The organism is Algibacillus agarilyticus, assembly GCF_003286125.1.
GTDB classification, from domain to species: domain Bacteria; phylum Pseudomonadota; class Gammaproteobacteria; order Enterobacterales; family Alteromonadaceae; genus Algibacillus; species Algibacillus agarilyticus.
Map to the genome: position 1 here is coordinate 1 of NZ_QMED01000015.1, position 57,671 is coordinate 57,671.

The 57,671-nt window shown below is 40.1% G+C and carries 54 protein-coding genes (1 of these 54 running past the window's edge); 26 read left to right on the forward strand and 28 right to left on the reverse strand.

Annotated features, from left to right (window positions below):
• Positions 1 to 160: 160 nt before the first annotated feature.
• The 4 genes from DPX34_RS12465 (at position 161) to DPX34_RS12480 (ending at position 2,922) form a co-directional block, all read left to right on the forward strand.
• The gene (locus tag DPX34_RS12465; protein ID WP_111978761.1) at positions 161 to 1,336 is read left to right on the forward strand and encodes a retropepsin-like aspartic protease; all 1,176 of its coding nucleotides are present in this window, start codon (positions 161 to 163) and stop codon (positions 1,334 to 1,336) included.
• 17 nt (positions 1,337 to 1,353) lie between these two features.
• Positions 1,354 to 1,824 carry a GNAT family N-acetyltransferase gene (locus DPX34_RS12470; protein ID WP_111978762.1) on the forward strand — a complete coding sequence of 157 codons (471 nt, stop codon included), beginning with the start codon at positions 1,354 to 1,356 and terminating at the stop codon, positions 1,822 to 1,824.
• Between the two features lie 131 nt (positions 1,825 to 1,955).
• Positions 1,956 to 2,291: a ribonuclease E inhibitor RraB gene (locus tag DPX34_RS12475; protein ID WP_157964714.1), complete on the forward strand. Its 336-nt coding sequence runs from the start codon at positions 1,956 to 1,958 to the stop codon at positions 2,289 to 2,291.
• A 166-nt stretch (positions 2,292 to 2,457) separates the two neighbouring features.
• Positions 2,458 to 2,922 carry a tRNA (cytidine(34)-2'-O)-methyltransferase gene (locus DPX34_RS12480; RefSeq protein ID WP_111978764.1) on the forward strand — a complete coding sequence of 155 codons (465 nt, stop codon included), beginning with the start codon at positions 2,458 to 2,460 and terminating at the stop codon, positions 2,920 to 2,922.
• A gap of 97 nt (positions 2,923 to 3,019) precedes the next feature.
• On the opposite strand, the gene DPX34_RS12485 is transcribed toward DPX34_RS12480, so the two are convergent.
• The 5 genes from DPX34_RS12485 to glnA form a co-directional block, all read right to left on the reverse strand.
• The gene (locus DPX34_RS12485) at positions 3,020 to 3,985 is read right to left on the reverse strand and encodes an alpha/beta fold hydrolase (RefSeq protein WP_111978765.1); all 966 of its coding nucleotides are present in this window, start codon (positions 3,983 to 3,985) and stop codon (positions 3,020 to 3,022) included.
• A 95-nt stretch (positions 3,986 to 4,080) separates the two neighbouring features.
• On the reverse strand, positions 4,081 to 5,487 hold the full coding sequence (glnG, locus tag DPX34_RS12490) for a nitrogen regulation protein NR(I) (protein WP_111978766.1): 1,407 nt from the start codon (positions 5,485 to 5,487) through the stop codon (positions 4,081 to 4,083).
• 11 nt (positions 5,488 to 5,498) lie between these two features.
• Positions 5,499 to 6,536 (reverse strand): nitrogen regulation protein NR(II), encoded by a 1,038-nt coding sequence (glnL, locus tag DPX34_RS12495; protein ID WP_111978767.1) that lies wholly within the window; start codon positions 6,534 to 6,536, stop codon positions 5,499 to 5,501.
• Between the two features lie 90 nt (positions 6,537 to 6,626).
• On the reverse strand, positions 6,627 to 7,142 hold the full coding sequence (locus tag DPX34_RS12500; RefSeq protein WP_111978768.1) for a DUF4124 domain-containing protein: 516 nt from the start codon (positions 7,140 to 7,142) through the stop codon (positions 6,627 to 6,629).
• Positions 7,143 to 7,304: 162 nt separating this feature from the next.
• On the reverse strand, positions 7,305 to 8,714 hold the full coding sequence (glnA, locus tag DPX34_RS12505) for a glutamate--ammonia ligase (protein WP_111978769.1): 1,410 nt from the start codon (positions 8,712 to 8,714) through the stop codon (positions 7,305 to 7,307).
• 612 nt (positions 8,715 to 9,326) lie between these two features.
• On the opposite strand from glnA, the gene typA reads away from it, so the two are divergent.
• Together typA and DPX34_RS12515 are read left to right on the forward strand one after the other, a co-directional pair.
• Complete coding sequence (typA, locus tag DPX34_RS12510) at positions 9,327 to 11,147, forward strand: translational GTPase TypA (protein ID WP_111978770.1); 1,821 nt, start codon at positions 9,327 to 9,329, stop codon at positions 11,145 to 11,147.
• 532 nt (positions 11,148 to 11,679) lie between these two features.
• Positions 11,680 to 11,895 (forward strand): hypothetical protein, encoded by a 216-nt coding sequence (locus tag DPX34_RS12515; RefSeq protein ID WP_111978771.1) that lies wholly within the window; start codon positions 11,680 to 11,682, stop codon positions 11,893 to 11,895.
• A gap of 84 nt (positions 11,896 to 11,979) precedes the next feature.
• On the opposite strand, the gene DPX34_RS12520 is transcribed toward DPX34_RS12515, so the two are convergent.
• The 5 genes from DPX34_RS12520 to DPX34_RS12540 form a co-directional block, all read right to left on the reverse strand.
• The gene (locus tag DPX34_RS12520; RefSeq protein ID WP_111978772.1) at positions 11,980 to 12,255 is read right to left on the reverse strand and encodes a hypothetical protein; all 276 of its coding nucleotides are present in this window, start codon (positions 12,253 to 12,255) and stop codon (positions 11,980 to 11,982) included.
• An 83-nt stretch (positions 12,256 to 12,338) separates the two neighbouring features.
• A complete protein-coding gene (locus DPX34_RS12525; RefSeq protein WP_111978773.1) occupies positions 12,339 to 12,542 on the reverse strand; it encodes a hypothetical protein in 204 nt (67 codons plus the stop codon).
• Between the two features lie 146 nt (positions 12,543 to 12,688).
• On the reverse strand, positions 12,689 to 15,487 hold the full coding sequence (gene polA, locus DPX34_RS12530; protein WP_111978872.1) for a DNA polymerase I: 2,799 nt from the start codon (positions 15,485 to 15,487) through the stop codon (positions 12,689 to 12,691).
• A gap of 810 nt (positions 15,488 to 16,297) precedes the next feature.
• Positions 16,298 to 18,019 (reverse strand): sensor histidine kinase, encoded by a 1,722-nt coding sequence (locus tag DPX34_RS12535; RefSeq protein WP_111978774.1) that lies wholly within the window; start codon positions 18,017 to 18,019, stop codon positions 16,298 to 16,300.
• A gap of 15 nt (positions 18,020 to 18,034) precedes the next feature.
• Positions 18,035 to 18,592, reverse strand: a complete 558-nt coding sequence (locus DPX34_RS12540) for a YfiR family protein (protein WP_157964715.1) — start codon at positions 18,590 to 18,592, stop codon at positions 18,035 to 18,037.
• A gap of 181 nt (positions 18,593 to 18,773) precedes the next feature.
• On the opposite strand from DPX34_RS12540, the gene DPX34_RS12545 reads away from it, so the two are divergent.
• Together DPX34_RS12545 and DPX34_RS12550 are read left to right on the forward strand one after the other, a co-directional pair.
• Complete coding sequence (locus DPX34_RS12545) at positions 18,774 to 19,454, forward strand: DNA-3-methyladenine glycosylase I (protein ID WP_111978776.1); 681 nt, start codon at positions 18,774 to 18,776, stop codon at positions 19,452 to 19,454.
• 22 nt (positions 19,455 to 19,476) lie between these two features.
• Positions 19,477 to 20,259: a class I SAM-dependent methyltransferase gene (locus DPX34_RS12550; protein ID WP_111978777.1), complete on the forward strand. Its 783-nt coding sequence runs from the start codon at positions 19,477 to 19,479 to the stop codon at positions 20,257 to 20,259.
• Between the two features lie 12 nt (positions 20,260 to 20,271).
• On the opposite strand, the gene rsmD is transcribed toward DPX34_RS12550, so the two are convergent.
• Positions 20,272 to 20,859: a 16S rRNA (guanine(966)-N(2))-methyltransferase RsmD gene (rsmD, locus tag DPX34_RS12555; protein WP_111978778.1), complete on the reverse strand. Its 588-nt coding sequence runs from the start codon at positions 20,857 to 20,859 to the stop codon at positions 20,272 to 20,274.
• A 335-nt stretch (positions 20,860 to 21,194) separates the two neighbouring features.
• On the opposite strand from rsmD, the gene ftsY reads away from it, so the two are divergent.
• The 3 genes from ftsY (at position 21,195) to ftsX (ending at position 24,173) form a co-directional block, all read left to right on the forward strand.
• Positions 21,195 to 22,415 carry a signal recognition particle-docking protein FtsY gene (gene ftsY / locus DPX34_RS12560; RefSeq protein ID WP_111978779.1) on the forward strand — a complete coding sequence of 407 codons (1,221 nt, stop codon included), beginning with the start codon at positions 21,195 to 21,197 and terminating at the stop codon, positions 22,413 to 22,415.
• 79 nt (positions 22,416 to 22,494) lie between these two features.
• Positions 22,495 to 23,187 carry a cell division ATP-binding protein FtsE gene (gene ftsE, locus DPX34_RS12565; protein ID WP_111978780.1) on the forward strand — a complete coding sequence of 231 codons (693 nt, stop codon included), beginning with the start codon at positions 22,495 to 22,497 and terminating at the stop codon, positions 23,185 to 23,187.
• Entirely contained in the window at positions 23,184 to 24,173 is a 990-nt protein-coding gene (gene ftsX / locus DPX34_RS12570) for a permease-like cell division protein FtsX (protein ID WP_111978781.1), read from the forward strand. The genes ftsE and ftsX overlap by 4 nt, the downstream gene beginning before the upstream one ends.
• Before the next feature lie 85 nt (positions 24,174 to 24,258).
• Here ftsX and DPX34_RS12575 read toward each other — a convergent pair whose 3' ends face one another.
• Positions 24,259 to 25,494, reverse strand: a complete 1,236-nt coding sequence (locus DPX34_RS12575) for an EAL and HDOD domain-containing protein (RefSeq protein ID WP_111978782.1) — start codon at positions 25,492 to 25,494, stop codon at positions 24,259 to 24,261.
• 416 nt (positions 25,495 to 25,910) lie between these two features.
• Here DPX34_RS12575 and rpoH point away from each other — a divergent pair, with 416 nt between their 5' ends.
• Positions 25,911 to 26,777: an RNA polymerase sigma factor RpoH gene (gene rpoH, locus DPX34_RS12580; protein ID WP_111978783.1), complete on the forward strand. Its 867-nt coding sequence runs from the start codon at positions 25,911 to 25,913 to the stop codon at positions 26,775 to 26,777.
• Positions 26,778 to 26,870: 93 nt separating this feature from the next.
• Positions 26,871 to 27,131, forward strand: coding sequence for a YkgJ family cysteine cluster protein (locus tag DPX34_RS12585; RefSeq protein WP_111978784.1), 261 nt, complete (start codon positions 26,871 to 26,873; stop codon positions 27,129 to 27,131).
• Positions 27,132 to 27,240: 109 nt separating this feature from the next.
• Here DPX34_RS12585 and DPX34_RS12590 read toward each other — a convergent pair whose 3' ends face one another.
• The 10 genes from DPX34_RS12590 to DPX34_RS12635 all read right to left on the reverse strand — a co-directional run bounded on the left by DPX34_RS12590 (position 27,241) and on the right by DPX34_RS12635 (position 38,159).
• Positions 27,241 to 29,328: an alpha-amylase family glycosyl hydrolase gene (locus DPX34_RS12590; RefSeq protein WP_232824727.1), complete on the reverse strand. Its 2,088-nt coding sequence runs from the start codon at positions 29,326 to 29,328 to the stop codon at positions 27,241 to 27,243.
• A gap of 100 nt (positions 29,329 to 29,428) precedes the next feature.
• On the reverse strand, positions 29,429 to 30,376 hold the full coding sequence (locus DPX34_RS12595; protein ID WP_198673702.1) for an alpha/beta hydrolase: 948 nt from the start codon (positions 30,374 to 30,376) through the stop codon (positions 29,429 to 29,431).
• Between the two features lie 135 nt (positions 30,377 to 30,511).
• Positions 30,512 to 31,228, reverse strand: a complete 717-nt coding sequence (locus tag DPX34_RS12600) for a TetR/AcrR family transcriptional regulator (RefSeq protein ID WP_111978786.1) — start codon at positions 31,226 to 31,228, stop codon at positions 30,512 to 30,514.
• 286 nt (positions 31,229 to 31,514) lie between these two features.
• The gene (gene nagA, locus DPX34_RS12605; protein ID WP_111978787.1) at positions 31,515 to 32,636 is read right to left on the reverse strand and encodes an N-acetylglucosamine-6-phosphate deacetylase; all 1,122 of its coding nucleotides are present in this window, start codon (positions 32,634 to 32,636) and stop codon (positions 31,515 to 31,517) included.
• 131 nt (positions 32,637 to 32,767) lie between these two features.
• Positions 32,768 to 33,766, reverse strand: a complete 999-nt coding sequence (nagB-II, locus tag DPX34_RS12610; RefSeq protein ID WP_111978788.1) for a glucosamine-6-phosphate deaminase NagB-II — start codon at positions 33,764 to 33,766, stop codon at positions 32,768 to 32,770.
• Positions 33,767 to 33,830: 64 nt separating this feature from the next.
• A complete protein-coding gene (nagK, locus tag DPX34_RS12615; RefSeq protein WP_111978789.1) occupies positions 33,831 to 34,715 on the reverse strand; it encodes an N-acetylglucosamine kinase in 885 nt (294 codons plus the stop codon).
• Positions 34,716 to 34,785: 70 nt separating this feature from the next.
• Positions 34,786 to 35,361 (reverse strand): BON domain-containing protein, encoded by a 576-nt coding sequence (locus DPX34_RS12620; protein ID WP_198673703.1) that lies wholly within the window; start codon positions 35,359 to 35,361, stop codon positions 34,786 to 34,788.
• A 1-nt stretch (position 35,362) separates the two neighbouring features.
• On the reverse strand, positions 35,363 to 35,947 hold the full coding sequence (locus tag DPX34_RS12625; protein WP_111978791.1) for an SIS domain-containing protein: 585 nt from the start codon (positions 35,945 to 35,947) through the stop codon (positions 35,363 to 35,365).
• Between the two features lie 12 nt (positions 35,948 to 35,959).
• The gene (locus DPX34_RS12630; RefSeq protein ID WP_111978792.1) at positions 35,960 to 36,358 is read right to left on the reverse strand and encodes a YraN family protein; all 399 of its coding nucleotides are present in this window, start codon (positions 36,356 to 36,358) and stop codon (positions 35,960 to 35,962) included.
• Positions 36,324 to 38,159 carry a penicillin-binding protein activator gene (locus tag DPX34_RS12635; RefSeq protein ID WP_111978793.1) on the reverse strand — a complete coding sequence of 612 codons (1,836 nt, stop codon included), beginning with the start codon at positions 38,157 to 38,159 and terminating at the stop codon, positions 36,324 to 36,326. Before DPX34_RS12635 ends, DPX34_RS12630 begins: the two co-directional genes overlap by 35 nt.
• Before the next feature lie 525 nt (positions 38,160 to 38,684).
• On the opposite strand from DPX34_RS12635, the gene rsmI reads away from it, so the two are divergent.
• The 9 genes from rsmI (at position 38,685) to DPX34_RS12680 (ending at position 47,918) form a co-directional block, all read left to right on the forward strand.
• On the forward strand, positions 38,685 to 39,518 hold the full coding sequence (gene rsmI, locus DPX34_RS12640; protein ID WP_111978794.1) for a 16S rRNA (cytidine(1402)-2'-O)-methyltransferase: 834 nt from the start codon (positions 38,685 to 38,687) through the stop codon (positions 39,516 to 39,518).
• 446 nt (positions 39,519 to 39,964) lie between these two features.
• On the forward strand, positions 39,965 to 41,122 hold the full coding sequence (locus tag DPX34_RS12645; protein WP_111978795.1) for a 3-dehydroquinate synthase: 1,158 nt from the start codon (positions 39,965 to 39,967) through the stop codon (positions 41,120 to 41,122).
• A gap of 92 nt (positions 41,123 to 41,214) precedes the next feature.
• A complete protein-coding gene (locus DPX34_RS12650; RefSeq protein WP_111978796.1) occupies positions 41,215 to 42,087 on the forward strand; it encodes a UbiA family prenyltransferase in 873 nt (290 codons plus the stop codon).
• A gap of 25 nt (positions 42,088 to 42,112) precedes the next feature.
• On the forward strand, positions 42,113 to 42,952 hold the full coding sequence (locus DPX34_RS12655) for an EboA domain-containing protein (protein ID WP_157964716.1): 840 nt from the start codon (positions 42,113 to 42,115) through the stop codon (positions 42,950 to 42,952).
• A 1-nt stretch (position 42,953) separates the two neighbouring features.
• On the forward strand, positions 42,954 to 43,835 hold the full coding sequence (locus DPX34_RS12660; protein WP_111978798.1) for a TatD family hydrolase: 882 nt from the start codon (positions 42,954 to 42,956) through the stop codon (positions 43,833 to 43,835).
• Positions 43,835 to 45,070 carry a metabolite traffic protein EboE gene (gene eboE, locus DPX34_RS12665; protein WP_111978799.1) on the forward strand — a complete coding sequence of 412 codons (1,236 nt, stop codon included), beginning with the start codon at positions 43,835 to 43,837 and terminating at the stop codon, positions 45,068 to 45,070. Before DPX34_RS12660 ends, eboE begins: the two co-directional genes overlap by 1 nt.
• Positions 45,071 to 45,103: 33 nt before the next feature.
• The gene (locus DPX34_RS12670; RefSeq protein WP_111978800.1) at positions 45,104 to 46,477 is read left to right on the forward strand and encodes an alkaline phosphatase family protein; all 1,374 of its coding nucleotides are present in this window, start codon (positions 45,104 to 45,106) and stop codon (positions 46,475 to 46,477) included.
• A 130-nt stretch (positions 46,478 to 46,607) separates the two neighbouring features.
• On the forward strand, positions 46,608 to 47,438 hold the full coding sequence (locus DPX34_RS12675; protein ID WP_232824728.1) for a polyphosphate kinase 2 family protein: 831 nt from the start codon (positions 46,608 to 46,610) through the stop codon (positions 47,436 to 47,438).
• A gap of 150 nt (positions 47,439 to 47,588) precedes the next feature.
• Positions 47,589 to 47,918, forward strand: coding sequence for a Fis family transcriptional regulator (locus DPX34_RS12680; protein ID WP_157964717.1), 330 nt, complete (start codon positions 47,589 to 47,591; stop codon positions 47,916 to 47,918).
• 133 nt (positions 47,919 to 48,051) lie between these two features.
• Here DPX34_RS12680 and DPX34_RS12685 read toward each other — a convergent pair whose 3' ends face one another.
• Positions 48,052 to 48,795, reverse strand: coding sequence for an AraC family transcriptional regulator (locus DPX34_RS12685; RefSeq protein ID WP_111978803.1), 744 nt, complete (start codon positions 48,793 to 48,795; stop codon positions 48,052 to 48,054).
• A gap of 160 nt (positions 48,796 to 48,955) precedes the next feature.
• Between DPX34_RS12685 and DPX34_RS12690 the strand changes: the two genes are divergently transcribed.
• The 4 genes from DPX34_RS12690 to DPX34_RS12705 are packed head-to-tail and all read left to right on the forward strand — an operon-like array spanning position 48,956 to position 53,101.
• Positions 48,956 to 50,146 carry a Gfo/Idh/MocA family protein gene (locus DPX34_RS12690; RefSeq protein ID WP_111978804.1) on the forward strand — a complete coding sequence of 397 codons (1,191 nt, stop codon included), beginning with the start codon at positions 48,956 to 48,958 and terminating at the stop codon, positions 50,144 to 50,146.
• Positions 50,147 to 50,148: 2 nt separating this feature from the next.
• The gene (locus DPX34_RS12695; RefSeq protein WP_111978805.1) at positions 50,149 to 51,201 is read left to right on the forward strand and encodes a sugar phosphate isomerase/epimerase family protein; all 1,053 of its coding nucleotides are present in this window, start codon (positions 50,149 to 50,151) and stop codon (positions 51,199 to 51,201) included.
• Positions 51,202 to 51,212: 11 nt separating this feature from the next.
• Positions 51,213 to 52,478: an MFS transporter gene (locus DPX34_RS12700; protein ID WP_111978806.1), complete on the forward strand. Its 1,266-nt coding sequence runs from the start codon at positions 51,213 to 51,215 to the stop codon at positions 52,476 to 52,478.
• Between the two features lie 5 nt (positions 52,479 to 52,483).
• Positions 52,484 to 53,101 carry a gluconate 2-dehydrogenase subunit 3 family protein gene (locus DPX34_RS12705; protein WP_111978807.1) on the forward strand — a complete coding sequence of 206 codons (618 nt, stop codon included), beginning with the start codon at positions 52,484 to 52,486 and terminating at the stop codon, positions 53,099 to 53,101.
• A gap of 68 nt (positions 53,102 to 53,169) precedes the next feature.
• On the opposite strand, the gene DPX34_RS12710 is transcribed toward DPX34_RS12705, so the two are convergent.
• From DPX34_RS12710 to DPX34_RS12725, 5 genes are all read right to left on the reverse strand, one after another.
• Positions 53,170 to 54,189 (reverse strand): PAS domain-containing protein, encoded by a 1,020-nt coding sequence (locus DPX34_RS12710; RefSeq protein ID WP_111978808.1) that lies wholly within the window; start codon positions 54,187 to 54,189, stop codon positions 53,170 to 53,172.
• Positions 54,190 to 54,193: 4 nt separating this feature from the next.
• A complete protein-coding gene (locus DPX34_RS22030) occupies positions 54,194 to 55,105 on the reverse strand; it encodes a PAS domain-containing protein (RefSeq protein WP_232824729.1) in 912 nt (303 codons plus the stop codon).
• A 31-nt stretch (positions 55,106 to 55,136) separates the two neighbouring features.
• Complete coding sequence (locus tag DPX34_RS22035) at positions 55,137 to 56,750, reverse strand: chemotaxis protein CheB (protein WP_232824730.1); 1,614 nt, start codon at positions 56,748 to 56,750, stop codon at positions 55,137 to 55,139.
• Positions 56,740 to 57,582 (reverse strand): EAL domain-containing protein, encoded by an 843-nt coding sequence (locus tag DPX34_RS12720; RefSeq protein WP_111978809.1) that lies wholly within the window; start codon positions 57,580 to 57,582, stop codon positions 56,740 to 56,742. Before DPX34_RS12720 ends, DPX34_RS22035 begins: the two co-directional genes overlap by 11 nt.
• A 71-nt stretch (positions 57,583 to 57,653) precedes the next feature.
• Positions 57,654 to 57,671: the end of a sensor domain-containing protein gene (locus DPX34_RS12725; protein WP_111978810.1), read on the reverse strand. It continues 1,107 nt past the right edge of the window; 18 of the gene's 1,125 nt are visible here — the last part of the coding sequence; the start codon falls outside the window, past its right edge; its stop codon occupies positions 57,654 to 57,656.

The following is a 57,671-nucleotide window of genomic DNA, read 5'->3' on the forward strand; positions in this document are numbered from 1 at the left end:
ACTGAATGAGAATGTTGAATATTAAATCTTATCCCGCTTTTTTAAGTGGGATTTTTTTTGCCTAAATATAAAACTCCACTTTGGTTTTCAAACCTAACAAAAAGGTTTAATTTATCGTCAGGCGAATAAAATAGACTTGATGATCAAATAAGGCTCTACGATGACACGCATATTATTGTTATTACTGACGATCTCACTTGCATTGAACATCTATTGGTATCAACGATTTTCATCCGGTGATACTCATCCAGCTGAAAAATCAATTGTCGTCATTAGTTCCCAACCTGCTGGCTCGTCTTCACCTCAAGCTGTGGTTTCGCACGCTATTGATACAAAACCCTCTCTACTTTTAGTTAATGAAGCACAACAGGCTTTTGAAATGCAAGATTTTTATATTGCTGTTGATTTATTACACGATTTAGAGCATGAAGACGAAAAACAAGCACAGCGGTTAAAATATGAATGGTTAAAACAGTTACATTTATTAATCGCTAGCCAGCAATATCAGCAGGCGCATTTATTTTTAGATGCGTTATTAAATTTTTATCCTGATGATCCTATGTTTAAACCTGTGCGAGCTGAATTGTTTCAAAAAGCGGGGAAAATACACGATGCGATAACAATTTATTATGATTTATTACTGACTACACAGGACGATATTCAAGCTGCCACTTGGCGGCAGTTCGCCCGTGATCTCTCTGTGCATTATATTGGGCAATTGAAAGTTCGCGCGGATTGGCAACATTTGTTGCATTTTATTGATGACGTTGAACAAAGTGACCCCGATTTCACAACTTATGCGCTTGCTCGTATTCAAGCTTATTTAGCATTGCAGCAATTGGATGATGCCGATTTTGAATTGAAAAAATTAGCATACGATCCGAGCTTATCGTCTGTTATCGCTGAATTTCAACAACAGTTATTGTTAGCCCAGAGCGAGCGAAAAGCGATTCAGTTACAACAATTCGCAAATCAATTTTTTGTTTCAGCGCTGATTAACCGAGCCGATCATGTACAGCTCATGATCGACACTGGGGCGGCTTTAACCGTGATTAGTCGCGATGTTTTTAATCGGTTAAGTAGTGAATATGAATTTACCTTTGTTCGTGAAGCTGAAATGAATACGGCGGGTGGTTTAGCAATGGCGCAAATATACAACGCCAATGCATTTTCTATTGATGAATTTGAAATAAAAGATTTACGGATCGCCGTTATGCCATTATCGTTATCGCACCATGCAGACGGGTTGCTTGGTATGAATTTTTTACGCTATTTTCAATTCGAGATTGATCAACAAAATACGCAGCTATGGTTAAAACCGAATACCCCTAAATAATGTTAAATGGAGCTTGAATGCAGTTTTTACCTATTGATTTAACACAAACCACGCATTGCGATGCACTTTTATATTTAATGTCGCAGTATGCGTTAGATCCCAAAGGGGGCGGAGTCGATTTAAAATCAGACGTGAAACAAAATTTGATCCCACAATTAAAAAAACAGCCTAATTATTTAGGGTTTATTATCTGGGATGATGCCAAGCCGATCGCCATGGCGAATTGTTTTACAGCATTTTCTACGTTTGCCGCTAAGCCCTTAATTAATATTCATGATTTTGCTGTATTGCCTGCTTACCGAGGGCAAGGTATTGGTAAACGACTCATGAGCGAAATTACGGCGTATGCAAGCACGCATGATTTTTGCAAAATTACATTAGAGGTTTTGTCTAATAATACAGTTGCTAAAGCCGTATATGACAAAGCGGGCTTCAAACCCTATGAATTAGCCGGTGATGTTGCTTTATTTTGGCAGAAACCTTGTTAATTGACATGGGAACTTAGATCAAGCATTGGTACAATGCAGGTAATTAAATCTGAGTAATCAGATAATCCCAAAGATTACACGATCTCTTAATTAGAGTTCAGCTTGATCAATAAAATATGCGAGAACAGAATATGAATTTTCCAGATGATGAAAACGGTGAAGTGCTAAAAGAGATGTTTGAAGCCGGTATCGATTTTAGTCAAACATACAATGTCGATTTTTATGCTGCGTTCGAGTTTGAAGAGCGTGGACAAGAAGCTATAGATGCGTTACAGAAAATGACTTTTTCTGAGCAGTCGTTTGCTGATGTAAAACTTCAAAAACCAGAACAAGGTGGCGGTGTAGAGCTCGTCGCTACTATACCATTACAGCTTGAATATCAAACTATCACCGATATTGATAATGCATTTACTGCGAAAATTGAAAAGTTGCGTGGTTTTGCTGATGGCTGGGGTGTTGATTTGTAGTTGATTGTTTTACCTAACGAGATTCAAATGGTTTGAGTCTCTATTTGGGTAAATTATCACTTGTCGCTTAACTCGTCACGCATTTTACATGCTCTGTGTACTCACTGAGTTGCCAGAGCTTTTTATCAATATTCTTTCGACTGACCTTGTAGGATAATATTTAAGCATGTTTCAAATCGCTTTATTTGAGCCCCAGATCGCACCAAACACGGGTAATATCATTCGCTTAGCCGCCAATAATGGCTGTAAATTACATTTGATTGAACCGCTGGGGTTTTCGTTAGATGAAAAGCAAGTTCGTCGAGCCGGTTTGGATTATCATGATTTAGCTAATATTCAAATTCATAAAAATTTCTCTGAATTTCAAGCCGCGGTAGCAGGCAATCGTGTGATCGCTTGCACAACCAGAGGCACTTGCCATCATAGTGATATTCGCTATCAAGCCGATGATGTTTTATTGTTTGGTGCCGAAACGCATGGTTTATCAACAGAGGCGATGGAAAGTGTAGAACCGGCATTGCGTATTAAAATACCGATGATGGAAAGCAATCGTAGTTTAAACTTATCTAACTCTGTTGCTATTATTAGTTATGAAGCTTGGCGCCAATTAGGTTACGCTGGCGCTAATTAATGTGAATAGGTTTAACATTGATACTTAAGCTGTACTGATACCTGAGCGGCATTGAAACCTAAGTGACTTAGGTATCAATACCGCTCGATGCCCCAGCTTAATGGGCGTCAAAATAATTTATAATCTTTGTTAGCGCTGGCTCTCTGATTTTATCTTGTTCCATTAAAATTTCATGTTTTGCTTTTTCAATAATACAAAATTCAATCTCTTTTTTCTCTTTTCGTGCTAACGTAACCCATTTATTTTGCGCTTTGTTATTAACTATTTTTTCTGCTTCGGCCTGCAAGACTAGGCAAGGTACATTCAGCTTTGCCACGTTATTATGCAATTCTATTAGTTTTAGTAACGCTTGCTGCAGCCACTGATAAGTCACTCCACCTAGTTGTAATTCAGGTGTTGAAATCAGCTCTTGACCCATTTCAAAGCGTGACTCACTGCTACAAAGCGTGTTATCGGTAAAAAGGCTTCTATGATAAGGTTTTTGCCCGATAAAGTAATTAGGCTCGGTGACTCGCTTAATTGCCATGACTAGCTTGACGACTTTAAGTGCTAGTTTTGGCGTTAGCGGGCCTGCATTTATACCAAGCAATGGGGCAGACAACACCATGCTCGCCAATTTTGGTTGATAACGATAAGCGTAATCTAGTGCAATTGCGCCCCCCATTGAGTGAGCTAACAAGTTAACTTGTTTATAGCGCTGATAGAGTCGTGTTTCTTGGCAAATTGCATGCAAGTCATCAGCATACGTAGAAAAGTTGTTAACATGACCAAAGTGTAAGTTTGTACTTTCACGACAAGATTGACCTTGGCCGCGATGATCAAGCGTTACAATGCTGTAGCCTTGTTGAAAAAAATCGAAAATGAGTTCTTTGTATTTTAAGTAGCTTTCAACACGGCCAGGAATTAATAGCAAGCATTTGTCTGCATTGGGGTTTTCAATCAGAGCATAATGTACATTGAAGTCGGCTTGAGGTTGATAAACCCATTCCATTGCATGTTCATGCCAAAAAGGTTCTATTTGAGTTTGCCAGAATTGAGGCCAGTTTTGTTCGCGCGATAACATGAAAAGACAATGACTTACGTTAAATACCAGTGGCTAAATGATAACAAGCCTATTGTTATCTAGCCACTGTATTCTGCGTACGCTGGGATGAGTGCTTAAAGATCCAGCTCTTTAAGTTTGCGCGTAATGGTGTTGCGCCCCCAACCTAAACGTTTGGCTGCATCTTGTTTATGTCCTCGCGTGTGGTGTAAGGCACGGCTAAGCATTATGCGTTCAAAAACCTGTTGTGCATCGTTTAATATATTATTGCGTCCGGTTTTTAGCTCTTCATCAACCCAGGTCGTTAATAAATTCTGCCAGCTGCTGTCAGATTCTGATTCAACAACTTTAGGCTCATTATTTAAAAGCTCGGGTGGTAAATCATTAACCAGCACTTCTTGTGAGCTTGCCATCACGGTTAACCAACGACAGGTGTTTTCAAGTTGTCTAACATTACCTGGCCAAGGTAAATGGGTTAAATAGTCTGCTGCATCTGTTGATAAAAACTTCTCTTCCACTGCCATTTCTTTGGCTGCTTCTTTTAAAAAGTGACCTGCAAGGGTTGCTATATCTTCTCGTCGTTCAGCCAGTGTCGGAATATGAATGCGAATGACGTTTAAACGGTGAAATAAATCTTCACGGAATTTACCATCGGTAACGAGTTTTTCTAAATTTTGATGCGTTGCGGCAATAATACGCACATCAACTGACTGTGGTTCTTTACCGCCGACACGGTAGAATTGACCATCGGCGAGAACACGTAATAACCGGGTTTGCACTTCAAGTGGCATATCCCCAATTTCATCAAGAAAAAGAGTACCGCCATTCGTCTGCTCAAAGCGACCTTCACGAATGGTATTAGCTCCGGTAAATGCGCCTTTTTCATGACCAAATAATTCAGATTCGATGAGTTCATTGGGGATAGCGGCCATATTTAAGGCCACAAAGCGTTTATCTTTACGTGGACTGTGTTTATGGAGAGCACGAGCAACGAGCTCTTTACCGGTACCCGATTGACCATTAATTAATACACTAATGCTTGAGCGTGATAAACGACCGATAGCTCGAAACACTTCTTGCATTGCCGGCGCTTCACCAATGATTTCACTGCTATTTATCTCAGCGGCTTGATTACGCTTTTTGCTTGATGTTTCTTTGACATGCGTTAATGCTCGCTGGGTTAAATTAACGGCATCGTCAATATCAAACGGTTTTGGTAAATATTCAAAAGCGCCACTTTGGTAAGCGTTAACCGCTGAATCTAAATCTGAATGTGCCGTCATGATGATCACGGGGATCTCATTATCAATTTTATGGATTTCATGCAGTAATGCCATGCCATCCATCTCTGGCATTCGAATATCCGAAATAATGACTTCAGGACGCTCTGTTTTCATTGCGGCTAATAAATCGAGCGGGCTTTCGAAGGTATGGTTACTGATATCCGCGGTGCTTAATGCTTTTTGCATAACCCAACGGATCGAACTATCGTCATCTACGATCCAAACTTTAGTATCTTTCATATTTCTTCCTGCTATTCAATCGGTAAATAGACGGTAAATTCAGTATGACCAGGCCAGCTTTCGCAATCGATGCGACCATGGTGTTGCTGAATTAAAGTTTGTGCTATTGAAAGCCCTAAACCACTGCCTTCTGCTTTTGATGTAACCATAGGGTAAAATAAGGTATCGCGTATTTCGTCTGGAATACCGGGACCTGTATCTATTATTTTAATAACGGCGACCAATTTGTAGTGCTGACCGTGGATCATATGACCGCTAATAATACGCGTGATTAAACTGATCTTGCCTTGTCCTTGCATTGCTTGCATTGCATTGCGCGTAATATTTAAAAATACTTGGTGAAGTTGTTCTGCATCCATTTCAAAATCAGGAATGCTGGGATCATAGTCACGATATACTTCAATATTGGTATCCGCTTCCATTTCAAGTACTTGTCTTACCTGTTCTAAAATTCGATGAATATTGGTATTCATGCGTTGCGGTAATTTATTGGGTCCAAGTAGTCGATCAACTAAGTTACGCAATCGATCGGATTGCTCCATGATCATTTGTGTACATTCTTTTAAATCATCATCTGATACCATGCGGTCGAGTATTTGCGCCGCGCCGCGAATGCCGCCTAATGGATTTTTTATTTCATGAGCTAAACCACGAATAAGGTCACGTGAAGCATGCAGTTGCGATTGCACAAAGCTTTCTTGGTTAATGCGTTGAATTTGATCAATTGCACGTAATTCAATGAGTACATATGTTTTAGCTTCATGATAAATAGGGCTAACAGATACTTCAAACTTACCGTGTTGGTCATCAATTGTAACGGTTGATACTTCAGCATCGGTAAACGATTGATTTTGTTCAATCGCGAGCGTTACACGAGCGATATCAAGCGTGTTGTATTTAAAGAGTTGGTCAAAGGAGAGCTCTTTTAAACGGCGTACACTTAAACGAAAAAAATGTTCGGCCGTTGGATTTGCATATAAAATTTTTAAATCGGTATCGGTAACAAATATTGAGCTACTAATATTATTGACAATAAATTCGTTAAACACGTGAACCCTCTAAATATAACTTCATTGTTACATTATAGTGCGTTGCACCAAAAAGATTCAGGTGTTTTTAATCGTAAGCCTTATTGTGGGCTAATTAACTGAACTTCGATGCATGAAAAAGGTGACTTCTTCAGACGATGCAATAACCTTGCCTGTTTTGTCTAAAAGCTCCATTTTCAATTTATGTTCACCGCGGTTTACGTTGCGCAGAATTTGAGTTGCTCGACCTAAATTTTTACCTTGTTGTTTACCATTTAATAAAATTCTGACTTGATGGCCTGGTTCAAAGTTAGGTGATATGCCGCCAGACACATAAACCGATCCGGTATTGTCTCTGACTGTTGATTCATGGCTAGGTTGGGTTATGTTAATGGCAAATCGAGTATGGATTTGATGTTGTGATTCAGATACTGGGTTTAACACATCTGTATTTTCACTAGGGATGACGGTTGGTTTAGTCGTGAGTTTGATCTCTTCTGCTTTATTACTTTGCGGTGCATCAGAAAAGACCAATACGCCTTCAGCATTACGAAAAACATATACTTTACCCGCATAACAAATATTGATGCTAATAAAAGATAATAAAACTAAAATAATAGAACGCATAAAACCCTTAGCCACACTGAATGTAAATTATTTATTTTATTTATAATGAAATAACATACGTAATGTTAAACAGCCGTTAATTTAACCTGTGAGCCAAAAATTATCCACAAAAAAGCCTGCATAAGCAGGCTTTTTTAAGCAAATTAATCAGTAATTGATTAATTATACGCTGTAGTACATATCAAACTCTACTGGGTGAGTTGTTTGATTTAATGTAACAACGTCTTCACGCTTAAGATCAATATAAGCTTCAACAGCATCTAAGCTCATAACACCAGTAGAGGTGATGAACTCATGGTCAGCTGCTAATGCATCTAGAGCTTGCTCTAAAGATGAAGCAACTGTTGGAATAGCTGCCGCTTCTTCAGCTGGTAAGTCATATAAATCTTTATCAGCTGCTTCGCCTGGATCGATTTGATTTTTGATACCGTCAAGACCCGCTAATAACATAACAGCGAATGATAAGTAAGGGTTACCTGTTGGATCAGGGAAACGTACTTCGATACGACGACCTTTAGGGCTTGGTACAAAAGGAATACGAATTGATGCAGAACGGTTACGTGCTGAGTAAGCTAACATTACCGGTGCTTCGAAACCTGGTACTAAACGCTTGTACGAGTTAGTTGAAGCATTTGTGAACGCATTGATTGCACGAGCATGCTTGATAATACCACCGATGTACCATAAAGCTTCTTGAGATAATCCGCCGTATTTATCACCAGCGAAGATGTTAACGCCACCTTTGCTTAATGATTGGTGAACGTGCATACCGGTACCGTTGTCACCAACGATTGGCTTAGGCATGAAAGTGGCTGTTTTACCATATGCGTGAGCAACGTTATGAACAACATACTTATAGATTTGAACTTCATCAGCTTTTTCAACGATGCTGTTAAATAAACAAGCAATTTCGTTTTGACCAGCAGTCGCAACTTCATGGTGATGTGCTTCAACTGTTAAGCCCATTTCTTCCATGATGATACACATAGCAGCACGAATATCGTGAGCTGAATCGACTGGAGGAACTGGGAAGTAACCGCCTTTAACACCTGGACGATGGCCAAGGTTTCCTTCAGGATAAGATTTACCTGAGTTCCAAGCTGCTTCTGAAGAATCTAATTTGTAGAAAGAACCGCTCATATCAGTGCGGAATTTCACATCATCAAATAAGAAGAATTCTGGCTCTGGACCGAAGAATACGTCATCAGCGATGCCCGTAGATTTTAAGAATTCAAGAGCGCGTTTAGCGATTGAACGTGGGTCACGGTCGTAACCTTCCATTGTCATCGGCTCAACGATATCACAACGAATGTTAACTTGAGTTTCTTCAGCGAATGGGTCTAAAACTGCAGTTGCAGGATCTGGCATTAAAATCATGTCTGATTCATTGATACCCTTCCAGCCTTCAATTGAAGAACCATCGAACATTTTACCTTCTTCGAAGAAGTCAGCGTCGATTAAAGCAGCAGGAATTGATACGTGTTGCTCTTTACCTTTAGTATCAGTGAAACGTAAGTCAACGAATTTAGCTTCGCTTTCTTTAAGAAGTTCTAAAACTTTTTCTGCAGACATGTGTCCTCCAGTTGAAATAATTTTTGTAATTTTGCGCATGTATACTTACATAGCGTAGCACTCTGCTAAGCAAAAAATGTACCAAAATGATAAACCCATAACAATAGGGCTTATGTTGTGGTTCATCCTTGTTTCACACCAATAGGTGGGATCACGTTGGTGCATTTCTGCACTAAATGGGTGCGAAGCACCAAAGTGGAAATTCGGATACCTGTAAAATAGCGTATTCCTCATACAAATGCACAATCTTTATCAGTTGTGTTCAGATTGAATTTTGACATCTATATATAGCAAATGAATAAGCCGGCTAAATAAGGCTATTGAGTTGGCTTAGCTGGTGCTAATTTATTGAAATATAAACTGAAGATTAATTGTTTAAAAAACAAGCAAATTACAGTGTGCTTACATTTTAGCGTTAAAAAAATTTAAATAGTTAACGCATTTTTAAGGCATTCGTTTTTAGTTATGGATTAAAAGTAATTATTTAACCTAGTGAAGCTATCGCTTATGGCCTCAAGAGTGTACAATGCGCGCAATTTTTATTCGTTCAAAATATAACTGGGCTCATACTTAGCAGTATGTGTTTCGGTTAATAATTAGCAGGAACACCCAGTGATAGATAAGTTAAGAAATATTGCAATTATTGCTCACGTTGACCACGGTAAAACAACGTTAGTAGACAAATTACTTGAGCAATCAGGTACTTTTGATGAGCGCGCCTCAAATGATGAGCGCATGATGGACTCTAATGATTTAGAAAAAGAGCGTGGTATTACCATTCTCGCTAAAAACACAGCGATTAATTATAAAGACTTCCGTATTAATATTCTTGATACGCCTGGCCATGCCGATTTTGGTGGTGAAGTTGAGCGTGTACTTTCAATGGCTGATTCAGTTTTATTATTGGTTGATGCACAAGAAGGTCCAATGCCGCAAACTCGTTTTGTTACGCAAAAAGCGTTTGCACATGGTTTAAAGCCTATCGTTGTTATCAATAAGATTGATAAGCCAGCGGCTCGTCCGGATTGGGTTATGGATCAAGTTTTTGATTTGTTTGATAATTTAGGCGCAACAGATGAGCAATTAGACTTCTCTGTTGTTTATGCATCAGCTATCAATGGTTGGGCTTCGTTAGAAGAAGGCGAAACCGGTACTGATATGACGCCTTTGTTTGACACTATTTTAGATAAAGTAGCGCCGCCTGCAGCCGATCCTGAAGGTACGTTCCAAATGCAAATCTCACAGTTAGATTATTCTAACTATGTTGGTGTTATTGGTATTGGTCGTATTAAACGTGGTTCTGTTAAAGTTAACCAGCAAGTCACCGTTATTGGTACCGATGGTAAAACACGAAACGGTAAAGTAGGCCAAGTATTAGGTTATTTAGGTCTTGAGCGTTTCGAAAAAGATGAAGCCAGTGCTGGTGACATCATTGCTATTACCGGTGTGGGTGAATTAAAAATATCTGATACCGTTTGTGATCCTAATGCAGTAGAAGCTTTAACACCATTATCAGTTGATGAACCAACTGTAACGATGACTTTCCAAGTTAATAACTCTCCTTTCTGTGGTAAAGAAGGTAAGTTTGTTACCTCACGTCAAATACTTGAGCGTTTACAAAACGAATTAGTTCATAACGTTGCATTACGTGTTGAAGAAACAGAAAACCCAGATAAATTCAAAGTTTCTGGTCGTGGTGAGCTTCATTTAGGTATTTTAATTGAAAACATGCGTCGTGAAGGTTTTGAATTAGCTGTATCTCGTCCTGAAGTTATCATTAAAGATGATGAAAATGGCAACAAGATCGAGCCAATCGAAACGATGACTGTTGATGTTGAAGAAGATCATCAAGGTCCAGTTATGGAAGCTTTAGGTTTACGTAAAGCTGAAATGACCGATATGGTTCCAGATGGAAAAGGCCGTGTACGTATTGATTTCATGGTGCCTAGCCGTGGCTTAATTGGTTTCCAAACTGAATTCATGACCATGACTTCAGGTTCTGGTTTAATGTATCACGCATTTGATCATTATGGCCCACATAAAGGCGGCAACATTGGTGTTCGTCAAAATGGTGTATTAATCGCTAACCAACAAGGTAAAGCATTAACGCATTCATTATTCGCATTACAAGAGCGTGGTCGTTTATTCATCGGACACGGTGTTGAAGTTTATGAAGGTATGGTTATTGGTATTCATAACCGTAGCAACGACTTAACAGTTAATGCAATCAAAGGTAAGCAATTAACGAATGTTCGTGCATCTGGTACTGATGAAGCTCAAACATTAAGCCCACCAATCGTTTATACCCTAGAGCAAGCTTTAGAGTTTATTGATGATGATGAGTTAGTTGAAATTACACCGGTAAGTATTCGTATACGTAAACGTTTCTTAACTGAAAACGAACGTAAACGTGCTTCAAGAGAAGCTAAGTAGTTTATTGCTAAACTAACTTCGTTTACTGCTAAAAACGTCAGCTAAGTCTGGCGTTTTTTTATGCCTTTAAAATATTTACCGCTCTGCTTTTAGAATATATTTGTCAAACCATTCAATTTAACTGCCTGTTTTTTGTTCAGTTACTATAATTAATACCAATTCATATAAATAAGTGATCTCTCAGAATGCATCCAGCGGTTTTTGAACAAGGCATCGGTGTGTAGGAGTGGTTGTTCCCTTTCAAATACCGATAACGCGTATCAAAAGCCGCTGAGGCATTCCTTTCAGGCGAGTTTTAAATCCGCTTACTCTGTGTTGCTCGAACTCAAAAGAGCACCACTATTCTTTCATGTAAGCGCATTTAAACGCTCGCTGAGTGGGCACTTATTATTACGGATTGGTATAATTCATCTCGGTTATATCGTTCGTCCCAGAGTTAAATTAGCGTGTTTGGGACCCGCTATCGCGGTTGATTCGAGATCTCGTTGTAAATCAGTATAGATTTACAATTTGAATGTAGCTGGGGGGAAGTATGGAAGATCGTAGACATACTGAGTTAGATGAAAAACATTGGTGGGCTTCTTTAAATTGTGCTCAACAAGTCAGCGCAAATTCGTTAAGCAATGTCGGTTATGAACTCGCTTTTATACGAGATGGTAATACAGCCGTATTTAGACTGGATGATAGCGTTGTTACCGTTGATATTGAAGGCGACCCTAATTTAAACCCCAATATCACAATCCGCTAAATTTAAAGCTTATATTATGCTACATATCTGAGTAACTTGGGTCTGTTTTTATTGGTAATGCTCTGTTATGACAAGCTAGATTAATTAAATGTCGTTTTTAATTATAACGTCGTGTTTGGGCGATAAATGTGGCTTATGGCCATGGGTTTTTAGGTAAGCAATGCGGGCAATTCTGTAGCGATGTCGCCTAATGGTAGGCACTATTGCAATATAAGTTAGCCAAGCTAGCCAACTAAAAAACATGGTAGCCACTAACCACGCATTTTTTTCATTACCACTCGAGTGTTTATCTGCCACGATATAAGTAATAGGGCCTAAATAAAAACACAAGATCAAAATCTGCAACGCTAGCTTTTCCATTCTCATTACCACATACATCAAAGAGATAATATTGTATCGGCAGTGATAAATGGTTCTTGAATTCAATAAGCAAGCGCCATTATTTACTTTTGATTGTGCTTAGGTTTGTGGTGCTTTTTAGCGGTTGATATATAAAGTAACCAGCCAAACCAAGTTAAGAATAACGTAACAATCAACCAAAAGTTTTTCTCTTGGCCTCGGGTGCGTTTACTATTAATCACTAAACTGATCGGAATTAAGTAAAAGCAGATTGCGAGCAGGTAATAGACCAGTTCAAGTACATCCATTGACGTTCCACTTTTTTGTTTTTTAGATTGCTTTAATAATAGTGCGATGAAAGCCAAATGCCAATGTCTGATAACGGTGCTCTATTTTACAGATAAAAAAACCTGCAAAAGCAGGTTGTTTTTATTTAGTGACTTAGTAAATTAACTTAGTGTGCTTCATCCCAGTTATCACCAATGCCAACTTCAACCAGTAAAGGCACGGCTAACTTAAGTGCGTTTTCCATTTCAGTTTTAACTAAATCCGTTGCTTGTTCAATAAACGATTCTTTTACTTCAAAAACCAATTCATCGTGAACTTGCATGATCATACGGATGTCTGCGCTGTTTTCAGCTTCAAGTCGTTTGGCAACGTTGATCATGGCTAACTTAATAATATCGGCTGCAGTGCCTTGCATAGGCGCATTAATTGCCGCTCGCTCAGCTGCTTTTTTGCGGGCTTGGTTACGGGCCTTAATCTCTGGCAAATGCAAACGTCGGCCTAATAAGGTTGATACATAGCCTTTTTCTTCTGCTAAAGCCCGAGTGTCTTCCATGTAATTTAATACCCCTGGGTAGCGTTCAAAATATAAATCCATGTATTTTTGCGCTTCGTGGCGTGGAATGGCTAATTGACGTGATAAACCAAAAGCCGACATACCATAAATTAAACCAAAGTTGACAGCTTTCGCGCTGCGGCGTTGCTCTGTTGTTACTTCTTCAAATGGCGTATCAAAAACTTCAGCCGCAGTAGCCTTATGAATATCTAAGCCTTGACTAAAAGCACTCAGTAGGCCTTCATCATTTGATAAATGTGCCATGATCCGTAATTCAATTTGTGAATAATCCGCGGCCAGTATTTTATAACCTGCTGCGGCAACAAATGCTTGGCGTACTTTTCGGCCTTCTTCGTTACGAATAGGGATATTTTGTAAGTTAGGATCACTTGATGACAATCGACCTGTCGCCGTAACCGCTTGCTGATATGAAGTATGAACTCGGCCTGTTTTTGCATTGACCATTAACGGTAACTTATCTGTATAAGTTGATTTTAGCTTGCTTAACCCACGGTGCTCGATGATCACTTTAGGCAAAGGAAAATCATGCGCTAATTCTTGCAGGACTTCTTCTGCGGTTGAAGGTGCACCTTTTGGCGTCTTTTTTAGAATGGGATGATTGAGCTTTTCAAATAAAATAACTTGCAGTTGCTTTGGCGACGCTAAGTTAAATGTTTCACCCGCTATATCATGTGCTTTTAATTCAAGTTCATTTAAGCGTATTTCTAAATCTTGGCTTTGTTGTGCTAGCTGATGAATATCAATATGCACGCCGGTATATTCAATGTGTTGTAAAACGGAAATTAATGGCTTTTCTATGTTTTGATAAACACTTAATAATTCGGGATCCGCCTGCAGTTTAGCCAATAATGTTTGGTGTAAACGTAGGGTAATATCGGCATCTTCTGCCGCATAAGGGGCTGCTTGTGCTAAATCGACTTTATTAAACGTTATTTGCTTTGCGCCTTTGCCGGCTATTTCTTCAAAGCTAATGCATTTATGGCCTAAATACTTAAGCGCTAAACTATCCATGTCATGGCGAGAACCCACACTACTAAGCACATAAGACTCTAACATTGAATCATGTTCAATCCCGGCTAGTTTTATATCGTAATTAGCCAAGATATGCTGATCGTATTTTAAGTTTTGCCCAATTTTGTGCACCGCGGGGTTTTCTAATAAAGGCTTTAATTGATTTAATACCCAATCTCGTTCTAATTGCTGTGGGGCATCTTCATAGTCATGGGCCACCGGTACATAAGCGGCTTTACCGGCTTCAGTGGCAAATGACACGCCGACTAGCTCGGCATTCATATAATTTAATGACGTGGTTTCTGTATCAAACGCAAATTCATTGGCATTGGATAATTTTTCGAGCCAGCGATTAAAATCAGCTTCTGTTAATACACATTCATAATGAGTCTCGTTTAAGGGGGCTGAAGCCGATTCATTTTCAACGGCTTTATCTGTGCTGTTAGTTGCTGAACTCGATGTAGAGGCTGAAGAGGTTTTAAGTTGAGGGTTTTCTTGGTTTTTAAGTGCTTCAGCTAACCAGCGTCTAAACTCTAATTCACCAAATAAAGTGATTATTTTGTCTTGGTCTGCTTCCGTTCTGTTTAATTGTTCAAACGTAAGGTCGAGTTCAACATCGAGTTTTATTGTCGCTAATTGATACGATAATTCAGCGGCTTCTTTATGCTCGATTAGTTTTTTCGGCATATTCTTTGAGCCTCTAAAACCAAGTGCTGCTACTGCTTGTGGATCTTCATATAACGCGGCAACACTCCCAATGCCTTGTAACATCGCAAGTGCGGTTTTTTCTCCGACACCTGGCAAGCCTGGTATGTTATCCACTTTATCACCCATTAACGCTAGGTAATCAATAATCAACTCAGGCGGAATGCCAAATTTATCGACGACACCTTGCGGATCAAGTACGGTATCGGTCATGGTATTGATCAACGTTACTTTGTCATTAACCAATTGGGCCATGTCTTTATCGCCCGTACTAATAAGAACATGTCGGCCTTGCTTACTTGCTTGGTCAGACAATGTGCCGATCACATCGTCAGCTTCAACGCCTGCAATTGAGATCAAGGGCAAACCCATTGCTTTAATTAATTCATGCAAAGGGGCGATCTGAGTGCGTAAGTCATCAGGCATCGGTGGGCGATTAGCTTTATATTCTGTATACATATCATTACGAAATGTAGGGCCTTTAGCATCAAAAATAACGGCTATATGACTTGGGTCAAACTTATTTAATAAGCTTTTCAGCATATTAATTACGCCGTAAATCGCTCCCGTAGGCTCACCTTTAGAGTTCGTTAAATGTGGTGGCGAATGATAAGCACGGAATAAATAAGAAGAGCCATCAACAAGGACAAGTGGGTTTTCGGGGATAACTGGCATGAGTCTTTTAAAATTAATAATACAATGGCGTAAGTCTGCCATAGACCTATAAGCAATACTATCCTTGGGCGAAAATCATATCCGTAATCGATAGATTGGCTGGTTATAATCGCGCGATGGCGTTGTTATATTTCGCGTAATTTATACCAATTCATATTAATAAGTGATCTCCCAGAATGCATCCAGCGGTTTTTGAGCAAGGCGTCGGTGTACTTCAGGCATCCTGCCTTTCGCTAAAGCCAGCAAAGCTGTTCAAAAATGTTCCAGACATTTTTGTACAGGAATGGTTGCTCCCTTTCAAATACCGATAACCCAGGTTTTAAGCATTAACATTGATAGGCGAGCTTTGTTTTTCTGTGTTGGGTATAAAAAAATATTAATAAAAATAGTTTAACGAATTGATAACAAATGATTTATTTGTCAGCTGTCATTTTATTTCAGTTAAATTCAACACGGCTAACGCTAAACCTGTGGATAAGTCTGTTAATATATGCTTTATAGGGTTGTGTGTAACTTACAAGACAACAACGCAACTTGTTTTTAAGTGTTTGATTTATATGTTGTTTTTTGTTTTTTGAATATAGGTGAAATAGTAAAAAACTATTGTGGAAAATTAAAGAGGCTAGGGGGAACCTACATTTATGAGGGTGGGTAATTTACGCTTGTATCAAGTAAAAATCCAGCCCTAATTAACGAAAGCCTAACACCTTTAAATCTAACACCATAATAAAATGATATAAGCGAGGTTTTACTTGGCTTACAGCGTCATATTTTTTTGTGAGTATTGATTTTAAGTTGACTTAACGTGATCTAATCGGTTTTAGCTGGCTCTTTTTCTGCCGGCTTTTCAGCTGGTTTTTCGACCGGAGCTGCGGCTTTGCCTGAACGTGGCAGTGATAAAGTCGCGCGTGTATATTTATTTACTTTGCTTTCGAGCTTCAAGTTTCCGAATAGTTCGGATTCAACTCGTTGAAAACAGAGTTTTAAACCAACGGCTTTTTTACTGGCTCTACCTTGTTGTAAATCGGCGAGTAATCGGTCATCAATACCAGAGCCATTATCTTCTATTCTTAATGAAATATTTCCGGCGTCTGGCCCTTTAAAGGCTTCGAGCATGATCACGCCTTTATCTTTACGTTTTAAGCCATGGCGTATCGCGTTGATAATGAGATGTGACAAAATTAAACTTAATGTGCCCTTTTTAACTTTTAATTTTAAGTCCTCAGGAATGTTAAGAATAAATTTGTGTTCTTGGTCTCGTAGTTGTGGTTGAACCATCGAAATAATTTCTTCAATAAAAAACTTTAACACGATACGTTCAGATTCATTTTTATCTTGGTACTGGCAAATTTGAATAATGTTATAAAGGCTTTCATTGGCTTCCATTACATGGCGAGCGGATTTCTGACAAAGCTGAGCGGTATTATCAATAAATTGAGTGAGTTGGGTTTTTGTTATTTTTCCACTTTCTAATTTGCTTTTAAATACATGTGATACTTCTTCGAGCGAACTCATACCGGATACCGCTTGGCTTAATGGCACATTAATGTTAGCGGCTAATCTAGGCAATAATATGCCATTCATTGTATGTTCGGCACTTGATTCAAGTTTGGTTTGTGTATATTTCTTAAGTGATTCGCTGGCCTTTAATTTTTTAGTTGTACGTTGTAAGTTCAGCGTGGCTTTACCGCCTAAAAAGGCGAGCGCCATAATTAATAAAATGAGTACAACAGCGATAATTAAGCTTAAGTAAAAAACCTTATCAGCATAAGTTGTGATAACGCCTTCAGCAAAAGTGGGTTTGGGATAAATGAATACTTGCCATTGACCGATGTTATTCGCTCTTTTGAATTCGACTTTATCTGTGCGTTCAGAGCCAAACTTAAAGCTAAAATCGGTTGGTTTTTTATCGATCAATAATTGTACGCTGGCGTTAAAATCATCAGGTTGATAAAAATATTCAATGCCTGTTTGTAGCAAACTTAAGTTAACGAGCGACATTAAAATGACGTTGTTGCTTGCTTGTTTAAAACTTAAACTGAGCATGACATAGTGTTCATCGGTTGATAATTTGGGCAATGCTGTTAAATGGATTTGGTTTGGATGTTTTTCTGTATTATGCAACGCAAGGCGCAATTTATTGCGATCGCTTGATGATTGGTTGAGTTTATCTGCCGCTGATTCACCCCAAATAACATTGATCCGCTGTGAATCTAACGAGAATAAACTCAGCGCAATTTCATTATTCAGTTTACGTTTTTGTTGAAAGTGTGCGATGAGTTTTGCTTGTTGTTCAGGCGTAATATCAGGGTTTACGACTAATAACGCAGCAACTTGCTCTAACAGGGTGAATTCTTGATTGAGCGTGTCGGTTAAAAAATTAGCAAAAGGGGTTGCTTGGTACGTTACTCGTTCTAACCACGCTGAATGAGCTTGTGTTAACGCTTGCTTTTTAAGCCCTAATCCAGCGGCAAAACCGATCGCTAAAATAGCAAAGCTAAAGGTGATGGCAATGCCGTATATTTTATTCAAAATTTAATGTTCCCATTATCGAGCTTGTACATGGTTTAAGAGTATTGGGTCTACTGTCAGCAAACGTGCGTGCCTGAACTGAGTTGAAGCATATAACGTGGTTGTTTCGGGCCGTTCACCCATAAAGCTGAGCATCCCACCTTGCTCTATAAATAAATCACCGTGGCCTATCAATAGTATAGCGCGGCTATACGACAGTTCCGCCATTGCGGAAAAATTAAATTTACTGAGGATCGGATCGAAATAGAAAATATCGCAGGTGTTTTCTCGATCAAAACTGAGAGCGGTACGTATATCGGTGATAAAGTGGATGTTGATCGGGTGTTGCTTGCTGCGTAAGCCTTTTTGGGTTGCTAGCTTATGAGCAAGAGATTGGGTGTTGGCCGTGATTGCGCACATATTTAATGTGGTTTTATGGGATGCCGGCCAATCAATCATAAATAAAGCATGAAAAAGTAACTCGCTTTGTTTATGCGTGACTGCATCTAATTGCATGTTACGAGCATGACTATTAAACATAAAGCTCATAAAAGCCAAACTGGTTATTATTTTAAGCTTTAAACTCGTTTTCATGGTAAAAAAAGTTCCTGAAGCACGCTTCATTAAGCGGTATAATATGCATCCATTAAGCCCTTTGTCATTGATCCTTGGCTTTATAAACAACGTATAAGAATATATTTTACCTGATTAATCAGTAAGATGGTTTATCAGGTGTCGATATTTTATCAAAACATTTAAAACTTAACGGTCAAACATGGAACAATTTAAACATATTTTAGCTCGAGCTGCTGAGCGCAAAGGCGGTATAGATTCGGTGATGGCAAGAGTTTATCAGCCTCTACCCAACCACCAGCTTGCCGCGTTAACCGATGATCGTATTTTAGCTGAATTTAGCAAAAAAGTATTCCAATCCGGTTTTGTGTGGCGTGTTGTCGAGCAAAAGTGGCCAAATTTTGAAGACGTGTTTTTTCAATTTAATATTGAAAAAATCTTAATGATGCCTGATGAAATGTTAGAACGAAAAGCATCAGATCCTAAAATTATTCGTAACTTCAAAAAAATATTAACGATTAAAGAAAACGCTCACATGTTACATGCTATTGCGCTTGAACACGGCAGTGCGGCAACGTGGCTAGCACAATGGCCAGCGCAAAATATTGTTGAGCTGTGGCAATTTTTAAAAAAAGAAGGGGCTCGTTTAGGGGGTAATACCGGACCTTATGCATTAAGAGCGTTAGGCAAAGATACTTTTCTATTTAGTCGCGATGTAGAAGCTTATTTACGTGCATACAATTTAATAGAAGGCGGCTTAACGTCTAAGCGTACTTTAATGCAAGCTCAAACTTGTTTTAATGAATGGCAACAGCAAAGTGGTTTGTCTTTTCAAGAGATAAGCCAAATTATTGCATACAGCCAAGGCGATAATCATGTTTAACCTTTCTCGGAATGCAGCGTAAATGAAGTGTACTATTTTAGGCTCTGTTGATAATGCGCCAGCGGCATTATTAACCTTAGCTAAGCAATTTCAATTAGATTTTTCGCCAGAAAAAGCATTACCCTTTCAATTGATTTGGCAAGATAACGCCTTGAAGTTATTACAAACCGAAATTGAGAAACAAGGCCCTATATGGGTGGATTTTAGTAGTCCGCAATCTGAATATCGTCGCCTACAAGTGAGTATTAAAAAAGAAGCGATTGCTAAAGCCGTTGGTCTTAAAGCGGGTAAGCGACCACGCGTTTTAGACGCGACCGCCGGATTAGGCCGAGATGCATTTGTATTGGCCGCATTAGGCTGTGAAGTGGAACTGGTTGAGCGACACCCCGTTGTTGCGAGTTTATTGCATGATGGATTGAGGCGCGCGTTAATAGAGGCAAGTGTGAATGATGTTGCAAGCCGAATGACGTTGGTTCATCAAGCCTCGCTTGATTATTTAACGCAGGTCGCCAACCTTGAACACGACTTAAAGCCACAGGTTGTGTATTTAGACCCTATGTACCCGCACCCTGAGAATAAGAAAAAAGCCGCCGCCGTTAAAAAAGAAATGCGTTCTTTTCAGCATTTAGTTGGAGCTGACACTGATGCTGATCATTTATTAGACGCCGCGCTAGCGGCAGCGCAAGAACGAGTTGTTGTAAAAAGGCCTGATTACGCAGGCGTACTCGATGGCAAAAAACCGAGTCATGTTATTAGTGCTAAGAAAAATCGCTTTGATGTTTACGTTAAAGCCAAAGCCAACTAAAACCAATTTAAACTAATTAACCGATAGTAAGCGGTAACTGACTTCGCCGGCTGTTTTTTCTTTAAGCACTTGCCAGTTATCAGGCCAGATCACTTGTGTGAGGTTTTTTTCTACTTCTAAATAGATTAATGCGTTATTGGCAAGTTTGTTATTGTCGACCAATGCGCTAATTGTTTGAGCGGCCAAACCACAGTTGAAAGGTGGATCAATAAAGACTAAGTCAAACTGCTGTGCGGTTTGATGTAAAAAGGTTAAGCAGTCTTGATTTTCTACTTTGATTTGAGCGCTCGATAAACTTTGAATATTTTTATTGAGCTGTTGAGCGGTACTTTTATGCTTTTCAATTAAAGTGACCGATTGCGCCCCACGGGATAAGGCTTCAATACCCAAAGAGCCGGACCCAGCATAACAATCTAATACATTTCGATCTGCCACTTTAAACATTAGCCAATTGAATACGGTTTCTTTTACTCGGTCAGTCGTTGGGCGCAAACCTTGAGCGTCTAGCACCGGTAATTTTTTACCTTTCCATAAACCCGCAATTATTCGAATAAAGCCAGTGGTGGTTGAACGATTGGTCTTGTTATTTTTTTTACGCATAAGTGGGAATTTTTTTGTCTGATCTACCTTACATGATACCATAGCCGCCATAATTGCAATATAGCTTCTATTCTCGTTATATAGTCAAAGCGATCGGGTTTAGGGGAAGCCGTCAAAGCTACCGCGTCCTGCTCTCGCCCCTTACCTGCATCCATGCAGGCAAGCTTCGAGACGCCATGAGCATATGCTCTACTATGGGATTGGGTCGAGTAAGCGCTGACAATGAACCATAAAACCTGAGCGAGAAGACTATAAATTCAATTTTTATTTATCACTATGTTGCGGATTTTTATTATTCCACAAATTCAAAATATTAAAGTATAGGCATCAGCACAATGTCAAAAAAGAAAGGTTTTTTCGGTTGGTTTGGCCGAAATGAAGAACAAGAAAAAGCTCAAGAACAACTCGTTGAGTCCACCCAAGAAACAACAGTAGAAACGGATGAGCAAGCAAAAGAGGCTACGGAATTGCCAGTTGATTCAACTATTCGTTCGGCAAAAACCGTTGAGTTTGATGCTCCCGTCGCAAAAGATATTAAAGAGCCAGAGCCAGAGCCAGAGCCAGAGCCAGAGCCAGAGCCAGAGCCAGAGCCAGAGCCAGAGCCAGAGCCAGAGCCAGAGCCAGAGCCAGAAGAGCCTAAGGGTATTCTGGCACGCTTAAAGCAAAGTTTAGCACGCACGCGTTCGTCACTAGGTTCTGGGTTTAGTAGCCTATTTAAAGGCAAAAAAATAGATGATGAGCTCTTTGAAGATCTAGAATCTCAGTTATTAATGGCGGATGTGGGTATTGAAACCACGTTAAAAATAATTGATGAAGTGCAAACCAATGCGAGCCGCAAAGCGTTAAAAGATGCCGAAGCGTTGTCTGATATCTTGAAGCAACACATGGGGAATATTTTAGCTGAAGTTGATCAGCCGCTTGTGGTTGAAAATCCAGATGGTCCTTTTGTTATTTTAATGGTCGGTGTTAATGGTGTTGGTAAAACCACAACCATAGGTAAAATGGCTAAGCAATTTCAAGCACAAGGGAAGTCAGTGATGCTTGCCGCGGGCGATACATTCCGAGCTGCGGCGGTTGAGCAACTTGAAGTATGGGGAGAGCGTAATAATATTCCTGTGGTTGCCCAGCATACAGGGGCTGATAGTGCTTCTGTGTTATTTGATGCCTTAGAATCGGCTAAAGCTAAAAACGTTGATGTATTGATTGCCGATACGGCAGGACGTTTACAAAATAAAGCGCACCTGATGGAAGAATTGAAAAAAGTCGTCCGGGTGATGAAAAAAATTGACCCCAATACCCCGCATGAAGTGATGTTGGTTATAGATGCTGCGACGGGTCAAAATGCGGTCAGTCAAGCTCGCTTATTTAAAGAAGCTGTTGGCTTAACGGGGATCACGTTAACCAAGCTAGATGGAACGGCCAAAGGTGGTGTCATTTTCGCGATTGCTGATCAGTTTAAAGTGCCGATCCGTTATATTGGTATGGGCGAAGGTATTGATGACTTACGTGCCTTTAACAGTAAAGATTTTACTGACGCCTTATTTGATCAAGTATAAGCACATTGCGCAGCCCTTTGAATTAGATCAGAATAGGGTACTTTTTAAGCTAATCATTTTATAATAACAGTGTAGCCTTATGATCAGATTGGATGATGTTTCAAAAACGTACGCGGGTGGGCATCAAGCGTTACAAAAAGTTAATTTTCACCTCGAAGCCGGTGAAATGGCTTTTTTAACTGGGCATTCTGGCGCGGGTAAGAGTACGTTATTAAAGCTTATCTCGTTAATGGAACGTCCTTCTGCTGGTCAAGTGTGGATCAATAAACACAATATTACGACGGTTGCCCGTAAACATATTCCTTTTATTCGCCGTGATATCGGCATGATTTTTCAAAACTATCGTTTACTGCAAGAAAAAACCGTATTCGATAATGTCGCCTTACCCATGATTATAGCGGCTTGTTATTCACCCAAAGAAATTCGACGTCGTGTACATGCGGCACTGGATAAAGTGGGGTTGCTCGATAAAGAACGATATTTTCCTAAAATGTTATCGGGTGGTGAACAGCAACGCGTAGGTATTGCTCGTGCTGTGGTAACCAAGCCTCCTATATTGTTAGCTGATGAACCGACGGGTAATCTTGACCCTAAATTATCACTCGAAATTATTAAGTTGTTTGAAGAGTTTAACCAAGTGGGTGTGAGTGTTCTAATTGCCACGCATGATTTGGGCTTAATTGCGCGCATGAAATACCGCAGTTTAACGCTTAAGCAAGGCCGTATGATCAACGATGGGTTAGCGCATGTGGAGAGCGAGGAAGTACGATGAGTTTTTTATTTAAAGACCGACTCTCTCGAGGTGCGCATACGCAAAAAACGAGCTTTTATCAGCGAATTGTTGGCGCTATTACCGGTGTGTTTCGTCAATGGTTAGCTTCACTCGGTGAAATTTGGCGCGACCCTATTCCTTCTATTTTGACTATTGCTGTTTTAGGTGTCAGCCTTACCTTGCCCGCGACGCTTTATGTTGTGGTAAAAAATGCAGAATCGGTTAAAGGCAATTGGGATTCAGCTTCAGAGATTTCGTTATTTTTTCAAACGGATATTTCACAAAAACAAGTTCAACGGACAGTCAAAGAAATTGAATTAATGACGCAAGTGCAAAAAGTCGAGTTTATATCGAGTAAACAAGCGCTTGCCGAATTCGAGAGCTTGTCTGGATTTGGTGAAGCTTTACAGTATTTAGATGATAACCCTTTACCTGATGTTTTGCTGGTTACGCCGCAAGCCACTCATTCCTCTCCTACTTTTGCCGCTGAATTATTAGAAGAATTAGAAAGCTTAAACGAAATTGAATTTGGCAAGCTTGATATTGAATGGTTACGTCGTTTAGAAGCGGTTGTTAAGCTTATAAATGATGCGTTGACGAGTTTAGCGCTCTTATTGGTTGTTTCTGTGGTATTGATTGTTGGTAATACGATCCGTTTATCAATTATTAACCAACGCGAGCAAATTGAAGTGTTAAAGCTGGTGGGAGCCACCGATGCCTTTATTCATCGTCCCTTTTTATTTACCGGGGTGTGGTATGGCTTTTTTGGCGGTGTGATAGCTTGGATCGCAATCGAGCTCATGCTCATGTGGATTTCATTAGCGATTGAGCATTTAGCGCAACTTTACCAAGCTGACTTTTCACTTCAAGGTTTAGGGGCGAGCGATATGCTTTATTTATTAGCCATTAGCATGGGCTTAGGGCTATTAGGCTCTTGGTGGGTTGTTAATCGTCAAATTAAACTCATTGAACCTCAAACGACATAAAAGTAAGCGGTTCTTTTCATACTTCTGCTTCAAGGTGCTTGATAATAACAAGCACGTTAATTTAGCCGCTGAGTTGTTCAACTCTTTAAGCGGCTTCTTCACCGGCATTGTTTTGAGTGATGGAGTTAGCCCAAGTCACTGCTTCAATATAAATACGACTGATTTCATCGGTGTCTAAATCTAACCTATCGGCATGCTCTTCCATTTCTTGCCAATTAGCACGTTCATAATCGAGTGCAAGTTGTAAATATTCACCTAATTTACCTTGGCCTGTAATAAGTGCTTCTTTTATCTCGTCCAACACCGGTAAATTTTTTAATAAACTTAACATATCTTCATCAAGCATCGCATCAACAAGAGAGAACATACCGGTTAAGAATGCGGTTGGTGGATTTTCAGCTTCGTGCATTAAGTTGGCGACTTGACCACAAAATCGGGCTCTAGCCACTGAAAGCGCCACTAATTCACTGGGCTTTTCATCATTTAAGTTAGCTAAAGCTAGCAACGCAATAAATTTTTTCAGTTCGGCTTCGCCCATATAAATTAAGGCATGTTTAAGCGAGCCTATTTTTTGTGAGCGACCAAAGGCGGAACTGTTTATAAAACGTAATAATTTATATGAAAGGGCGACGTCGCGTTCGATGATATTAGCTATTTTTTCTAAATCTAACTTAATACTGCATGATTCACTAATCAATTGTAGTAAGTTTAGTTTACTGCTCGATAATGCTTTTTTCTTTAGTATCTCGGGGCGAGCAAAATAATAACCCTGGAATAAAGTAAAGCCCAACGTTCTTAGTTGTTCAAATTGTTCGCGGGTCTCGACTTTTTCAGCGAGTAAAGTAACGCCAAAACCGGCAATACGCCTTACGTACTTCGATATTTGCAAGATATTAAATTGTAATACATCAACTTTAATAATATCGATATAAGGTAAAAAAATATCCCATTTAGGATCAAAGTCATGATCATCTAATGCTAACCGGTAACCTTGTTTTTTGATATGACGGCAGGCATCTAGCAGTTCGGAACTAATGGGTACGGTTTCTAGTATTTCAATAACCGTGGTATCGGGATCTAAAGACGTTGGAAAGCGGTTTAATAGCGTGTCTTCAAAAAAATTGATAAAGACATCTTTGCCGCCCGTCAGGGTTTCAAGTCCCGTCATTAAATGATTCTGCGCCAAAATTTTTGAAGTGGCTTGATCAGGGCACATATTAAGTGGAAAGCTGTTGTCTACGCCATCACGAAATAATAATTCATAAGCGTGAACGTCTGAATTTATATCTAATATAGCTTGCCTTGCGACATATGTTTCCATAATACGATCCAACCATTTGAAATATCTTAAGTGTATTGCTGAACGGTATCACTGTTTACGTGGTTCAGCGTAACGAGGTTATATTAAGATGTATTAATAATTCGTTAACTAACAAAAATATAATTTTACGATGTAAAACTCACTATCTTGTTAATGTCTTGTAATTAAAATGTAGCACTTTGTGGGTTGCAGTGGAATATATTATTTGTTGTTTTGGGTTAATAACATTAATTTAATCTAAAGTAGGGCTTATTATGCGATAAGCTGAATTTATTTGATGAATAACCTGATAATTGCGACAAAATTATTAGAATTCAACCCGACAGAGTGCTAGATTCTTTGCAAGTGATTTGCTAGAGTGCTAGCAAGTAATTTTTATCGTAATACAATTGTAGTTATCTAATAAGGAGTTCTGCATGACATTCAAAACCACTGGTACGGCTTTAGCTATTGTACCTCAGGTCGGCAGCTTAGATTCTTACATCCAAGGGGTTAATAGCATCCCTGTTTTAAGTGTAGATGAAGAACGCAGCCTCGCAATTGATTTGGTTGAAAATGAAAACATAGAAGCCGCTCAGCGCTTGATTATGTCGCATTTACGTTTTGTCGTACATGTCGCGAAAAGCTATTCAGGTTATGGTTTGCCACAAGCTGATTTAATTCAAGAAGGCAATGTTGGTTTAATGAAAGCGGTTAAACGTTTTGACCCAAGTGTTGGCGTACGTCTTGTTTCGTTTGCTGTACATTGGATCAAAGCTGAGATCCATGAATATGTTCTTAAAAACTGGCGCATTGTTAAAGTTGCAACGACAAAAGCACAGCGAAAACTGTTTTTTAATCTGCGTAAGTCTAAAAAACGTTTAGGTTGGTTTAGCCATGATGAAGTTCAAGCGGTTGCCGCTGATTTAGGTGTTTCATCATCTGATGTGCTTGAAATGGAATCACGCATGAGTAGCCAAGATCAAACATTTGATTTACCTGTTGATAATGACGATGGCTCGGCTGCATTTGCTCCGGCGCAATATTTAGAAGATTCAGCATCGGATTTAGCGGAAGGTGTTTCTGGCGCACAATGGCAAAATCAAGCTAATACACGTTTATTTAGCGCCATTAAAACATTAGATGAACGTAGCCAAGATATTATATCGGCTCGTTGGTTAGATGATGGCAGTAAAATGACACTGCAAGATTTAGCGGCAAAATATAATGTGTCGGCTGAGCGCGTTCGTCAATTAGAAAAAAATGCCATGAAAAAAATACGCAGCACGATGGGTGAGTTATAAACCTATCTAAAAAAATTAGCGTGTTTAATCAAAGCCGAGTTTAATCACTCGGCTTTTTTGTTTTTATATTTTGTAATAAAGAAGAAGGTTTAAATGGAATGTCGCTTACATTGTGGCGCTTGTTGTATTGCCCCTTCAATTAATACACCAATACCCGGTATGCCAAACGGTAAGCCTGCTGGCGTGCGCTGTATACAATTAGATGATGATAACCTTTGTAAAATATTTAATCAGCCTGAGCGGCCCGCGTTGTGCTCATTATTTAAAGCCGAAGCGGCTATTTGTGGTGAGACCAGAGAAGCGGCTTTACAGATCATTACGGATTTAGAAAACGCCACTCAACCCCATTCATAATCATACACTTTTCATTTTAATTTATAGATTAACGCATATAAAAAAACCAGCCGTTTAAGGCTGGTTTTTTAAATTAAGACCTCGGTCTTAATTCTTCTGTTGGTACGGTTTATTGATTAACGACAAAAGAATGTACTGTTTCTGATTCATCATTTTTAAAGTTAGTGGCTGTCGTCCGTACACTTAATTTTGTTCCATTAGGTAACGCATGAACATCAAACTGTACGGTTAACGGTAATGTATTATCAAAAGAGACTTTTTGATATTCACCCCCATCAATGCTTAACTCGGTGGTGAGTTCGAACACCGGAACGGGGTTTGAAGCCGCATCGGCTAAGGTGTAGCCTAACTGCACATCGCCTGCTATTTTTTCTGGTATATCGGTTAGTGTTAATGCGCCTAAACGACTTGGTTTAATCGGGGTTTTAGCTTTTAATATACGATAACTCATTGCGGGTACGTTTACATTAACATGACTATTATTAGCCATCACCTTTTGCTGACTAATCACGTCGGTATAACTCGCTGTTGTTGCGGCTAAATTAATCGATTTAGCTTGTTCAGCTGTATTAAACACGACTAAGTATTCAACCGGGTCATTGAGTTCGACACGTGAAAACGCGTAAATACCAGGGCCATCGGTTGTGGTTGCACGAGTGTGTAACACCCCATGACGTAAAGCTGAGTGTGCTTTATAGGTTTTAGCCAAATCAGCAAAATACAGATATAAAGGATGAGATTGATTAAAGTTGTCATCGGCGGGGGTTTGATCACTGCCAACTAAATCTTCGTTAACAAATTCAGGTACTTTTGACGGCATCATATCTTGGCGCGACGCCATATCGCCACCTGTACCACCAAAACCTTGTTCATCACCGTAATAAACAACCGGAATACCTCGAGCAAAATAGGTTAGCGCATGGGCTAGTTTAATTTTGTCTAATTTTTGTTGCTCGGTTAAATTACGTTTTGAGTTACTTAAAAAGTGAGTAAAGCGCCCCATATCATGGTTACCGATAAAGTTTAGATTTAAATCTGCACTGCTATCGCCATCGTTATAGAGATCATCGTTGTCAAACAAGGTTTGAAGTTTATCGGTGCCGGTTTCGTTAACGAATACATCGTATACTGCACCTTGAAAGCCAAAATCTAAGATAGCGGGCATTTTTCCATCGGTTGTATAATGGCTTAATACATGCGGGTTGCCATCGTAAACTTCACCAAACACATGGAAGTTTGGCATGCCTAACGATTTTGCGTGTTCGATGATTGCAGGGGTAAACTCTGCCCAAAATTCGGTATTAACATGTTTGACTGTATCAACGCGAAAACCATCAGGCCGCAATTCTTCGATGATATTTTTAAAGATATCGATCATGCCTTTAACCACTTCTGGGTTGTCGGTATCAACGTCATCTAAACCAGCGAAGTCGCCATACACTGAGTTTTCACCTTGCCAAGTACTATCACCTTGATTGTGATAATACTTAGGGTCATTAAGCCATTCTGGGACTTTTATATTTTTTGATGCTTCAGGTACAACGATAGTATATTTATCACCATTCTTAACTTGCTCTAAACTTTTATACGGACAAGGCCCTGTATCTAACGACCAGCGGTCGCCTTTCTCGCCATGGCACTCAACAAACTTAATAACATCGGCTGTATGGTTGGTAATAATGTCGAAGTAAATCTTTATGCCACGTTCATGTGCGGCTGCAATTAAGTTTTTTAAATCTTGATTGGTGCCTAAATGCGGGTCTATTTCAGTAAAATCGAGTACCCAATAGCCATGATAACCGGTTATTTCACCTTGCACTGCTTGGTTACGCAAAATAGGCGTCATCCAAATTGCGGTAATCCCCATCTCATCGAGGTAAGGTATTTTTTCTTGTAACCCCATCATGTCGCCGCCGTGGAAATGGCTTTTTTTGCTGGGATCAAAACCACCATACGATACTGGCGTTTTAGGATCGCCCATGTCATTGGTTTTATCGCCATTATAAAAACGATCAGGCATAACAAAGTAAAAAATATCATCGCGTACATCACGATTAACAGGGTCTTTGTATATGTCGCTTGTTGTTTTAGCGGTTTCATTTTCTGATTGGCTGCTTGTGCAAGCACAAAGTGCTAAAGCTAAGCTTGAAGCTAGCAATGCACGGGTAAATGTAGTGCGATTGATATTAATTGTCATGTATCACCAAATATATTTAGGTTAACGAATTGTTAATTAGCTTAACTATAAACAAAGATAGGTAGCTTGGCTTTGTTCTGCAAACGTATGCATAGATAATTTATTTACGATTTAATAAAAAGCGCAGTGGAATGGGTAAACGAGCGCGCCAATCTTTTTCGCTGTGGTCAGCTTTAGCAAAAACACTTGAGTGCCAGTTATGGCCGATTTTATAGCCTTTATTTTGCATTATTTTATCGATTGCTTTTTGAGTGGGTGAATAAAGCGCATCAACGCCTTCAGTGCCATGGTCAAAATAAATTTTATGTCGTCCGGCTTGCGGTAAATGCTGTGCGAAATAATCAATAAAAGCCTGTGGTACGGGGTTATTACTCATGGTATGTACGCCGGGCCAATGAGTTGATAAACACGCCGCGCCACCAAATACGTCAGGGTATTTTGTTAGAGCATAAATTGAAATGAGCGCGCCCATACTTGAACCCATAATAAAGGTGTGCTCGAGAGTGGGCTGAGTCGCGTATTCTCTATCAATATAAGGTTTAAGCTCGTCGACTAAAAATTGTAAATAGTGATCTGATTGTATTTTGGCTTGAAAGAAAGGGTTATGCTCATCACGCTTTGCTTGATAAACACGTTGGCGGTTTTCGGTTGATAGCTGCTCAAAAGGTGCTTGAGGAAAGTATTCTGCATGCCTTAAATGATGACCGCCATTATCAATACCCACCACAATAAAAGGGGCTGTTTGTGATTCTTTCATTAGTTGATGGGCTGTTTCATCGACACCCCATTCTTGATTGTTCCAGGTACTTAATTCATCAAACAGCATTTGACCGTCTTGCATGTATATCACATCAAAACGCACGCCTGCGGCCTGAAGCGCACGATAGTTATCTGGCAACCAAATTCGGATAGTCCGTTTGTTGATGAATTTTGATGGAAAGCTTTCTAGGGTAATCAGTTCACCTTGCGTCACCGACATGGCCGCAACCTGATTGAAGAATGAGAAAAAGGACGCAAATAAAAAGAATTGTGAATAGTTTTTTAACATGTTAATGCCAAGGTAGTTTGGTATTAAAACTACCTTAGCGTATTCATGTTTTAATTACGCTAGTCTGCATTCGTATTCACATTGGATTTGCGTGAAATTTTGATTAAATGCGTCTAGGCACAAGGGTATAAGTGATTAATTAAATAACTTTCCGAGTTTCCAAAAACCATTTTTGGCCGTTGTTTGCTCTAAGTAACCACACCATAGTTGGCCTAAAGAAAGTTGCGATTCTTCACTAAATTCAGGTTTTAATACTTTTAAACTCGGTGCGCTCAGGATCCTTTCAACCTTTTCTGGCGGTGTCGATATTTGCCAAATGCCCAATAACATTGCATAGCTGCGCACTAATAATTGACTGCACGTTTCGTGATCGTCTATACCTAGTTTCGCTGCAAGTTCTTGGGCTGTTGTTTTTACCATTTGTGCCATTCTGTTTTTGTAACCCATCAAAATTTTGATATCAACGTTTTGCTCAATTACAGAATGACTTAAGCTGGCTAAACGGAAAAATTGTGGCTGCTGCTCGATATAATGACAAATAGCATTAATGATCTGGTCTGCATCTGGCTTCTCTGAAACGATGGCTTGTGTAATATCGGCATACCAGTTACGAAAATGTTGTTCTAGCAAGGCTAAAAATATTTCTTCTTTGCTTTTAAAGTATAAATAGACAGTGCCTTTGGCTATGCCTGATTGAGTTGCTATTGCTGCTGCGGTGGGAAGTACATCGGGTTCGGCATCAAATAACTGTCCTGCCGTCATGAGAATAAGCTCACGTTTTTGCTCTTTATCTTTAGCAGAACGGGCTCGTTTACTTTTTTCTATAGGGGGCGGTGTCGCTTCAGCTAGCATGATAATATCCTTATTGTTAAAACATTTGATTGCTAATTAAACCATAGCTTAATTACACTATTTTGCCATGAGTATTAGCATTAATTGCGTGTTTGTTGACTGCCTATTTTGTACTCAAATCAGTTGAGCATTATTCAATATCAATATTTTATTTCGTATAAAAATTAAGCTATAGGATGCGCGTGCATATTGCAAGGCACTCATTATAAACATTTGATATGACAACTTAGCGAAAAGAGATAAGCCCCTGTTTATTATCTCTTTAAATAACTTATAATATTTGCGTTTAAACTTGTTTTATACCGTTAATGTAGCGTTGTGTTATTTCATAATCATGATTAAAAACAACAAAATCGGCTTGATGGCCGATGGTTAGTTTGCCTCGTTTTTGACTTAAACCAAGAAAATTAGCGGGGTAGGTCGAGGCCATCCGCAGGGCTTGTGCTAAAGGTAAATTAAGCGTTTCGACGCAATATTTTACCGCGCCTATCATGTCTAAAACTGAACCGGCTAATACACCTTCAACTGTGGTTAATTTACTGCCTTCACGCACCACTTTTCCGCCAAAAAAATCAAAATGTGTTTTATCGGTACCGACAGGCGACATGGCATCGGTGACGAGCATTATTTTTTCGGCTTTGCTTTTTAACGCTAATTGAGCTGAAGCCGGGTGAACATGATGTCCATCCATAATAATGCCACACCAAGAATCGGCATGCAGCAAAGCAGCACCTGTCATACCGGGTTCGCGTGATTGCAAAGGTGACATTGCATTAAATAAATGAGTAAATCCCGTTGCCCCGGCCTCTAAAGCGGCCATTGTTGTTGCATAATCTGCATTTGAATGCCCGAGGCACACTTTAACATTGGCAGTGACGAGCTTTTTTATATCGGCTGGTGACACATTTTCAGGTGCAACCGTAACGATTTTAATGCCTAAATCATTACGCTCGTATACTTGCATTTCAGCTGAGCTGAGAGGGCGAATATATTGGCTAGCATGCACTCCTCGTTTAGGTTGAGATAGATGTGGCCCTTCAAAATGAATGCCTAGAATTCCAGGTAATTGGGTTTTAATTGCTTTCGCGACTGTATCTGCCGCCGCCTCTATCACGCTTAATTGATCCGTAATTAAAGTAGGCAGCATGCCCGTTGTTCCCAATGAGCCATGAGCTTGCATCATCGCTTTAAGTGTGGCGATGCATGGGGCATGATTAAAGAGTTTTCCGCCACCCCCATTTACTTGCACATCAATAAACCCGGCTGTCACCGTGCCTAATAGGGCGATTGCATTTTTATGTGGCTCGCCACCTAGTTGGCTAATTTTTCCATTGGTCACTGAAAAGGCAAGGTGATGATGGAAGTGATCACCATCAAATAATGTTTCTGCAATGTAGTGTGTCGACATATTAACCATGTTTTTGTTATTTTAGCGCTTAGTCATTGTTTTAAAGCGTTCGGGGTATAACTAACGCACAAAACAGGCCAAGTTAATATTCTGCTTTGATTTTTTTGATCATGCTGTCTTAAATCATGAAGCTATAGTGTTTTTGTCATTTTTTGAATACCAGGTGGGTTATCTGGATCAATTCCACGGCTTTTTGCTATGAGAGCAACATCTAAATAAAAGCGTTGTAAAAAAATTAAAGGGGCGAGCCGATCAGGTACTTTTAATACCGGTTGCTCTATAGGTGTTATCACTAACCCTTGTTCGGTAAACTCATGCATTTGATTTCGATGATTTTTAAAGGCTTCGTCACGCAACATAATACTAAAAATAGTGAGCTCTTGCTCTGCCATACGAATGCCGCCATGAAGAAATTCGGCCGAGCTAAAAGGTTCAGCGTGGATCCCACAAATTCCCATCAATTTCATCGTGATTTCGCGAGCAACGGCATAACCAAAACCTCGGCCTAATACCGCACAGTGTTTTATATTGGCTACTTTTTCAGGTAACAACATTGGAGGTGCATCAATGGCTTGTTGCAGTAAGTCAGGTAATGCATTAAGCGATTGAATCAAGGCTTTATTATGTGACCATTTCGCTGCTAATTGAATCAGTGCGCTCATGGTCATCAATAAGGTTTTGGTTGCGCCTATTGCATTTTGCTTGCCTGCTTTTAAGGGTAAAAGCACATCACATAATTCACATAACGGTGAATTTTCGTCATTGATTAACCCGACGGTATAAGCGCCTGCGCGTTTAGCCATTTTGGCTTGTTCTAACACATCGGCACTGCGACCTGATTGGCTAATGAGTAAAACCAATGCACCTTGTAGTTTGACTGTTTTGCCATAAACCGTTGAAACAGAAGGCGTTGCACTAACGACTGGAATACCGGTTTCGGTTTCAAATAAATATTTAGCAAAATAACCTGCGTGATCTGACGAGCCGCGGCCCACGATATAGATAAATTTAGGCGAGACTAAACGCAGATGAGAGCCGAGTTTGTCGGTGGTGTGATCATTCTCTTCTAATTGTAGCGCGATCCGACTAGGGACTTCACGCGCTTCTTGTTCTAATAAAGATTGAATCATTGAATTACCTAATAACGTTATTGTCGGTGTTTGATGATGCTCAAGTCACTTGAGCATCAAGCGCTTAACGTTGTTTTAGTTTATGTTGTGCAAATAAAATGCAGCCATCTGTCGGTTGTCCTAACGCAGGTAATGTTTTTTCACGAATATCTTGGTCTAACCAATCTTGCATTAAATGCGCTAGCCCTCCTAAAATAGATAAGCGAGGAGGGTTTGTAGCCAATAATTTACGCGCTAATGCACTAATGTAGTGCCCGCCATCACGTAAAATGCTTTGTGCAACGGCATCATCTAATGTCGCAGCTTGAAAAACTAAAGGCGCTAACTGACCATATGCCGCGGGTGGTGCTTTGGTTAAACGTTCTATGATGGCGTAGGGATCACTCACGTTAAGCTTGTTGAGAATGAGTTCACTGAGCTGTGTTGGTGCTGCAATGCCGTCAAACGCTTCTAATACATGCTGAACTGCCGTTAACCCTATCCATGCGCCTGACCCTTTATCGCCTAAACCAAAACCATGTCCGCCGAACATCAGTGTTTGATCGTCAATAAGTGATACGCCACATGACCCTGTGCCAATAATGATGGCTGAACCATGTAATGCATTATGCGCGCCATAACAGGCGGTATGTAAATCGGTTGTGAGATGAAAGTCTTGAAAAGGGTGCGCCCAATCTTGCATGATGGCAAAATATTTGGGCAAATTAACGCCCGCCAAACCCGCACCGACAACTAGGTTAGCTAATTGGCTTCTGGGTAAGTTGGCTTGATGTAATGCACTTTGAGCTGCGCTAATAATGGCGGCTTGGGCTGCTTCTATACCATGAACAGGGTTAGCAGGACCGGCGATACCGGTCGCTATTATTTTTTGTTGTTCTGCGCAGAAAAGTACAGCTTTGCATTTAGTGCCGCCCCCATCAATGCCTAAGATTAAAGGGTAATCAGTCACTCATTGTATTCCTGATTGATAACATCACAAGTGTTTAGCGATCCGTTAAGTTAAGGTTTTTATTATATTGTTATTGTACTTTTATGAGTTCAAATACATCTATAACACGTTTAACACTGTTGGTATTGCGTGTTAAATTGATGGCTTCTTTAGCTTCAGCATCATTAACTAAGCCCATTAAAAAAACTTCACCATCTTCTGTGTACACTTTGATATGTGAACCATCTAAATTTTTAGCGGTGAGTAACTTACTTTTGATTTTAGAGGTGATCCAAACGTCATCAGAATGAACATCTAAGCCGACAGGCTTTTTGATTCTAATTTCGTTAAATACCGTGCGTACACCAGTTTGTTCGTGCACAAGCTCTTCAACTTTTAAACTTAAATGACGAGAGGGGGCCTGACCGACAATTAACACTTGGCGGTTGTAACTCACAAAAGAAACATTAACGACTTTATGTAATTCAACGGTTTCACCTAATCGATTGTTTAATTTAAATTCGATCTCTTCATCTTCTACCTGCGCACCTAATGAGCGTCTGTCGTGTGCTGTCGAAACCGCACTCACAGCACCTGCAACAACTAAAGCGGCGCAACCTTGCAGTAACAAGCAACTGATTAAAATGAATACGACATGCTTTTTCATGTTAGCTTCCTGGAAATAAAGTATTAACAATGGCATCGCACAAGCAGTGCGCTATGAGCTGTTGCACTTCAACAATACGTGTGGCTTTGTTTGCCGGAATTTTAATTTCGATATCGTTTGCACTGATTAAACCCGCGACTTCTCCGCCTTCATCTCCCGTGATCGCGATAATGATCATATCGCTGGCAACCGCCGTTTCCATGGTGCGAGTTAAAACCGGGTTATTGGCATCACTCGCAACCACTACCAGAACATCGCCAGGTTGCGCCATGATTTTAAGTTGCTCGGCATAGAGATACTCGGCTTGATTTGAACCTGCCGATACCGACATTTGCGTGTTGTTGCCCTGCAGTAATATAGCCGGTAAACTTGGTCGAGCGGCACCTATTGGATGAACAAACATTGAGGTAAATGCCGCGGCGACTCCATAAGCGATACCATCTCCACAACAGATAACCTTGCCATCTTGTAATAAACATTGCACGATTGTTTGAGCGGCATGTTCAATCACATCGGCGAGCATATCAGCTGCCACTATTTTGCTTTGTATACTTTCAGTAAAACTTTGTTTGATGAGTTCTTGCATAAATTAGTTATCTTAAAACGCGTTTTTGATCCAGTTAATATCTTTGCTATTACCGTCGAAAGCGACAATATCAAAACGAAAATATGTGTGTTGGCTATTTAAGCCTTGTTGCTTGCAATACTGTTGTGCTGCAGAGCGTAACCTTTTTTGTTTTGTTGGTGTAACACTGGCGGCCGCTGAGCCATGGCTTTTACTTTTTCGATATCTGACTTCAACAAAGACTAACGTATTGTTGTCGCGGGCAATAATATCGATCTCTCCGCCTTTTGCATTAAAATTTTGTGTCACAATCACTAAGCCACACTGCTTTAAGTGTTGCTTTGCTTTGTGCTCATAATAAGCGCCACTTGCTCGAGTCGTGATTGACTCAATTGCATTATCGAATAGATTTAAATTCGACAATTTTTTCATTGCTATATTGGGCCCAACTCAGCTGTCGGTTAACGACACCTTCGGGGGTAATGCTAAGTTCGCCACTTAAACCTTTATGTTCAAAGCTCGGAAACACCCGCATTTGTGCTAAATGTGGGATCAATTTAAAGGCATCAAACCCCAATGCAAAAAGGCGAGTTGTATTGTCATCGTTGCCTTGCCATAACGTTTGCATTTCTTGGGCGAGAGCTTGCTGTTGCTTACGACTTGGTAATAACCAAGGCATTTCACTAAATTTAACTCCATTTAAATCTTTTAAATCGGCAATGCTTAAGTTCGTACTAAAACCACTGGATGTTGTAAACAGTGGTGCCGGAGTAGCAAAAGGAGCTGTGTTAATATCAATATAGGGTTTTAAAATTTTGACCTGGCCAATATTCCCGTAAATATAGATAACGTCGATATCTTGGCGATTACGTGCGTCAGCGTTGAAATTACTTGGGTTACCAAATAGAGATTTAAGCGTTTTAATACGTTTATGGCTACTCGCTGTGTCGAGCAAAGCCTCAACGGTTGTTTTCATTTCTTGGGTGTTTTTAAAATAGGCAACTTCGGGCGTTATATCTGCTTTTTCAGTGTAAGTTTTGGCAAATGTTTCAGCCACACGTCTGCCATAGGCATTATTGGCGGCAATTACAATAGGGGCTTTATAGCCCAGTTCTGCTAATTTATCTGCCGCTTGAATCGCTTCGCCTTCGGGTGACAAGCTAAACGTAAATTGCTGCTGCGTTAATGTTAAATCATCTGTTTGATTGAGCAACAAAACAGGAATGTCGACAAAGCGCTCTGTCACTTTGCTAATATTATGTTTAAGCAAAGGGCCGATAATGAAATCCGTTTCGAGTTCAAGGGTTGAAAAATCAGTTGTTTCAGAATCTAAAAATGTCAACTCGTGTAATCGCAATAAATTTTGTGGGTCGTAATTAGCCGCCAATATACCTTGTTGTACTGACTGTCCTTGACGTGAAAATTTACCACTTAGTGGTAAAAAGACAGTCACGCGATACGGTTTATAAGGTTCAATTTGCAAAGCCAATTGCAAAGCATTTGGCAATTGTTCTGCGGCTGGATGCGCCGGATATTGAGCTTGCCAGTGTCTTATATTGACTAGCATATCAGCCGGTGTGTTGGCATAAATTCGCGTTATATTTAATAAACGTAGCCAACCCGATAGTTCAAATTCGGTAATGTCTTGGAAATTTTTTAAGGCTGCTTTTTCTAATAAATTGAGTTGTTGCCAAATGTTTTCGTTAATCGGAGAGTGTGTTTCGGGCGAGGTATGATTTTTTAACGTAATGAGTGCGCGTATCGCCGTTAAGGTATTTTTACTGGCGATTGCCGATTGGGCTTTTATTTGAGCGCTGCGCAATTCAAAGTTTTTTATAATGGGTAAATCAAGCGCAATGTTGTAGCTCAACTGGGGTTGTTGCAGTCCAAGTAAAGCTTCGGCTTTGAATAACTTAAACTGCTGTTGCATATAAGGCGTTAATAATGTGCTGTCGAGCTGATTAAGTAAGCTTTGTGCTTTGGTGTAATTTTGTTCTTGAACCCATAAATCGGCAGCGCGGGTATACCAAAGGGTTGATTGCGCGAGCGATGTTGCTTCTGCCGCGCGTTGTATATAATCATCAGCAGTGAGCACTTTTTTGCGCTTAGGTGCTTCTTTAATGGAAGGCTTAGCAATTTCGACTTTAGGAACTACCGGTTTTGGTGTGCCACCACAGGCTAGCAGCAGGCTGCTACAAGCCATAATATAAAGCCAACGGTGAAATGATTTCATGCTTTGATTCGTCCTTGGACTATTTGTTGTTATACATTGTTATTTTGCGTAGTCGTATTTATGCGTAACCACCTTACGTACAATAACTAAACAAAATACTAAGCAAAAAACAATGTTAAATATACCCAAGCCACTTGGGTATAAAAAGCAATTGATGAATGAGCGCGTTCATTCGGCATCGATAAATCTAACCTTGGCGTAGTATACCCAAATTGAAATTAACCTAAACCTGATTCGACTATTTCTTATTGAAAAAATCATGAAAAGTAATAACCCAACTGTGTCTATCGGCTTGCGCTGCCCTTTGGGTTCAATCCAAAATGTTTTGCTCTTTGTTATTGGCTTGTGACGTAGAACCACTATGCCATCAAGCCAATGCCGCGATCAAAACGCTTTGAAATTGAACAAAATCTATACGACAAAGATAAACACGCCCTAAGTCAACTGGGGTATAAATTCGCATCTTGCTCGATAACGGGTATAATCAGCGCTCTTTAATCGCAATCAAAAACAATGAGTTAAATAATGGCCGACAGTGGTATTTTATATGTGGTAGCAACGCCCATTGGCAACTTGGGTGATATAACGGCACGCGCGTTAGAGGTGTTAACCGAGGTTGATGTGGTGGCATCAGAAGATACACGTGTCGCGCGTAAATTATTTAACCGTTACGAAATCGAAACCCCGCTTATTGCATATCATGATCATAACGAAGCCGAGCAAAGTGTAAAATTAATTAAACGTTTGCAAGGTGGTGATTCAATCGCGTTAATTTCGGATGCGGGTACGCCTTTAATTAATGATCCTGGGTATGTGATTGTAAAAAATTGCCAAGCGGCTGGTATCAAAGTTGTGCCTATTCCGGGGGCCAGTGCTGTTATTACGGCTTTATGTGCTGCCGGTGTTGCAACAGACCAATTTTATTACGGTGGTTTTTTACCCGCTAAAACGAAAGCCCGCTGCGATATATTAGCCGGCTTGCTTGAGCGTGAATATTGCAGTGTTTATTACGAATCGACACACCGAATACTCGCAAGTTTGAACGATATTCAAGCTACATTGGGTACAGAGCGCCATATCGTTATTGCGCGCGAATTAACTAAAACCTTTGAAACCATTAAAGGTGGGCCAGTGGGTGATATTATTGAATGGATCACCGCCGATCACCATCAACAAAAAGGCGAGTTTGTCGTGATTATTTCGGGTGCACCTAAAGTCAGTGCCCTAGATGATAAATCGAAAGCATTATTAGTGACGTTGTTAGCGCACTTACCACCTAAAGTAGCCGCCGGTATTGTGGCGGATACGTTTGGCCTGAAGAAAAAAGAGGTTTATCAATTTGGTTTGAGCTTGTCTTAACCTATACCTATACCTATACCTATACCTATACCTAAGCCACTTGGGTATATTGATTCAATCGCTGCAGCATACACTTTTGCTGCAGTCTGATCCTAAATTCATTGCAAAATACGTAGTCAGAACCTCTCGGCGATACACCTCTCTTATCTTTTTTTTGCACTATTCCTGCTGTTTACATCGCTAATATTTATCACCTTTTAACGTTGTTAACCTGTTGTACATCCTGTTAACTGTTTATTAAAGACGCTGATATTATTATAGTGTTAACCGATTTTATCTTAATGAATTTGGTAATGGCTTTCATATAATTGAATATTTAAATATAATTTAATGTTTTTATACTCAGATAAGCTGAGTACAGTAGATGATCTTAATGATGAACCCACGCTATTTTTAATCTTTATGGGTTTTATTCGGCAATTTGATGGTTAAATAAGGTGTGTTTTATGCAAGAACGTTCAATAAATCAGCAGGTTACGGTAAGTTTTAATTACCCTGTTTTATTTACTCAAGATGCTTTTTCAATTGATAACCATCACCTTGCTAATTTAGTGTCGACCGATGGGCGTAAATCAGCTCGCATGCTCGTGGTGATAGACGAAAATGTATTTACTCATCATCCACACATGATTACTCAGCTCAAATGCTATGCCCTCGCGCACAAAATTGATTTAGTTAAAAAACCGTTAGTGGTTACGGGTGGCGAAAAAATTAAAACTCAAGACCCCGTACTTGAACATATTTATCAGGTGGTGGCGGATGAAAAGATAGATCGTCATTCTTATATCTTAGTTATTGGTGGCGGAGCCGTCGTTGATGCGGTTGGTTATGCCGCGGCGACTGCACATCGTGGCATTCGTCTTATTAGGATGCCTAGCACGGTGTTAGCGCAAAACGATGCGGGTATTGGTGTAAAAAATGGGGTTAATTATTTAGGTCGTAAAAATTATTTAGGTTGTTTCACCCCGCCTTATGCTGTCATCAACGATCATAATCTACTGTCTACTTTATCTGCACGTGACAAACGCGCTGGTATGGCAGAAGCGGTTAAAGTCGCTTTAATTAAATCGCCTGATTTTTTTAATGAGCTTTATACCAATCGACACGCACTGGCTGCTTTTGAAGATGACGCTGTGCAATCGATGATTTATCGTTGCGCTGAATTACATTTAGATCATATTGCTAACAGCGGCGACCCCTTTGAAATGGGGTCAGCTCGGCCGCTTGATTTTGGTCATTGGTCTGCTCACAAATTAGAAGCGCTTTCTGAATATCGAATTCGTCATGGCGAGGCTGTTGCTATCGGCATTGCACTAGATGCCTTGTACTCTTGCCGTCAAGGCATGATCAGCGAGCAACAAAATAATCAAATTTGGCAATTATTACTAGATTTAGGTTTTGAATTAACCTGTCCTGAATTACAAACATTAGATGTAACGGCTTCTCTTGAAGAGTTTCGTGAGCATTTAGGCGGTGTGTTATGCATCACGTTGTTAACCCATATTGGTGCTGCGATAGAAGTTAATCAAATTGATAGTCAATGCATGCAAGCCTGTGCTGATTTTTTAAGCGCAAGCCAAGCTCAAAAAATACAGACACCTTAATTCATGCATCCGAATTCAAACATAAAGCAGTTGGCGTGCGATAACCAAAAGTGTATGGTTTAGCCCGCTTTTTTATTTTTTAGGATATATGAGTGTCGTCATCTTTTTCTCAATTAGCCCGACTTATTAGGCTACCGAACACGTTTACAGTGGTTTCAAATGTACTCGCAGCGAGTATGATCGCTTCGCAAATGTATTTAAATTTGCTGGATGTCCTGTTATTAATCTCGATTAGCATGTGCTTGTACCATGGCGGCATGATCCTAAATGATTGCTTAGATGTAGAAGAAGATAAGCAATCAAGACCGTCAAGACCTATCCCAAGTGGTGCAATCCCATTGCATCAAGCCTGGGTTGCCTCGATTGCTTTATTCGTTTTAGGTTTAAGCATGGCATGGCATTTTGGCCTGCATACGTTTGCAGTCAGTTGTGCATTGCTCGTCAGCATTGTTACCTATAATGTGTTATCTCGTGAAAAGTTAATCGGCTGTGTCGTGATGGGGCTTTGTCGGTCATTAAATTGGCTTATGGTCTTAGCGGCGTTTGATGTAATGGCTGAATATGCGCATTTTGCGCTTTTTGTCGGGTTATATGTTGTTGCACTCACGTTGTTTAGTCGTGACGAAACACAAGCTAATCGTAAAGGTTTAGCTTATGTAGCCATGGCCATATTGGTGTGTTCAGCGATTGGTTTATTGCTGGTATTGCAAATAACACAAGCGGTCAGTCTATTGACGTATGTAGTGGTAGCGGCAGGCCTCGCGCTTTTGTCGTACAAAATAATTAAACTGCAACAAGACTACACCCCTGCCAATATTCAAGCCATGGTTATGACCTTAGTATTAGGATTAATTCCTATTGATGCGGCCTTAACGTTAATGGCGGGCTATCCATTAGCGGCATTACTTATTGTTGCTTTAATAGTCCCGAGTAAAATATTAGCTAAACGCTTTTATGTGACCTAAATTTTAGAGACAGTAATCAATCGATATGACGCAAATGACGATAAATTTACTTGATGTTTTAAAGCAACACAGCGCAGACGGTGAATGGCAATGGTTTGATAAAAAGTTAACGGCGTTAGCTAACATTAACGCTGATTTAAACTTGCTCGATATTCCACTGGCTATGGCGCGTCGTAAGATGGGTCATATATCAATAACGCACCCTGAATTAAGTCACTGGTATACGGATGATGTTGCCCGTATCGTACTGTTACAAAAGGCAACAGAAACTTATTTAGGCGATGAAGTCTCGTTGATTATGCGTGCTTATCAACAAGGTGATGAGCACGAAAAAGAAACGATTATCCGAGGTTTATGCTTTGTCGATCAGCAAGGTGACTTAATCGAACTGGCGCTAGATGCATGCCGTACGAATATGTCGACGATGATGAGTACAATTGCTTTTAATAACCCGTTTCCTGCGCGTTATTTTCCTGAACATGAATTTAACCAAATGGTGTTAAAGTCATTGTTTATGGGGCTTGATATCGACAGAGTACAAGGCTTAGCAGAGCGCACTAATGAATCGCTATCGCGCATGACATACGATTTTTTACGTGAACGCATTGCCGCGAGTCGCCCTTTACCTAAAACGATTTGGTTAGCGATCCGTATTGTCGATGTTGATGACGCATTTGAAATTTTTCAAACGTATTTAATCAGTGATGATGAAGCCCATCGTCACTTTGTGTTGACGGCTTTGTTGCAGCAGTTGGCGACAAACCCTAGTTTAATTGAACGAATAGAAACTCACCATCCGCAAGAATCTAATGCTCAGATTTTAGCGCTTATAAATAAAACAAAACAACTTTCAAACGGTGAATAACATGAAATACTTCGAACCGCATATTCATATGGTTTCGCGCACAACCGACGATTATCAAAACATGGCCGCAGCAGGAGTTATCGGTGTGGTTGAACCTGCTTTTTGGCAAGGTCAACCCCGAACTAATGTCGGCACTTTTATTGATTATTTTGACATGCTCATTGGTTGGGAGCGTTTTCGTGCCAGTCAGTTTGGTATTCGTCATTACTGTACGATGGGGTTAAACCCCAAAGAAGCAAATTATAAAGAATTAGCCGAAGAGGTCATGAAAGTGTTACCGCGTTACATGGCTAAAGACGGTGTTGTGGCGGTGGGTGAAATCGGTTATGACGATATCAACCCAACGGAAGAGCGCTTTTTTGCCGAGCAACTCGAAATGGCAAAAGAATTTGAATTACCCGTGTTGGTGCATACCCCACATCGAGACAAAGTTGAAGGTACCAAGCGTACACTCGCCTTAGTTAAAGAAATTGGCATTGACCCTGAAATGGTTGTGGTTGATCACTTAAACGAAATCACGATTGAAATGGCAATCGAAGCTGGTGTTTGGACTGGGCATTCTGTTTACCCTGAAACTAAAATGTCTGAAAGCCGCATGATTGATATCTTAAAGCGTTATGGTACTAACAAAATGATGGTTAATAGCGCTGCCGATTGGGGAGTTAGTGATCCGCTCAAAGTACCTAAAGTGGGCACCGCTATGTTGCAGTCTGGCTTTACTGAACAAGATGTCGAAAAAGTATTATTTGCGAATCCCATTAACTTTTTTGCTCAAAGCGGCCGTATTAGCATTGAAGAAGTAACGCGACCTTTAATTGATCAAACCAAATTGTATGAAGAAAACTCAGCTTTACGCGGTCAAACACCGGTGGTTGAAAAATAATGCAATGGCTCGCCGACGAAATTGCTTACTGCGCTAATGTGCATCCTGGGATCACAGCCGCTGAAATAGAAAGTAATATTAAGGCGATAACCCGTGAGGTGCGCGAACATACCCAACTTGCCTCGCTCAATGCGGGGTTGTGGTTATGTGAAGCGGCGGCAATTGAATATATGCAACCTGATGCTTTGCTCAGGTTGAAAAATACGCTGGCCGATTCGGGGTTAAAAGCGGTTACGCTTAATGGATTTCCACAACATAATTTTCATCAACCGGTAGTGAAAGAGGCGGTTTATTTACCCACTTGGGCGCAAGCGGCTCGTTTAGATTACACACAACAACTGGCTACGTTGCTTGCGCAGCTACTACCCGACGACGAGGTAGAAGGCACTATATCTACGTTGCCTTTAGGCTATCGTCATCACTGGACACCGGAATTAACTCATCAGGCTTGCTTAAAATTAGTTCAATATTGTTTGCACGCGGCTCACCTTGAGCAGCAATGTGGTAAGCGGATCCGCCTTTGCTTAGAAATGGAACCAGGTTGTGTGCTCGAAACGACCGATCAAGTGATTGCGTTGTTTCATCAAGATTTACCGCGCGCTTGCAAAGAAATGGACGTTGATACTGTTCTGTTGTCGCGTTATTTAGGTTTATGTTTCGATGTTTGCCATCAAGCGGTGATGCAAGAAGATATTGCCGATGTATTAGCACGAATCAACGCTGCCGATATTATTATTGGTAAAGTTCAAGTGTCTGCTGCTTTAATAGCGCCTGAGCCCGATAAAATGTTAACCACCTTACAACATTTTGCCGAACCAAAATATTTGCACCAAGTTACAACATATAACCAGCAAGGTGAGTTGATTTTTTGTGATGACTTATCGATTGCTTTAGCGGATGCGTATTTTCCAAGAGAAGCGCCGTGGTTTATTCATTATCATGTGCCGATCCAAAGCAGCGATGTGGTTGCTCGTGAAGCCAATGAAACGAGTGATCCCAGTGAGTGTGTACTCATTAATACATGTTCTGCTATTCAAACTTTTTTTAGTGCTATTTCTTTGTTTTCGCACAAGCCACATATCGAGATCGAAACTTACACATGGCATGTTTTGCCTGATCAGCTCAGGCCTAAAACCAATGATGATTTAATAACGGGATTAAGTCGAGAGCATGCGTGGTTAGCAAATGTGTTAAACGACCTTGATTTATTAGCGCCAAGCAAACATAAAAAATAGGCGTGTGTTTGTCGCCTTTTTTCTGAGTAAATTATGCAAAAAAATAAACAATTAGTTGTACTGGATGTTGTCGGTTTAAGTGTTTCACTCTTAGGCGAAAACACGCCTAACATAAATCGCTATATTGCCCAAAATGAAGTAAGCCCTATGGGGGAAGTTTTTCCGGCGGTGACAACGACAGCGCAAGCGTCTATGTTGACTGGGGTGCAACCTCAACATCATGGCATTGTGGGTAATGGTTGGTACGAACGTGATTTTGCCGAAGTCATGTTTTGGAAGCAATCAAATAAATTGGTACAAGGCGACAAAGTTTGGGATCACCTTAAAAGCGCGGATCCGGCCTTTAAATGTTCAAAATTATTTTGGTGGTACAACATGTACGCCAATGTGGATAATTCTATTACACCGCGCCCACATTATCCGGCGGATGGTCGAAAAATTATAGATTTATATTCCACTCCAAACGGCTTGCATCAATCTATTGAAAGTGAAATTGGTCAATTTCCCTTTTTTAACTTCTGGGGACCCAAAGCGGGCATACAATCAAGCCAATGGATAGCTAAGGCGGCTATGATTGAATTCAGCAAAAATCAGCCTAATTTACAACTTGTGTATTTACCGCACCTTGATTATTGCTTGCAAAAAGTAGGGCCAAGCGATCCATCCGTCGCGATTGAATTACAAGCTATTGACGCCGTCGTGGGGGAGTTGATCGATTTTTATCAAGCTGCGGGTGCCGATGTGGCGATCGTATCAGAATACGGAATGAATGAGGTTAGTCAGCCTATCCATATTAATCGCATACTGCGTGAAGCCGGTTACATCACCATTCGTGACTCTTTAACTTGGGAAATGCTTGACCCAGGCGCTTGTAAAGCCTTTGCGGTTGCCGATCATCAAGTGGCGCATGTGTATATAAACGATGCGAGCTTAAAGCAACAAGTCAAAACATTGCTCAGCCAAACGGCTGGTATTGCACAAGTACTTGATGCGGATGAAAAACAACAGTTTAATGTTGATCACGAACGCGCGGGTGATTTAATTGTTATTGCCGAACCCGATCGTTGGTTTACCTATTATTACTGGTTAGATGATAAAAAAGCGCCCGATTTTGCATCAACGGTTGATATACATCGCAAGCCGGGTTATGACCCTGCTGAAATGTTTGTTGATCCCAAATTAACGTTACCCATGGCGCGTGTGATCTGGCGATTAATTCAGAAAAAGCTGGGCTTTAGAATGTTAATGGATGTGATCCCGTTGCAGGCCGACATGATTAAAGGCAGCCATGGTCGTTTAGCACAAAGCCCTGAAGAAGGCGCGTTAGTTATATTGCCAGCTGCATTAATGCGCAAAAACATAAACATGCCAGATATCGCCGATATCATTAAACAATATTATGTTTAAGTCATCAATACACATTATTTAGCGGTGTTATAGCCGCTTGTTAACGCCTCTGCCTCGTTAACTTTTTAGAGCGTTATGATTGCTTGGTTTTTTGCTAAACTGAGTTTATACAATTTAATGTGGAATGAGCATGTATTCACCATCAAAAATTAAACGCTTAAAGCCCTCGCCAACGTTAACGGCTGTGCAAGATAATGAGTCTAGCCTTTCGTTTGAAAACGACGCTGATTACTATCAGCAATTGACTGATCTGCAATATCAATTGTTACTGATCCAGCAAGCCTATTTTCAGCAAGGCCGACGCGCTATTATTGTGTTTGAAGGTTGGGATGCCAGTGGTAAAGGCGGCGTTATCCGCCGGTTAACTGAAAAACTCGATCCTCGTGGTTTTATGGTGCATCCGATCGCAGCGCCCACGGCCGATGAGCAAAGTCGACATTATTTATACCGTTTTCAAACTAAGTTACCAAAAGCTGGGCAAATCGCTATTTTTGATCGCAGTTATTATGGTCGGGTATTGGTTGAACGAGTTGAAGGTTTTGCAAGTAAGCCGCAATGGCAGCGTGCGTATCAAGAAATAAATGAATTTGAACGCCTATTAACCGATGATGGTGTCGTTATTATTAAGCTATTTTTGCATATATCGCCAGAGCAACAACTCAAGCGGTTTGTCGAACGCTTGCACAATCCGCAAAAACATTGGAAATTAACGCAAGAAGATTTACGCAACCGTGAGCAATGGCCAAACTATGAAAAAGCGATTAATAAAATGTTTAAACACACGAGTACTATCGCGGCAAATTGGCAGGTATTAAATGCGAATAATAAAAAACAAACCCGCTTAAATGCCTTAAAAATCATTACACAATTGTTGGCGCAAGACGTTGATTTAACACCGCCGCCATTGGATGAAGAATTGGTTAAACAAGCTAATAAGTTACTGGGGTTAGACGATTTATAGTCATGGTGGTTTAGGTGTGAAGCGACGTAAGTCACCGTTTTATGTGCCGGTATTTGGGTTATATCTTTTCCTGCTTACGCGGCTACGTCGTTAAACCAGTCTACATTATTGTGAAATATCAGAGTATTAAGTGAGTTATAAAATATGAAAATGAGTAAGATTTGCCAGCGTTTAAACGACAAGCTATTAGCCGCATTGACGATTATTGATGAAGAGGCAAAATTGGTTGAAGGGTATAGCCATTTAAGTCATACCGTTCAGTTTGATTGTTTTCCGGGGAGTTTGTTGGTGCAGTGTCACTTTGATGAAGATCAACAGGTTCGTGCCGCAAAAGGCTGTCATGTAGAAACTAAATTACAAAAACGACTACATAAACTGTTATTGAAAAAAGGGATCTTGTTAAAAGAGCCAAAAAAGAATTTAAACTTGCAAGGCCCAGTACCTGTTATTCCGACAGAGCCTAAAGCCGATACGGTTTAATTTTAAGCTGTTTTTTTAGAACAGTTTTCATATAAAAAGGTTTGAATCCTGCTCCGTTTTTTATTTTCAAGGTTCCGTCTTTCTTTTTAACTTTGCCACCACACGAGCATTAACACCGAACTAAAAAGCCGAATCAAGCTGATTTTTGTTTATGTGCCTGTTCACGCATTTTACTGGGATGAATGCCAAAATAGCGTTTGAATTGCTTGGTAAAATAGCTGTGATCGCTAAAACCCGTATCAAACGCTATTTCGGATATGGGCGTGTCGGTTTCGAGTAATAACCAGCGCGCACTTTTTAATCTAACTTCATTAATAAATTGAGTTGGCGTTTTCGCGAGGTGTTTTTTAAAACGACGTTCTAACGCACTGACAGACAAATGTGAACGTTCTGCTAAATCTTTAAGTGCGATGTTACTGCGAAAGTTATTTCTGATGTATTCAATCGGGATTCGGATAGCATCAAAGGTTGCGAGCTCTTGTGATGATTTTTGAAAATGGCGGGTGATCCCGTAAGTGCCAATAGCTTCGCCTGTGTTATCTTTTAATATTCGCTTAGACGTCGAAAACCAAGCAAAACCATTTTCATGATTTATATTCATTTCTAGTCGGTGTGTTATGGGTTCGCCTTTTAACACTTTTTGATCGTCAGCCATATACTGCTGGGCTAAATGCGGTGGGCAAAACTCTAAATCGGTTTTACCGTAGGCGTTTGCCGGCGATTTTAAATCGAAATGTTCTATAAAAAGATTGTTGACAAAGACCAGTCTACTTTGTGTATCTTTTATCCAAAATAGAATATCTGTAACAAGATCAAACACTTCGATAAGTTGCTTAACATTTAACTCGTCTAAAATCTTTCGATTTAAAGTTGCCATTATCACTTTCTCGCACTTTTTCGCTCTTTCTCTATTCGTTATCTATTAGGTAACGCCGAAATCGTTACATTATAAACCGATTTATTCATATTGAAACCTTTAGCTGCGCTATATAATTTGTAATGATTTTTTAACAAATTTTACGCGAGTTGGGCTAAACATGACGCAAGATATTAAAAATAGAAAAATAAGAATGGGTATGGTTGGCGGTGGCCAAGGTGCTTTTATTGGTAACATTCATCGTGCAGCCGCATTTTTAGATGGTGAGATTGAGCTTGTTTGTGGTGCCTTTAGCTCAAGCCATCAAAATTGTTTAAATACCGGTATGGCTTTAAACGTTGATGCTTCACGTTGTTATGCAAACTTTAACGAAATGTTTACCGAAGAAGCGAAGTTACCGGAAGACCAGCGTATGCAGTTTGTTTCTATTGTTACGCCGAATCATTTACATTTCCCGGTAGCGAAAGCGGCTTTACAAAGTGGCTTTCATGTGATGTCTGATAAGCCTGCAACGTTAACGTTAGATGAAGTTAATGAACTCGCCGAAATTGTTAAACAGAATAACCGCTTATATGGCTTAACGCATACTTACACCGGTTACCCAATGGTTAAAGAAGCGCATCATCGTGTTGCTGCGGGTGAGCTTGGTGATGTTGTAAAAGTTGTTGTTGAATATAGCCAGGGCTGGTTAGCCGATAAAGACAGCGAAGCGGGTAAGCAAGCCAGCTGGCGTTTAGACCCAGCTCGTGCAGGGGCTAGTTGTTGTATGGGCGATATTGGTGTACATGCCGCTAATTTAGCTGAACACATTACCGATTTAAAAATTGAAGCGCTGTGTGCTGATTTAACCTCGGTTGTTGATGGTCGTACGTTAGATGACGACGGAACGGTATTACTTAAGTTTAATAATGGTGCTAAAGGGGTATTAATTTCAAGCCAAATTTCAGTGGGTGAAGAAAACAACTTAAGCATTCGTATTTATGGTACCAAAGCGGCACTCGAGTGGCGCCAGCAAGAGCCCAATACTTTAATCATGAAGTTCAATGATAAGCCTAGCTTAATGATTAGAGCGGGTGTTGGTGAATTAAGCCCTGCCGCCACACAAGCGATGCGCACACCTGCAGGACATCCAGAAGGTTATATTGAAGCTTTTGCTAATATTTATGGTCAATTTGTCCAGCAAATTAGAACCTTTGAGCAAAATAGTGCTGAGGGTGTGGTTGGCAATGCGCCGGGTATTACCGAGGCGATTAGAGGCATGGCCTTTATTGAAAATGTGGTTGCTGCGAGTCATTCTTCTGAAAAATGGCATCCTTTTTTATTATCAAACGTTAATCTAGCAGGAGAATAATCATGAAACAGATCCAAGGTCCAGGTATTTTTTTAGCGCAGTTTGCGGGCGATGAAGTGCCTTTTAATAATTTAAATGACATCTGTGAATGGGCAGGCGGTTTAGGTTTTAAAGCCATCCAAGTACCCACATGGGATGCCCGTATTTTTGATTTAGAAAAAGCGGCTGAAAGCACGGAATATTGCGCAGAAGTTCAAGCGACTGCGGCTAAACATGGTTTAGCCATTAGTGAATTGTCTACGCATTTACAAGGCCAGTTAGTGGCTGTTCATCCTGCTTATGATGAAATGTTTGACGGTTTTGCGCCTGATAAAGTGAAGAATAATCCATCTGCTCGTCAAGAGTGGGCCGTTAACCAAATGATGTGTGCCGCTAAAGCCAGTGCTAATTTAGGTTTAAATGCGCACGCGACCTTCTCAGGCGCATTACTGTGGCAAACGGTTTACCCATGGCCACAACGACCTGCTGGTTTAGTTGAGCAAGGGTTCGCTGAGTTAGCAAAACGCTGGTTACCTATTTTAGATGCGTTTGATGCTGCGGGTGTTGATGTTTGTTATGAATTACACCCTGGTGAAGATTTACATGATGGCGCGAGCTTTGAAATGTTCTTAGACGCGACCAATAATCATTGTCGCGCTAATATTTTGTATGACCCAAGCCATTTTGTTTTACAGCAATTAGATTACTTGGCGTTTATTGATATTTATCATGATCGCATTAAAGCTTTCCACGTTAAAGATGCCGAATTTAATCCATCTGGTCGTGCGGGCGTTTACGGTGGTTATCAAGGCTGGTTAGACCGACCGGGTCGTTTTCGTTCATTAGGCGATGGGCAAATCGATTTTAGCGCTATTTTTAGCAAGCTAACTCAATATGGTTACGATGGTTGGGCTGTTATGGAATGGGAATGTTGTATTAAACATCCGTTAGATGGCGCAGCAGAAGGGGCGATATTTATTGATAAGCATATTATTCGTCCAACTGAAAAAGCATTTGATGACTTTGCTGGTGTTGAAAAAGATCACGCCTTAAATAATAAAATTTTGGGCTTATAAGAGAAAATATGATGAATACGACGACTTTAAGTAAAGATCGAATTTTTACACTGTGCTGTTTAGCACTAACCGTAACCGCAATGACATTTGCGATTCGTGCCGGGATTTTAGGTCAGTTAGGGACTGAGTTTGGCTTAACCAACTTAGAACTTGGCTGGGTAAATAGTATGGCCTTTTTTGGTTTTCCTATTGCGACTATTTTTGGTGGTGTGTTGTATAACGCACTCGGTGCAAAAAAATTAATTATTTTAGCATTTGCTTGTCACTTTATTGGTTTGATCATGACCGTCTTTGCGGGCGGTTTTTGGACTTTACTGGTTTCTACCTTCCTGATTGGTTTTGCAAATGGTGCGGTTGAAGCGGGTTGTAATCCGTTAATTGCCGATTTAAATCCTAAAAACAAAACGACAATGTTGAACAAGTTCCATGTTTGGTTCCCGGGCGGTATTGTTATTGGGGCATTAGCCTCACAAGCGATGACGAGTGTTGGCTTTAGCTGGCAGTGGCAGGTATCGCTTATTCTGATCCCAACCATCATCTATGGCTTTATGTTGTTGAAATGCACGTTCCCAACGTTCGATTTTCAACAAAACTCAACTTTGGGCAACCTTAAAAATCTAGTATCACCTTTATATATTGTGCTTATTTTTTGTATGGGCTTAACGGCGACTACAGAGTTAGGAACACAGCAATGGATTGAACGTATTTTAGGTGCGAGTGGTGCATCACCAATGATTATTTTAGCGATGATCACGGGTGTAATGGCAATTGGCCGCTTTTATGCGGGTCCGTTAGTGCATCGTTTAAATCCGACGGGTATTTTATTAGGTTCAGCCGTGTTAGCTGCTGCGGGTATCTTTTTAATGAGCCAAGCAAGTGGCGGTATGGTTTATGTTGCTGCGTTGCTGTTCGCACTTGGCGTTACCTACTTTTGGCCTACCATGTTGGGTTGTGTTGTTGAATACACGCCAAAAACAGGGGCATTAGGTTTATCGCTTGCGGGTGGTGTTGGCATGTTCTCTGTCAGTATGTTTAGTCCTGTTATTGGTCATTGGATTGATTCTGCACAAAAAGCGGCTGAGCAAGCTAATGTACCGGCTGAGCAAGTTGAATTTGTAGCGGGCCAAGCGGTATTGCAGAACTTGTTCTTATTTCCGTTTGCGCTTATTTTCTTGTTTGCGGGCTTATTCTTTTATATCCGTAAAACGAAAAATGCCGGATCGTCTGCAGCGGCTGCCGCTGAAGATGTTGCTGCTGAACCTGCAACAGCGAAGTAATAATTATGTTGTCGTTTGATCTTAGACTGGTAGATCGTCGTCGTTTATTACGACAACTTAGTTTTGCTATTGGCGGTGGTGCAACGTTTGCACTCACCGCCGGTGAGCGCTTAAACACCGCGTTTGCGTGTGCTAGTCAATTAAAAGTAACGGCGATCCAAAAAACAGAACAAAACTGTTTATTTACGCCGTTACAGTTTAATGCGTTACAAGCCATTTGTGCTTTGTTATTGCCGATACCCGATCATAAAACGCATGCTTATTTTTGTCGTGAGTTTGTACAACACCAATTAGTTAATTGTCATCATGACACAGAGCAAAAGCGGATGGTCAGTTTGCTCGATTCATTAAACGATTCACTAAACAATTCGACAGACCCGTCTGATCTTCCGCCTTTTCATTTAGTTAATGCAAAAACGCAGAATATGCGGTTAATGCAAAGTTATAACGCAAATAGTAAACATGAAAAGTCGTTTGAATTACTTAAGTCACTTATTATATTTGGCTATTTAGTGTTTGAGTTTTATGAAAAAAGAGAGCATAAGTTGCAATTTAAAGAGGGTCGGTTTGTTGAGCTTACTTTTATTGATACCAAACCCTTGCGCAGGCAATTAGCGGGTTAACTTCATTTTTTGAATTTTAAACTCCCCTTTTTTATTGCCTGTTTATTCGCTATACCCATCCTAACAATTTAAAGTATGTGTTGACCATCTTGATGGGTTTGCATGATCAAATCATCAACTGATGATTGGGTTTTAAGTTGCGCTGTTAAGTTGTAATGGTTTACACGCAAGCTAATTTGTGGCGTGATTGAAAGCCAGCGATACGCTGTAATCTCATGACTCAGTGCTTGTAATATCGACGCTGTTTCTATTGCCTCAACCCCTATGTCGGCTAAAATCAATTCGGAATTAACGAACCGACGTATGATTGCGGTGTCAAAAAAACTATGTAGCATACGTGCAATTATATTAAGTATTTCGATCCCAATCTCTGACCCTAATGAACTTTCAATATGCGGCATGTTCTTGATGCTTAAAATAACGAATGTTAAAGGGGTATTTAGTTTGACACTCAGTTTGCTATGTTGCTGGATTAAATTTAAAAATGCACCTGGGGGGTGAATCAATTCAAGGCTATTAATGAGTTCGCCGGTTTTAAGCTGATGCATAATGCCTTCTTGCTTGATAGAGAGCTCACGGTTTTCATTTTTTAAATGAATGACATCATTTTGAGTTTGGCTGATGTCTAACTTCGTTTTTAAGGCATCTTGCTGCTTTTCCATCAATAACGTGTAATCGTTATGTGCGCCGAGCATTCTGAATGGCTTGCCGTGTTGATCGTGTATGGCAATGCCTCGGCAACGTACCCAAACGGTAGAACCGTCTTTATGTCGATAACGAACTATTTGATCGTAGGGATGATTGGGATCATTTAAGTGTTGTTGAAAATTATGACTGGCGAGCCTAAGGTCATCGGCAAAAATAATATCTTGCCATGCTGCCGCTAAATGCGGCATTTCTTCTGGGTCATAACCCAATAAAAGCCAAAATTGTGGATTCATCCATTCATGCTCGGGCTCGTTTAAATCCCAATACCATAAACCATCGAGCGTACTTTGTTGTAAAAAATCAAAAATAAGCGGATCGTTTTGAATTAGGGTGTAGAGCTCTTCTTTTAGGTAATGCGCTTGATCAAGGTTATTGCTCATTATTTTATCCACTGATCAACAACTCTCTAATTGATATAACGACGCCATTGTTTTGTGTTTCGAGTTGATAAGGGGTGATGCTTATCTCAACGCGTTTATTATCAACCAAATCAAAGTTTTTTAATGTGGTTTTACCGGTTGTATTGACCCGCTCTATCATCTCGTTTAATCCTTCAAAGTCATATTTAAAGGTTAAATCAAACAGTAAACGTTCAACATCAAAATCAATAACATTTATATACTCTTTCACTGCGTCGGTAAAACGACGAATGCGTAAATCTTTATCTAAGAAAATAACGGCCAAACGCGTGGCTTTAAGTAAATTTTCTAAATCGTTATTAATACTGGTGAGTTCAACTATTTTTTGCTGATATTCACTGTTAACGGTATAAAGCTCTTCATTAACCGATTGTAATTCTTCGTTAGTTGACTGCAGTTCTTCATTTGCGGCCATGAGCTCTTCGTTACTCGATTGCAGCTCTTCACGTGTGCTATCGAGGTCTTCTAACGTCTCGCGGTATAAACGTTGGCATTCCACAAGTGAAATATCGAGCTCAGCAATACGATTTTTGACTTGCTGATCAACATCGTATTCTACTTCAGCATCTCTTGATACAAACTCTTTATCACGTAAAAACGACAACGCAACTAAGTCTACATCACCTTCAACTGAGGGGGCTTTGCTTTTAAAAGTAAAGCATTTTAATGACCATGATTCGATGACGCCTTCATCATCTTCGGCTTCATAAACATGTTTAAATAAAACACTTTTACCTTCTCGCACTGTTTGATGCGTAGCGGATATCGCTTGACTGACTATTTCAGGGTTGAGGATATCAGCGATATCATTTGTGACATGGCCGGCTTGTATTTTAGCGGTAAATTGTGAAGCATCGCCATATGTATAAATAAGCACTAATTTTTTATTAAAGATTAAAGATTAAAGATTAAAGATTAAAGATTAAAGTAGGTGGCATGTATTCTTCTAACATGCGCTCGTAACCAATCTTTAATGAGCGTGGGGCATCGGTTGCTTTAATATTACGGGCTATGTATTGCGGTAATGATTTAGGTTGATACGATTTGGTTTTTAAACCGCCTTTATTGATTGTACGCACCGGAATGCGTAAATCTTTATTTTTTTGATATAAGCGATATTTGCTTTCGTAAGAGTCAAAATAGGTACCAAAGTGCCCCGTTGTTTCGGCACTACCGAGCAGTAAAAAGCCTTTTAATTTTAAGGAAAAATGGAAAAACGCCATGGCTTTTTGCTGTGCTGGTGTTTGTAAATATATTAACGCATTACGACACGTGACCATGTTCATGTTTGAAAACGGTGGATCTTGGATCACATTGTGTGTAGCAAACACGACAAAACTGCGCAGTTCTTTACTGACCTGATAATTTCCTTCCAATGTTTGAATAAAATTATGAGTAAATAAACGGGGTGGTATTTCAGATGCAATGCTAGGTGGGTAAATACCGTTAGCCGCAAATGAAACCGCACTTTGGTCAATGTCAGAGGCAAAAATTTTAACTTGTCTGGTTAAGTTGAGCTCCTGCATGGCGGCTTTAAATAACATAGCGATTGTATAAGGCTCTTCGCCGGTTGAGCAGCCTGCGCACCAAACGCGAATAGGGTCATCTTCATGGTGTAAAACTAAAGGTTTTATGACTTCATCGTATAAATAATCCCAAACTTCTTGGTCTCTAAAGAATTGAGTCACGCCAATCAATAAATCTTGTTTGATTAACGAAACTTCTTTTAAATTATTTTTAATATACTGATGATACTCAGGCAGTGTTTTTATATTGTTGATGCTCATACGGTGTTCAATACGCCGAGCAACGGTGGATTCTTTATATACTTTAAAATCGAGATCGGTTTCATCATGCACTAAGGTGAGTATTTCATTTAGCACGGCTTCGTTTTCTGATAAGTGATATTTAAACGGCTGGCCTTTTTTGCTAATCAGCGGGTGATTAATAAAATTACTGATTTGCTCACTCATTTCTGAGGTTTTTAACACAAAATCGACGGCGCCTGAATTTATCGCGTTAATTGGCATGCCATCAAATTGGGCTTCATCAGGGTCTTGTGCAATGACAAGGGCGCCTACTTCTTTAAGTGCCTGTGCGCCTCGGCTGCCGTCGGATCCCGTGCCGGATAATATAATACCGATCGATTTATTTTGTTTGTCTTCAGATAACGAACGAAAAAATTCATTAATCGGTAAATTGATACGATTATCAGGTGGCAGATCAGACAAATATATCCGAGCCTCAACCATGCGAATATATTTGCCCGGCGGCATTAAATAAATCGTATTCGCTTGTAATCGCTCACCTTCGGTTATTTGATGTGAAGGCATTTGTGTATGTTTACTGAGCAATTCATTCATCATGCTTTTGAAATCAGGCGAAAGATGCTGAATTAACACATAAGCGACCCCTAAATCATCGGGTAATGAATCAAATAAGGTTTGTATCGCCTCTAATCCGCCGGCTGAAGCACCAATAGCGATGATGTGACTTGGTGGCGTAAGTGAATTATTGTCCATTTTCTTGTTCCAAAAAGTGAAGAGTGCCGTTAAGTGACATTGGCTTGGCAAAGAAATAACCTTGAAGTAGAGAAATACCGCATTTTTGGGCTAATGCTTGATCTTCAGGCGTTTCTATTCCTTCGATGAGTAATTCAAGGTTGAGTGCTCGGCCTAAATTAACCGCTGCTTGTAACGCGGTATATTTTTGTTCGGTAGAGAAGTTATTATTAATAAAAATTTTATCTATTTTAATTTGGTCAAAACCAAGGCGCATTACACGTTCTATTGAGCTGTAACCCGTGCCGAAGTCATCAAGCGAAATACGGTAACCGAGCGATTTTAAAATATCGAGCGTTTGAAATACGCTGTCACCAATTGCTTTGCTGGTTTCACTTTCGGTTATTTCAAGATAAACCTGCTTTGCCGCAATGTGATGTTCGGCTAGTAGACGGTTGAGTTGTTCGGTAAAGGTGCTTTCTTCCATTAAATCCATATCGACGTTGATGTTGATATGCGGTATTGCGCCTTTAAACGTTTGTTTTAACTCACCATAGGTTGCAAGATTCAGTTCAATTATTTGCCATAAAATACTTTTGCCATGCTTATGTTGGCCGATTAAGTTAAATGTTTGCTGTATGTCTCGTAATACGGGATCATCAAAACGGGTAAGGGCTTCAAGTGAAATGGTTTTGTTGTTTTGAATGATAGGTTGAAAATAAGTTTGGGCTGTAAGTTGCTGACGTAAGCTGTTGATCGCATTTTGAATATCAATAAATTGATTCATCTTATGCGACAGCTCGTCGGAATAGATAATAATTGGATTTTGAGTATCGGCTTTAGCTTGATACATGGCTGAATCAGAGGCGTTTAGCCAAGCCTCAGCAAAGCTTTTGTGATCTAGCGCTTCATTCTCTTGTTTAGTTAATTTTTTTTGAGCAC

Excerpts from the sequence above, each read along its gene's own strand:
- DPX34_RS12465 (WP_111978761.1), top strand. The coding sequence starts at position 161 with ATGACACGCATATTATTGTTATTACTGACGATCTCACTTGCATTGAAC.
- DPX34_RS12470 (WP_111978762.1), top strand. The coding sequence starts at position 1,354 with ATGCAGTTTTTACCTATTGATTTAACACAAACCACGCATTGCGATGCA.
- DPX34_RS12475 (WP_157964714.1), top strand. The coding sequence starts at position 1,956 with ATGAATTTTCCAGATGATGAAAACGGTGAAGTGCTAAAAGAGATGTTT.
- DPX34_RS12480 (WP_111978764.1), top strand. The coding sequence starts at position 2,458 with ATGTTTCAAATCGCTTTATTTGAGCCCCAGATCGCACCAAACACGGGT.
- DPX34_RS12485 (WP_111978765.1), bottom strand. The coding sequence starts at position 3,985 with ATGTTATCGCGCGAACAAAACTGGCCTCAATTCTGGCAAACTCAAATA.
- glnG (WP_111978766.1), bottom strand. The coding sequence starts at position 5,487 with ATGAAAGATACTAAAGTTTGGATCGTAGATGACGATAGTTCGATCCGT.
- DPX34_RS12500 (WP_111978768.1), bottom strand. The coding sequence starts at position 7,142 with ATGCGTTCTATTATTTTAGTTTTATTATCTTTTATTAGCATCAATATT.
- glnA (WP_111978769.1), bottom strand. The coding sequence starts at position 8,714 with ATGTCTGCAGAAAAAGTTTTAGAACTTCTTAAAGAAAGCGAAGCTAAA.
- DPX34_RS12515 (WP_111978771.1), top strand. The coding sequence starts at position 11,680 with ATGGAAGATCGTAGACATACTGAGTTAGATGAAAAACATTGGTGGGCT.
- DPX34_RS12520 (WP_111978772.1), bottom strand. The coding sequence starts at position 12,255 with ATGGAAAAGCTAGCGTTGCAGATTTTGATCTTGTGTTTTTATTTAGGC.
- DPX34_RS12525 (WP_111978773.1), bottom strand. The coding sequence starts at position 12,542 with ATGGATGTACTTGAACTGGTCTATTACCTGCTCGCAATCTGCTTTTAC.
- polA (WP_111978872.1), bottom strand. The coding sequence starts at position 15,487 with ATGCCAGTTATCCCCGAAAACCCACTTGTCCTTGTTGATGGCTCTTCT.
- DPX34_RS12540 (WP_157964715.1), bottom strand. The coding sequence starts at position 18,592 with ATGAAAACGAGTTTAAAGCTTAAAATAATAACCAGTTTGGCTTTTATG.
- DPX34_RS12545 (WP_111978776.1), top strand. The coding sequence starts at position 18,774 with ATGGAACAATTTAAACATATTTTAGCTCGAGCTGCTGAGCGCAAAGGC.
- DPX34_RS12550 (WP_111978777.1), top strand. The coding sequence starts at position 19,477 with ATGAAGTGTACTATTTTAGGCTCTGTTGATAATGCGCCAGCGGCATTA.
- rsmD (WP_111978778.1), bottom strand. The coding sequence starts at position 20,859 with ATGCGTAAAAAAAATAACAAGACCAATCGTTCAACCACCACTGGCTTT.
- ftsY (WP_111978779.1), top strand. The coding sequence starts at position 21,195 with ATGTCAAAAAAGAAAGGTTTTTTCGGTTGGTTTGGCCGAAATGAAGAA.
- ftsE (WP_111978780.1), top strand. The coding sequence starts at position 22,495 with ATGATCAGATTGGATGATGTTTCAAAAACGTACGCGGGTGGGCATCAA.
- ftsX (WP_111978781.1), top strand. The coding sequence starts at position 23,184 with ATGAGTTTTTTATTTAAAGACCGACTCTCTCGAGGTGCGCATACGCAA.
- DPX34_RS12575 (WP_111978782.1), bottom strand. The coding sequence starts at position 25,494 with ATGGAAACATATGTCGCAAGGCAAGCTATATTAGATATAAATTCAGAC.
- rpoH (WP_111978783.1), top strand. The coding sequence starts at position 25,911 with ATGACATTCAAAACCACTGGTACGGCTTTAGCTATTGTACCTCAGGTC.
- DPX34_RS12585 (WP_111978784.1), top strand. The coding sequence starts at position 26,871 with ATGGAATGTCGCTTACATTGTGGCGCTTGTTGTATTGCCCCTTCAATT.
- DPX34_RS12590 (WP_232824727.1), bottom strand. The coding sequence starts at position 29,328 with ATGACAATTAATATCAATCGCACTACATTTACCCGTGCATTGCTAGCT.
- DPX34_RS12595 (WP_198673702.1), bottom strand. The coding sequence starts at position 30,376 with ATGTTAAAAAACTATTCACAATTCTTTTTATTTGCGTCCTTTTTCTCA.
- DPX34_RS12600 (WP_111978786.1), bottom strand. The coding sequence starts at position 31,228 with ATGCTAGCTGAAGCGACACCGCCCCCTATAGAAAAAAGTAAACGAGCC.
- nagA (WP_111978787.1), bottom strand. The coding sequence starts at position 32,636 with ATGTCGACACACTACATTGCAGAAACATTATTTGATGGTGATCACTTC.
- nagB-II (WP_111978788.1), bottom strand. The coding sequence starts at position 33,766 with ATGATTCAATCTTTATTAGAACAAGAAGCGCGTGAAGTCCCTAGTCGG.
- DPX34_RS12620 (WP_198673703.1), bottom strand. The coding sequence starts at position 35,361 with ATGAAAAAGCATGTCGTATTCATTTTAATCAGTTGCTTGTTACTGCAA.
- DPX34_RS12625 (WP_111978791.1), bottom strand. The coding sequence starts at position 35,947 with ATGCAAGAACTCATCAAACAAAGTTTTACTGAAAGTATACAAAGCAAA.
- DPX34_RS12630 (WP_111978792.1), bottom strand. The coding sequence starts at position 36,358 with ATGAAAAAATTGTCGAATTTAAATCTATTCGATAATGCAATTGAGTCA.
- DPX34_RS12635 (WP_111978793.1), bottom strand. The coding sequence starts at position 38,159 with ATGAAATCATTTCACCGTTGGCTTTATATTATGGCTTGTAGCAGCCTG.
- rsmI (WP_111978794.1), top strand. The coding sequence starts at position 38,685 with ATGGCCGACAGTGGTATTTTATATGTGGTAGCAACGCCCATTGGCAAC.
- DPX34_RS12645 (WP_111978795.1), top strand. The coding sequence starts at position 39,965 with ATGCAAGAACGTTCAATAAATCAGCAGGTTACGGTAAGTTTTAATTAC.
- DPX34_RS12655 (WP_157964716.1), top strand. The coding sequence starts at position 42,113 with ATGACGCAAATGACGATAAATTTACTTGATGTTTTAAAGCAACACAGC.
- DPX34_RS12660 (WP_111978798.1), top strand. The coding sequence starts at position 42,954 with ATGAAATACTTCGAACCGCATATTCATATGGTTTCGCGCACAACCGAC.
- eboE (WP_111978799.1), top strand. The coding sequence starts at position 43,835 with ATGCAATGGCTCGCCGACGAAATTGCTTACTGCGCTAATGTGCATCCT.
- DPX34_RS12670 (WP_111978800.1), top strand. The coding sequence starts at position 45,104 with ATGCAAAAAAATAAACAATTAGTTGTACTGGATGTTGTCGGTTTAAGT.
- DPX34_RS12675 (WP_232824728.1), top strand. The coding sequence starts at position 46,608 with ATGTATTCACCATCAAAAATTAAACGCTTAAAGCCCTCGCCAACGTTA.
- DPX34_RS12680 (WP_157964717.1), top strand. The coding sequence starts at position 47,589 with ATGAGTAAGATTTGCCAGCGTTTAAACGACAAGCTATTAGCCGCATTG.
- DPX34_RS12685 (WP_111978803.1), bottom strand. The coding sequence starts at position 48,795 with ATGGCAACTTTAAATCGAAAGATTTTAGACGAGTTAAATGTTAAGCAA.
- DPX34_RS12690 (WP_111978804.1), top strand. The coding sequence starts at position 48,956 with ATGACGCAAGATATTAAAAATAGAAAAATAAGAATGGGTATGGTTGGC.
- DPX34_RS12695 (WP_111978805.1), top strand. The coding sequence starts at position 50,149 with ATGAAACAGATCCAAGGTCCAGGTATTTTTTTAGCGCAGTTTGCGGGC.
- DPX34_RS12700 (WP_111978806.1), top strand. The coding sequence starts at position 51,213 with ATGAATACGACGACTTTAAGTAAAGATCGAATTTTTACACTGTGCTGT.
- DPX34_RS12705 (WP_111978807.1), top strand. The coding sequence starts at position 52,484 with ATGTTGTCGTTTGATCTTAGACTGGTAGATCGTCGTCGTTTATTACGA.
- DPX34_RS12710 (WP_111978808.1), bottom strand. The coding sequence starts at position 54,189 with ATGAGCAATAACCTTGATCAAGCGCATTACCTAAAAGAAGAGCTCTAC.
- DPX34_RS22035 (WP_232824730.1), bottom strand. The coding sequence starts at position 56,750 with ATGGACAATAATTCACTTACGCCACCAAGTCACATCATCGCTATTGGT.
- DPX34_RS12720 (WP_111978809.1), bottom strand. The coding sequence starts at position 57,582 with ATGTATCAAGCTAAAGCCGATACTCAAAATCCAATTATTATCTATTCC.